The organism is Arthrobacter sp. 05T420, from assembly GCF_056396305.1.
Genome location: NZ_JBFTLG010000001.1, coordinates 452,138 through 493,430, shown reverse-complemented (window position 1 = coordinate 493,430; position 41,293 = coordinate 452,138). Strand labels below are relative to the sequence as shown.

At 66.9% G+C, this 41,293-nt stretch carries 40 protein-coding genes, 1 other RNA gene and 1 riboswitch (1 of these 42 only partly in view); of the genes, 23 read left to right on the top strand and 18 right to left on the bottom strand.

Going from position 1 to position 41,293, the window contains the following annotated elements; all coding sequences use genetic code 11:
• Positions 1–166: 166 nt before the first annotated feature.
• Positions 167–1,702: an HNH endonuclease gene (locus tag AC1DEM_RS02275; protein ID WP_476882901.1), complete on the top strand. Its 1,536-nt coding sequence runs from the start codon at positions 167–169 to the stop codon at positions 1,700–1,702.
• A gap of 64 nt (positions 1,703–1,766) precedes the next feature.
• Here AC1DEM_RS02275 and AC1DEM_RS02270 read toward each other — a convergent pair whose 3' ends face one another.
• On the bottom strand, positions 1,767–2,639 hold the full coding sequence (locus tag AC1DEM_RS02270; protein ID WP_476882900.1) for a sulfurtransferase: 873 nt from the start codon (positions 2,637–2,639) through the stop codon (positions 1,767–1,769).
• A gap of 47 nt (positions 2,640–2,686) precedes the next feature.
• Here AC1DEM_RS02270 and cds1 point away from each other — a divergent pair, with 47 nt between their 5' ends.
• Entirely contained in the window at positions 2,687–3,790 is a 1,104-nt protein-coding gene (cds1, locus tag AC1DEM_RS02265; protein ID WP_476882899.1) for an L-cysteine desulfhydrase Cds1, read from the top strand.
• A gap of 45 nt (positions 3,791–3,835) precedes the next feature.
• On the opposite strand, the gene AC1DEM_RS02260 is transcribed toward cds1, so the two are convergent.
• Positions 3,836–4,492, bottom strand: coding sequence for an MBL fold metallo-hydrolase (locus AC1DEM_RS02260; RefSeq protein WP_476882898.1), 657 nt, complete (start codon positions 4,490–4,492; stop codon positions 3,836–3,838).
• 134 nt (positions 4,493–4,626) lie between these two features.
• Here AC1DEM_RS02260 and AC1DEM_RS02255 point away from each other — a divergent pair, with 134 nt between their 5' ends.
• Positions 4,627–5,088: a Fur family transcriptional regulator gene (locus AC1DEM_RS02255; protein WP_476882897.1), complete on the top strand. Its 462-nt coding sequence runs from the start codon at positions 4,627–4,629 to the stop codon at positions 5,086–5,088.
• A 5-nt stretch (positions 5,089–5,093) separates the two neighbouring features.
• Here the strand turns inward: AC1DEM_RS02255 and AC1DEM_RS02250 are convergent, their stop codons facing one another.
• From AC1DEM_RS02250 to AC1DEM_RS02225, 6 genes are all read right to left on the bottom strand, one after another.
• Positions 5,094–5,981, bottom strand: a complete 888-nt coding sequence (locus tag AC1DEM_RS02250) for a metal ABC transporter permease (RefSeq protein WP_476882896.1) — start codon at positions 5,979–5,981, stop codon at positions 5,094–5,096.
• Positions 5,982–6,797: a metal ABC transporter ATP-binding protein gene (locus tag AC1DEM_RS02245; protein ID WP_476882895.1), complete on the bottom strand. Its 816-nt coding sequence runs from the start codon at positions 6,795–6,797 to the stop codon at positions 5,982–5,984. It lies immediately after the preceding gene.
• A 49-nt stretch (positions 6,798–6,846) separates the two neighbouring features.
• Positions 6,847–7,806 (bottom strand): metal ABC transporter solute-binding protein, Zn/Mn family, encoded by a 960-nt coding sequence (locus AC1DEM_RS02240; protein WP_476882894.1) that lies wholly within the window; start codon positions 7,804–7,806, stop codon positions 6,847–6,849.
• 146 nt (positions 7,807–7,952) lie between these two features.
• Positions 7,953–9,017, bottom strand: a complete 1,065-nt coding sequence (locus tag AC1DEM_RS02235) for a hemolysin family protein (RefSeq protein ID WP_476882893.1) — start codon at positions 9,015–9,017, stop codon at positions 7,953–7,955.
• On the bottom strand, positions 9,014–10,351 hold the full coding sequence (locus AC1DEM_RS02230; protein ID WP_476882892.1) for a hemolysin family protein: 1,338 nt from the start codon (positions 10,349–10,351) through the stop codon (positions 9,014–9,016). The genes AC1DEM_RS02235 and AC1DEM_RS02230 overlap by 4 nt, the downstream gene beginning before the upstream one ends.
• Before the next feature lie 333 nt (positions 10,352–10,684).
• Complete coding sequence (locus tag AC1DEM_RS02225; RefSeq protein ID WP_476882891.1) at positions 10,685–12,157, bottom strand: GuaB1 family IMP dehydrogenase-related protein; 1,473 nt, start codon at positions 12,155–12,157, stop codon at positions 10,685–10,687.
• A gap of 364 nt (positions 12,158–12,521) precedes the next feature.
• On the opposite strand from AC1DEM_RS02225, the gene AC1DEM_RS02220 reads away from it, so the two are divergent.
• The 5 genes from AC1DEM_RS02220 (at position 12,522) to AC1DEM_RS02200 (ending at position 18,824) form a co-directional block, all read left to right on the top strand.
• Positions 12,522–16,322 carry a multifunctional oxoglutarate decarboxylase/oxoglutarate dehydrogenase thiamine pyrophosphate-binding subunit/dihydrolipoyllysine-residue succinyltransferase subunit gene (locus tag AC1DEM_RS02220; protein ID WP_476882890.1) on the top strand — a complete coding sequence of 1,267 codons (3,801 nt, stop codon included), beginning with the start codon at positions 12,522–12,524 and terminating at the stop codon, positions 16,320–16,322.
• Between the two features lie 111 nt (positions 16,323–16,433).
• Positions 16,434–17,033 (top strand): GDSL-type esterase/lipase family protein, encoded by a 600-nt coding sequence (locus AC1DEM_RS02215; protein WP_476882889.1) that lies wholly within the window; start codon positions 16,434–16,436, stop codon positions 17,031–17,033.
• A 149-nt stretch (positions 17,034–17,182) separates the two neighbouring features.
• Positions 17,183–18,010 carry a DUF4097 family beta strand repeat-containing protein gene (locus AC1DEM_RS02210; RefSeq protein ID WP_476882888.1) on the top strand — a complete coding sequence of 276 codons (828 nt, stop codon included), beginning with the start codon at positions 17,183–17,185 and terminating at the stop codon, positions 18,008–18,010.
• Positions 18,010–18,630, top strand: coding sequence for a PadR family transcriptional regulator (locus AC1DEM_RS02205; RefSeq protein ID WP_476882887.1), 621 nt, complete (start codon positions 18,010–18,012; stop codon positions 18,628–18,630). The genes AC1DEM_RS02210 and AC1DEM_RS02205 overlap by 1 nt, the downstream gene beginning before the upstream one ends.
• A 119-nt stretch (positions 18,631–18,749) precedes the next feature.
• Positions 18,750–18,824 (top strand): 50S ribosomal protein bL37, encoded by a 75-nt coding sequence (locus tag AC1DEM_RS02200; RefSeq protein WP_104061284.1) that lies wholly within the window; start codon positions 18,750–18,752, stop codon positions 18,822–18,824.
• A gap of 89 nt (positions 18,825–18,913) precedes the next feature.
• On the opposite strand, the gene rsrA is transcribed toward AC1DEM_RS02200, so the two are convergent.
• On the bottom strand, positions 18,914–19,174 hold the full coding sequence (gene rsrA / locus AC1DEM_RS02195) for a mycothiol system anti-sigma-R factor (RefSeq protein WP_476882886.1): 261 nt from the start codon (positions 19,172–19,174) through the stop codon (positions 18,914–18,916).
• Complete coding sequence (locus AC1DEM_RS02190; protein WP_476882885.1) at positions 19,171–20,010, bottom strand: sigma-70 family RNA polymerase sigma factor; 840 nt, start codon at positions 20,008–20,010, stop codon at positions 19,171–19,173. The genes rsrA and AC1DEM_RS02190 overlap by 4 nt, the downstream gene beginning before the upstream one ends.
• A gap of 420 nt (positions 20,011–20,430) precedes the next feature.
• Here AC1DEM_RS02190 and AC1DEM_RS02185 point away from each other — a divergent pair, with 420 nt between their 5' ends.
• The 15 genes from AC1DEM_RS02185 to AC1DEM_RS02115 all read left to right on the top strand — a co-directional run bounded on the left by AC1DEM_RS02185 (position 20,431) and on the right by AC1DEM_RS02115 (position 33,160).
• Positions 20,431–20,979 (top strand): DoxX family protein, encoded by a 549-nt coding sequence (locus AC1DEM_RS02185; protein ID WP_476882884.1) that lies wholly within the window; start codon positions 20,431–20,433, stop codon positions 20,977–20,979.
• Positions 20,980–20,986: 7 nt separating this feature from the next.
• Positions 20,987–22,390: a 3-phosphoshikimate 1-carboxyvinyltransferase gene (aroA, locus tag AC1DEM_RS02180; RefSeq protein WP_476882883.1), complete on the top strand. Its 1,404-nt coding sequence runs from the start codon at positions 20,987–20,989 to the stop codon at positions 22,388–22,390.
• On the top strand, positions 22,374–23,489 hold the full coding sequence (rsgA, locus tag AC1DEM_RS02175) for a ribosome small subunit-dependent GTPase A (RefSeq protein WP_476882882.1): 1,116 nt from the start codon (positions 22,374–22,376) through the stop codon (positions 23,487–23,489). The genes aroA and rsgA overlap by 17 nt, the downstream gene beginning before the upstream one ends.
• Before the next feature lie 77 nt (positions 23,490–23,566).
• Positions 23,567–24,379, top strand: coding sequence for a histidinol-phosphatase (hisN, locus tag AC1DEM_RS02170; RefSeq protein ID WP_277522992.1), 813 nt, complete (start codon positions 23,567–23,569; stop codon positions 24,377–24,379).
• Between the two features lie 97 nt (positions 24,380–24,476).
• On the top strand, positions 24,477–25,970 hold the full coding sequence (locus tag AC1DEM_RS02165) for a glutamyl-tRNA reductase (protein ID WP_476882881.1): 1,494 nt from the start codon (positions 24,477–24,479) through the stop codon (positions 25,968–25,970).
• 77 nt (positions 25,971–26,047) lie between these two features.
• A riboswitch (SAM riboswitch) is annotated at positions 26,048–26,161 on the top strand.
• A gap of 35 nt (positions 26,162–26,196) precedes the next feature.
• Complete coding sequence (locus AC1DEM_RS02160; RefSeq protein WP_476882880.1) at positions 26,197–27,615, top strand: aminotransferase class V-fold PLP-dependent enzyme; 1,419 nt, start codon at positions 26,197–26,199, stop codon at positions 27,613–27,615.
• A gap of 69 nt (positions 27,616–27,684) precedes the next feature.
• On the top strand, positions 27,685–28,446 hold the full coding sequence (locus AC1DEM_RS02155) for a class I SAM-dependent methyltransferase (protein ID WP_476882879.1): 762 nt from the start codon (positions 27,685–27,687) through the stop codon (positions 28,444–28,446).
• A gap of 133 nt (positions 28,447–28,579) precedes the next feature.
• On the top strand, positions 28,580–29,866 hold the full coding sequence (locus tag AC1DEM_RS02150; protein WP_476882878.1) for an Nramp family divalent metal transporter: 1,287 nt from the start codon (positions 28,580–28,582) through the stop codon (positions 29,864–29,866).
• Positions 29,867–29,882: 16 nt separating this feature from the next.
• Positions 29,883–30,599 (top strand): metal-dependent transcriptional regulator, encoded by a 717-nt coding sequence (locus tag AC1DEM_RS02145; protein WP_476882877.1) that lies wholly within the window; start codon positions 29,883–29,885, stop codon positions 30,597–30,599.
• A 12-nt stretch (positions 30,600–30,611) separates the two neighbouring features.
• Positions 30,612–31,061 (top strand): fluoride efflux transporter FluC, encoded by a 450-nt coding sequence (locus AC1DEM_RS02140; RefSeq protein WP_476882876.1) that lies wholly within the window; start codon positions 30,612–30,614, stop codon positions 31,059–31,061.
• On the top strand, positions 31,058–31,429 hold the full coding sequence (gene crcB, locus AC1DEM_RS02135) for a fluoride efflux transporter CrcB (protein ID WP_476882875.1): 372 nt from the start codon (positions 31,058–31,060) through the stop codon (positions 31,427–31,429). The genes AC1DEM_RS02140 and crcB overlap by 4 nt, the downstream gene beginning before the upstream one ends.
• A gap of 38 nt (positions 31,430–31,467) precedes the next feature.
• Complete coding sequence (locus tag AC1DEM_RS02130) at positions 31,468–31,839, top strand: hypothetical protein (RefSeq protein WP_476882874.1); 372 nt, start codon at positions 31,468–31,470, stop codon at positions 31,837–31,839.
• A 47-nt stretch (positions 31,840–31,886) separates the two neighbouring features.
• Positions 31,887–32,021 (top strand): hypothetical protein, encoded by a 135-nt coding sequence (locus AC1DEM_RS02125; protein WP_256336428.1) that lies wholly within the window; start codon positions 31,887–31,889, stop codon positions 32,019–32,021.
• 280 nt (positions 32,022–32,301) lie between these two features.
• Entirely contained in the window at positions 32,302–32,772 is a 471-nt protein-coding gene (locus AC1DEM_RS02120; RefSeq protein WP_476882873.1) for a DUF6325 family protein, read from the top strand.
• Positions 32,773–32,809: 37 nt separating this feature from the next.
• Positions 32,810–33,160 (top strand): SHOCT domain-containing protein, encoded by a 351-nt coding sequence (locus tag AC1DEM_RS02115; protein ID WP_476882872.1) that lies wholly within the window; start codon positions 32,810–32,812, stop codon positions 33,158–33,160.
• A gap of 142 nt (positions 33,161–33,302) precedes the next feature.
• On the opposite strand, the gene AC1DEM_RS02110 is transcribed toward AC1DEM_RS02115, so the two are convergent.
• The 8 genes from AC1DEM_RS02110 to AC1DEM_RS02075 form a co-directional block, all read right to left on the bottom strand.
• Entirely contained in the window at positions 33,303–35,165 is a 1,863-nt protein-coding gene (locus tag AC1DEM_RS02110) for an alpha-amylase family glycosyl hydrolase (protein ID WP_476882871.1), read from the bottom strand.
• A 200-nt stretch (positions 35,166–35,365) separates the two neighbouring features.
• Positions 35,366–35,734: a transfer-messenger RNA gene (gene ssrA / locus AC1DEM_RS02105) on the bottom strand.
• A 101-nt stretch (positions 35,735–35,835) separates the two neighbouring features.
• Positions 35,836–36,306 carry an SsrA-binding protein SmpB gene (gene smpB, locus AC1DEM_RS02100; RefSeq protein WP_476882870.1) on the bottom strand — a complete coding sequence of 157 codons (471 nt, stop codon included), beginning with the start codon at positions 36,304–36,306 and terminating at the stop codon, positions 35,836–35,838.
• 102 nt (positions 36,307–36,408) lie between these two features.
• Positions 36,409–37,824, bottom strand: coding sequence for a peptidoglycan DD-metalloendopeptidase family protein (locus AC1DEM_RS02095; RefSeq protein ID WP_476882869.1), 1,416 nt, complete (start codon positions 37,822–37,824; stop codon positions 36,409–36,411).
• A 26-nt stretch (positions 37,825–37,850) separates the two neighbouring features.
• A complete protein-coding gene (ftsX, locus tag AC1DEM_RS02090) occupies positions 37,851–38,765 on the bottom strand; it encodes a permease-like cell division protein FtsX (protein ID WP_476882868.1) in 915 nt (304 codons plus the stop codon).
• A complete protein-coding gene (gene ftsE / locus AC1DEM_RS02085) occupies positions 38,762–39,580 on the bottom strand; it encodes a cell division ATP-binding protein FtsE (RefSeq protein ID WP_476882867.1) in 819 nt (272 codons plus the stop codon). Before ftsE ends, ftsX begins: the two co-directional genes overlap by 4 nt.
• A 192-nt stretch (positions 39,581–39,772) precedes the next feature.
• Positions 39,773–40,888 (bottom strand): peptide chain release factor 2, encoded by a 1,116-nt coding sequence (prfB, locus tag AC1DEM_RS02080; protein ID WP_476882866.1) that lies wholly within the window; start codon positions 40,886–40,888, stop codon positions 39,773–39,775.
• A gap of 139 nt (positions 40,889–41,027) precedes the next feature.
• A protein-coding gene (locus AC1DEM_RS02075; protein WP_476882865.1) for a pilus assembly protein TadG-related protein crosses the window boundary here: on the bottom strand, positions 41,028–41,293 show its 3' portion. The gene runs 148 nt beyond the window's last position; the window shows 266 of its 414 coding nt (coding positions 149–414); its start codon lies off the right edge, out of view; its stop codon occupies positions 41,028–41,030.

The following is a 41,293-nucleotide window of genomic DNA, read 5'->3' as shown; positions in this document are numbered from 1 at the left end:
GTTGAAGTCTGCGATCGACACCTTGCTGATGCTCCTTCGGCTCGACGTTATCTTGGGCAGCGTTCCGGGAGTTACGGCCGAACCCGGAATTTCCCCGCTGGTCTCCGAAGCGGTCGAGCGGCTGCGGACGGCCATAAATGTCATAGCCCACAGGGACACTTGATTCATGGAAGGCACTCAGGGGCCCGATGTGGTTCCGGCAGATTCGGCACCGGCACCGGCAACGACTGCGACGGTCGCGGACTTGGCCACGCTCCTGAGCGGCCTCCCGGCCCCTGACAGCGCCGCTGCCCTGATCGATGAGATCCGGGAACTCGAAGACCTGAAATCCGCCATGGCAGCCCGGCAGGCACGGCACGCCGTGGCACTGGATCTGTCCCAGCGCCGCGCCCAGGCCGCCGCCGGGGTCCCCGCCGAGCAGCTCGGCGCCGGGGTCGGCGCGCAGATCGCCCTCGCCCGGCACGAATCCCCCGTCAAGGGCGGCCGGCTCCTGGGCCTCGCGAAAGCCCTCGTGGCCGAGATGCCGCACACCCTCGCCGCGCTCGAGTCCGGGCAGCTGAACGAGTGGCGCGCCACCTTGCTCGTACGCGAAACCGCGTGCCTGACCGCCGCGGACCGGTCCGCCGTCGACGAACACCTCGCACCCGACACCGGGACCCTCGCCGGGGCCGGGGACCGGCGGCTGGTCGCCACCGCCCGGGCCGCCGCGTACCGGCTGGACCCGCGCACCGTCACCGACCGCGCCGCGCGCGCCGTGTCCGAGCGGCACGTCAGCCTCCGCCCGGCCCCGGACACCATGTGCTACCTCACCGCCCTGCTCCCGGTCACCGCCGGCGTCGGGATCTACACCGCCCTGGCCCGGCACGCCGACACCCTCCGCAACAGCGGCGACCCCCGTTCCCGCGGCCAGGCCATGGCCGACACCCTCGTCGAACGCAGCACGGGAACCCCTGGCGGGATCACCGGGGTGGAGATCCAGCTCGTCATGACCGACCGCACCCTCCTCCAGGCCGACTCCGAGCCGGCCCGCATCCCCGGCTACGGCACCGTCCCCGCCGGCCGGGCCCGCACCCTCATCAACGCCACCAGGGCCAAGGACGGCGCCGGCCCCCCGGGACCAGCCAGCCCCAACAGACCCGATGCCGATGCCGACGCCGACGCTTTCACCGTCTGGCTCCGACTGCTCTACACCCGCCCGCGCACCGGCGAACTCGTCGCCATGGACTCCCGCGCCCGGATCTTCCCGCACCGGCTCCGCCGCTTCATCCAGACCCGGGACGACACCTGCCGCACGCCCTACTGCGACGCCCCGATCCGGCACCTGGACCACATCATCGCCTGGCACCACGGCGGCCCCACCACCCAGACCAACGGCGCCGGCCTCTGCGAAGCCTGCAACCACACCAAAGAAACCCCCGGCTGGCGAGCCCGCCCCGTAAACCCCGCACACCCAAAGCACGCGGACTCTGGACCCGGACCAGCACCCGGTCCAGCAGCCGTGCCCGGGCACAGCGGACACAGGCACACCATCGAACTCACCACCCCCACCGGACACACCTACCACTCCACCGCACCACCCCTCCCGGGGACGCCGCTCGGCTCAACAGCCATAGAGCAGCCCGTATCCCGCCACCGCCGCCGGCTTCTGTGCCACGCCAAGTCACTCAAACTCAGCAAGGTCAAGGAGTCGGCCGCAGCCTAGGGGCCACGTATCCAGATTCCGTCGGGGCGGGGCCAAGGTTACGGACGTGAGCTGGGTTTGGACGCTAGTTTGAAGCCTCGACCTCGCCGTAAGGCTCAGGCCCGGTGACAACATCGTTGGAGGCACTGTGGCACCACTCCGAAAACGATCCCGGGTACAGGGCAGCGGAAAAGCCGGCGATTTCAAGGGCGGCGATCTCGTGGGCCGCTGTGACGCCGGAACCGCAATACACGGCGGTGGGGACGTCGGCCCTGTAGCCGAGCCGCTCGAAGCGCGCCCGCAGCTCCGCCGGACCAAGGAAGCGTCCGTCGGTCTCCAGGTTCCCGGTGGTGGGGGCACTCACGGCGCCCGGAATATGGCCCGCGCGGGGATCCACGGGCTCGATTTCCCCGCGGTACCGTTCGGCCGCCCGGGCATCCAACAGCAGACCCTGCCGGCCCCAGGTGGCTGCTTGTCCGGCGTCGATCGCGGGCATGTGGCCCTCGGACAGGGTGACGTTTCCGGGTGCGGGCTGTTCGGGCCCCGCCGCCACTTCGAACCCTGCGGCACGCCAGGCGGCCAGGCCGCCGTCGAGCAAGTGAACCTGGCTGAAGCCGGCGTTGCGCAGCATCCACCACAACCGGGCGGCGGCCATGTTGCCGCTGTCGTCGTAGGCTACAACGGCGTCGCCGTCGTTGACGCCCCAGCGGCGCGCCGATTCCTGGAACTGCTCCAGCGGCGGCAGCGGATGCCTTCCGCGTCGCGGTTCCGCGGGTCCGGCGAGTTCGGTGGCGAGATCCACGAAAATCGCTCCAGGGATGTGTTCGCTCAGGAAGTGGTCGTGACCGTGAGGGTCCCCGAGCGCCCAGCGAACGTCGAGGAGCACTGTGCGCTGGCCGGTGCCGACGGCGCCGCCCAGCCGGTCTTTGAGGGCAGCAGCATTGAGAAGGGTGTCCATTTCCCCACTCTATCTTCGGTGTCCCGCCGCCCCGGTAGGCTGTAGCGGTGAATACCGCGCACCAGCAGCACCGGGCCTGGGCCGACGACGCCGTCCGCCGGATCAGTGCCGAAAACAACCGCTCCGCCGACACCCACCTGTATTCGGTGCCGCTGCCCGACCACTGGGGCGTGCAGCTGTACCTGAAGGACGAATCCACCCACCGCACGGGCAGCCTCAAGCACCGGCTGGCGCGTTCGCTGTTCCTTTTTGGCCTCGTCAACGGCTGGATCCGGGAAGGGACCACGATCGTTGAGGCTTCCAGCGGCAGCACCGCCGTCTCCGAGGCCTACTTTGCGCAGTTGCTCGGCCTGCCTTTCATCGCCGTGATGACCCGGACCACCAGCCGCGAGAAGATCGCCCTGATAGAACAGTTCGGCGGCTCGTGCCACCTGGTGGACCACGCCTCCGAGGTCTACCAGGCCGCCGCAGATCTCGCCACCAGCACCGGCGGGCACTACATGGACCAGTTCACGTACGCCGAACGGGCCACGGACTGGCGCGGAAACAACAACATCGCCGAGTCGATCTTCGGCCAGCTGGCGATGGAGGAGCACCCGGTCCCCCGTTGGGTCGTGGTCGGGGCCGGCACCGGCGGGACCAGCGCCACAATCGGCAGGTACCTGCGGTACCACCGCTACGAGACCAGGCTCGCCGTCGTCGACCCGGAAAATTCCGCGTTCTATCCGGGCTGGCGGGACAGCCGGCCCGACGGCGGGATGCCCGCCGTCGAAGCGGCGGCGGCATCGCCGTCACGCATCGAGGGCATCGGCCGGCCGCGGATGGAGCCAAGTTTTGTACCTGCCGTGATCGACCACATGATCCAGGTTCCCGACGCCGCGTCGGTGGCCGCCATGCGGCACCTCAGGGAACATGCCGGACTGCACGCGGGCCCGTCCACCGGGACCAACCTCTGGGGCGTGTGGCAGCTCATAGCCGAGATGATCAAAGAAGACCGCAAGGGCAGCGTGGTGACCCTCATGTGCGACGCCGGGGACCGCTACGCCGGGAATTACTACAACCCGGAGTGGCTGGACACCCAGGGCCTGGATCCCGAGCCCCACGAGGCCGTGCTGCGCGAGTTCTTCCAGACCGGCGTCTGGCCGGCCTGACCGGCCTGGTCAGCCGACCGGCGGCAGCCGGTGCGCCCGCTTAGGCTAAACCTCCACGGAATCGCCGCTGGAGAGGTGCCGGTACTCGGTGCCGTACTTGGCGCCGATCCGGGTCACATGCCCCTCCACCAGGCCGCGGCCCAGCTCGTTCAGGAGCGCGTCGTGGATCGGGAAGGCCTGCGGGGCGCGGACGCCGATCACAAAGTCCACCACTTCACCCACCTTGTTCCACGGGGCGTGGACGGGTACCAGCAGCGTCTTGACGTCGACCCCGTCGGGGATCGCGAAGGAGTCCCCCGGGTGGTAGACGTTGCCATCCACGAGGTAGCCGACGTTGGCAACGACCGGGATCTGCGGGTGGATGAGGGCGTGCTGGCCGCCATATGTCCTGACCGCGAAGCCTGCGGTTTCAAATTCCTGGCCCGCGGCGGCGGCATGGATGCGGCTCCCGGCCTCGGGCGCCTTGCCGCGAAGCGTCGCGGCCACCGCTTCCGGGGCGTAAAGCTCAAGGGCAGTGTTCGACTGCAACGCCGCGGCGACGGCGTCGACGTCCACATGGTCCGCATGCTCGTGGGTGATGAGCACGGCATGTGCTCCGGCCAGGGCCTCATCCGTCTCCGAAAAAGTGCCCGGGTCAAACACCAGCACCCGGCCGTCCTGCTCGAGGCGGACACAGGCGTGCGTGAATTTGGTGAGTTTCATCCGGCCAGCCTAGGCACCAGCGGCCACAGTGTCCACGGAGCCCTGCTGGCGATCCTGCACGCTGGTAATCTTGGACATTGCCACCACACCGCAGCGCGTCCCACCCGCGAATCCTTGACGAAGCGAGTTCCACGATGTCCCAAGGCACCACCGCCGGCAGCAGCCGGACTCCGGCCTCGGCACCCGTGCAAGGTAAGGAACAGCGAGTTACCAAGCAGCGCCTCGCCGTCAGCGCCGCCCTGGACGACCTGGCGGACTTCGTCAGCACCCAGGAACTGCACCGCATCCTCCAGGAGCGCGGCACCGCGGTGTCCCTCGCCACGTCCTACCGAATCCTGCAGTCGCTCGCCGACGACGGGCTGGTGGATGTCCTGCGCAACGCCGACGGCGAAGCGGTCTACCGGCGCTGCGCCGTCACCGGCCACCACCATCACCTGCTGTGCCGCAACTGCGGCAAGGCCGTGGAAGTGGAAGCCCCGGCAGTAGAGGCCTGGGCTGCGCGGATCGCGCAAGAGCACGGCTTCACCGCGGTGGAGCACACGGTGGAAATCTTCGGCCTGTGCCCCGAATGCACAGCCAGTCAGGCCGGCCAGTAGCTGGCTCAGGCCGCCGCGGCCGCGTTCGGCACGATCCGCCCGTTGAGCCCCCGCTTGGCCTTGGCATTGCCGATCATCCGGCAGGCCACGTAGATCAGGAAGGACAGCGTGGTCACATAGGGGCTGATCGGCAGCCGGCCGCCGAGGGCCAGCAGGATGCCGCCGACCGTCGCCGTCATCGCGAAGACGATGCTCAGCATGACCACCAGCCGGGGTGAGGACGTGACGCGCATGGCGGCCGCCGCCGGCGTGATCAGCAGGGCCAGCACCAGCAGGGCGCCCACAATCTGGATGGACAGCGCCACGCTGATTCCCAGCAGCACCATGAAACCAAGGGCCAGGGCCCGCACCGGTACGCCGCGGGCAATGGCGACGTCGGGGTCAACACTGGCGAAGGTCAGCGGCCGCCAGATAGCGACCAGCGCCAGCATCACCACGACGGCGGCGAACGCCAGGACCTGCAGTTGGACCGTTCCCACCGACACGATCTGCCCGGTGAGCAGGCCGAACTTGTTGGCCGCCCGGCCCTCGTATAGGGACAGGAAGAGGATGCCCAGGCCCAGCCCGAAGGGCATGATGACGCCGATGATCGAGTTCTTGTCCCGGGCGCGGACGCCCATCACGCCGAGCACCACGGCCGCCAGGACCGATCCCGCCAGCGAGCCGAGGATGATGTTCGCGCCGATCAGCAGCGCGAAGGCCGCTCCGGCAAAGGAGAGCTCCGAGATCCCGTGGACCGCGAACGCCAGGTCGCGTTTCATCACGAAGGTGCCCATGAGTCCGCCCAGCAGGCCCAGGACCGCGCCGGCCCAGATGGAGTTCTGCACCAGGACCAGCAGCTCGCCATAGTTTTCGAAATTGAAGATTGAATGCAGCAGGTTACCCAGGTCCACTCAGCCCACCTCCCCCGCGACAGAGTGCGCGTCCTCGTGATGGTGCGTCACGGCATCCGGCAGTCCCACCACGATCAGACGGCCGTTGGCCTGGATGACTTCAACACGGCTGTCGTACAAATCGGAGAGCACCTCGGTGGTCATGACCTCGGCGGGTGTGCCCACCCGGAACCGGCCTCCGGCCAGGTACAGGACCCGGTCCACGTAGTCCATGATCGGGTTGATCTCGTGGGTGACGAACACCACGGCGCTGTCCGCCTCGCGGCATTGCTTGTTGATCAGGGCGCTGACGCCCTGCTGGTGCTGAAGGTCGAGGGAGAGCAGCGGCTCGTCGCACAGCAGCACTTTGGGATCCGTGGCCAGGGCCTGGGCCACGCGCAGGCGCTGCTGCTCACCGCCGGAGAGCTGCCCCACCGGCACCTTGGCGTAGTCGGTGGCGCCCACGAGGTCCAGGAGCTCATCGACCTTGCGGTTCACTTTTGCGTTGCCCAGGCGGATGCCCCAGCGGTGGCCGTCGACGCCGAGGGCCACGAGGTCGCGGGCGCGCAAGGGCGTATCCGGGTCGAATGATTTCTGCTGGGGCACGTAGCCGATCCGGCGGCTGCCGCGCTCTACGGGGTGGCCGTCGAGCACGGCGGTGCCCGTGCTCAGTTCCTGCAGGCCGAGCAGGACCTTCAGGAAGGTGGTCTTGCCGCTGCCGTTGGGACCGAGCACGGCAAAGAATTCACCTGGGTTGATGTCCAGGTCCAGGCCTTCCCACAGAGTCCGTTGGCCGAAGGCCAGGGAGGCGCCGCGGAGGCTCACTACCGGTGTCAAAAGGGGATTCCTCGATTTTCCGCGGAGACTGCTGCTCCGGCTGTTGCGATCATCCTAGGGCCTTGCGGATGCTCTCCACGTTAGCGGTCATCCACTGCAGGTAGGACTGGCCGTCCGGGAGGGTTTCACTGAAGTTCACTACCGGGACGCCGGCGGTCTCGGCGGCCTTTTTCAGCGCCACCGTTTGCGGTCCCTCGGTCTGGGTATTGTAGGCCAGCAGCTTGACGCCGCGGGAGGCCACGAGATCGACGGCGGCCTTGAGCACTGCGGGCGGGACGTCGGCGTCTTCCTCGATCGCGGCCGTGTATGCCGCCGGGGTTTCGTTCTCCAGGCCGGCGGCCTCAAGCAGGTACAGCGGTACCGGCTCGGTGACGGCCACGGGCGCATGGCCTGCCGAGGACTTGATGGCGGCGAGCTTGGTTTCCAGGCCGCCGAGCGATGCCTTAAAGGCCGCAGCGTTGGTCCGGAACGTCTGCGCCGAGCCCGGCTCCAGGGTGCCCAGCTTGTCGGCGACGGCGTCCGCGAGGCGGGACATGGCCGCCATGCTGTACCAGACGTGTTCGTTCAGCCCGGTGTGCTCGTGGGTGTGGCCGGCAGAGTCCGGGCTCGCCGCTGCGGGGCTTTCGGTGGCCAGGCCGGATACGTCCACGGCGTTGATGATGTTGCCGCTCTCCAGCCCGGTGTCGGTTGCCAGCGTGTCGATGAAGGCGTCGTATCCCCCGCCGTTCTCCACCACAAACTCGGCCTTGGAGACGGCCAGCTTGTCCTGCGTGGTGGCCTCGTAGGAGTGCGGGTCCTGGCTGGTGCGGTTGATGATCGAGCTGACCCGAACCTTGTCGCCGCCGATGCTGGAGACGATGTCGCCGTAGACGCTGGTGGAGGCGACGACGTCGATCACGCCGTCACCGGCGGTCCCCCGCGAGCTGCCCGGCGTCGGACTGCACGCGGTGAGCAGGAGGCCTAAGCCGGCGAGACCAGCCAGCATGGCTCGGGCAGCGGGACGGCGCACGGGAAACCTCGGATCTGTTATTGAGAATCAGGAGCAATAGCAACAGCCCGAGTGTATCCCTAAATAGGAATCATTCCTATTTAGGGATACCAGGCATGCCGCGCTGCGGTCCGTCCGCTACTGGCTGGCCCCCACTGGGCTGCGCCTTACTGGTCTTGGCCCAGCCTGCGGTAGCCGGTGGCCTGCGTCGCGTCCCGGATTTCGCCGACGAGCTGCTCGATCACGTCCTCCAGGAACAGCACCCCCTGGGTCAGCCCGTCGGGGCCGATCACGCGGGCCAGGTGCGAGCCTGTGCGCTGCATGACGGACATGGCCTTCTCGATTTCGTCGTCCATGGCCAGGTTCGCCAGCGACCGGATGCGGCTTTCCGCGATCGGCTGGTGGTACCCGGCGTCCGGGATGGACAGTACGTCCTTGATGTGCAGATAGCCGGACAGCATGCCGTCGTCATCGAGCATCGGGAACCGCGAGAAGCCGGTCCGGCTCACCGCCTTTTCGAATTCCGCCGGCGTGGTGGCCGCCTTGAGCATGACGAGCTTTCCCAACGGAACCATCACGTGGGAGGCCGTGTGTTCGGAGAACTCCAGCGCTCCGGTGATGAGTCCGGCGTCGTCGTCCACGAGTCCGTGGCGGGTGGATTCCTGCACGATCGACTGCACTTCTTCGAGGGTGAAGGAGGACGTGACCTCATTCTGTGGCTCAATCCGCATCAGCTTAAGGATGTGGTTCGCGGACCAGTTAAGCGCCGTAATGACGGGCTTGACCAGCCGCGCGATGAACATCAGCGGCGGCGCCAGCAGCAGCGCCGCCTTGTCCGCGACCGACACGGAAATGTTCTTGGGCACCATTTCGCCGAAGGTGACGTGCAGGAACGTGACCACCAGCAGTGCGACGGCGAAGGCCACAATATCCGCGGCCCCCACCGGGATGCCTGCCGCTTCCAGCGGCACGGCCAGGAGGTGGTGGATCGCGGGCTCAGCCACCTGCAGGATCAGCAGCGAGCAGACGGTGATGCCGAGCTGGGCGCACGCAAGCATGAGGGACACGTTTTCCATGGCCCGCAGCGTTGTCTGTGCGCGCTTGGAGCCGGCCTCGGCCAGCGGCTCGATCTGGCTCCGGCGGGCGGACATGATGGCGAATTCCGCTGCCACGAAGAAGGCGTTGCCCACAAGGAGGAAGGCAAGCCACAGGATTCCTGCCCAGTCGCTCATGCGGCACCTGCCTGGCTGGCGGGCTGGCCGTCGCCGGGTACCCGGGTGGGCCGGAAACAGATCCTGTCGATCCGGCGGCCGTCCATGCGGGTCACGCTCAGTGTCCCGCCGACGACGTCGACAGTGTCGCCGACTGCCGCGATCCGGCCGAGCTGGCTCATGACGTAGCCTCCCACCGTTTCGTAGGCAGCTTCGTCGGGCACGGTCAGGCCCGGGATCTGTTCGGAAAGTTCATCGGGCCGGAGCAGGCCGGGGAAGTACCAGTCCCCCGAGGCGCTCTGGAGCAAGCCGGGACGGACCTTGTCGTGTTCATCGGCTACTTCCCCGACGATTTCCTCCACGAGGTCTTCCAGGGTGGTGATGCCGGCCGTTCCGCCGTACTCGTCCAGGACGACGGCCAGTTGCAGGTTGCCCTCGCGCAGTTCGGCGAGGAGGGCGTCCAGGTGGATGGTTTCGGGGACCTGGAGCACATCGGTCATGATGGCTCCGGCCTGCAGCCTGGCGCGGCGGTTCGAGGGCACGGCGATGGCCTTCTTGATATGGACTACGCCACGGATGTCATCGGAGGACTCGCCGATCACAGGGAAACGGGAGTATCCGGTCCGCTTGGCGGCCTCGACGATGTCCGAGACCGGCTGGTCGGCGTCGATGGTCTCCACGCGGATGCGGGGGGTCATGACGTCAGCGGCGGTCCGCCCGGAGAACTTAAGCGTCCGGGCGATGAAGTTGGCCGTCCCGGCGTCCAGGGTGCCCATGGCCGCGGAGCGGCGCACGAGCGAGGCCAGTTCGGCCGGAGTGCGGGCGCCGGAGATTTCCTCCTTGGCCTCCAGTCCGAAGACGTTGAGGACCTTGTTGGAGAAGCCATTGAGCACCACGATTGCGGGCTTGAAGATGGCGGTGAACACCAGCTGGGGCCGGGCGACGGCCTTGCCGATCGGGAAGGACAGCGCGATGGCCATGTTCTTGGGCACCAGCTCACCGATCAGCATGGAGAGCAGGGTGGCCACCGCCATCGCGAGGACCAGGGACAGCGAGGCAGCCGCCGCGGGCGCGACTCCGAGCGCGGTAAGGGGACCCTCGAGCAGCTTGCCGACGGACGGTTCCATGACGTAACCGGTCAGCAGCGTGGTCATGGTGATGCCGAGCTGGCAGCTGGAGAGCTGGGTGGAGAGCGACTTGAGACATTTGAGCAGGGGCTCGGCGGCGGTGTCGCCGGCGTCAACGGCGCGCTGCACCGTGGATTGGTCCAAGGCCACCAGGGAAAATTCCACGGCGACAAAGAACCCGGTGCCGAGGATGAGCAGCAGGCCTGCTGCGAGGAGTAGCCATTCCATCTCAGCGGCCTGCTTCCGCGGGAGCGGCAGCGCCAGAGGCGCAAAAAAACGGCCGTTGCTGGGACCGTAGATGCTGGGAGGGTCTGCCCGGCGGAGGATGGTCGGCGGCGGCCGACCCTGTTTCCTGGAAGGCTCCGGTGTGGCGCGTGGCCGGAGAATGATGGGCGCGTGAACGGGGTTTGCCGGCTCTTCGGGTGGACTGCGCGGGAACGGATTCCGTTCTCCGCTGACAGCCCCCAGGCCGGCACCTAGATTTACTGTCCATAAGAATTTCAGTCTACAGGAGCGGCCGCCGCCAGCCCCGGCCGCCCGCTTCACCGGCTGCGCCGAAACTCACCAGCTCTGCGGGACGGGCCGGCCTTCCTCGTACCCGGCCGCGGACTGGATGCCGGCCACGGCACGTTCGCGAAAGGCGGCGAGATCGGCAGCGCCGGCGTAGCTCATGGAACTGCGCAGGCCGGCGGTGATCATGTCCAGCAGGTCCTCGACGCCGGGCCGCGCCGCGTCCACGTACATGCGGGACGTGGAGATGCCTTCCTCGAACAGGGCCTTGCGGTCCTTTTCAAACGCGCCCTCGCGCTGGTTGCGGTTTTGCACCGCGCGGGCGGACGCCATGCCGAAGCTCTCCTTGTACTGCCGTCCCGCAGAGTCGAGCTGCAGATCCCCGGGGCTTTCGTGCGTGCCGGCAAACCAGGAGCCGATCATGACCTGGCTGGCACCGGCGGCCAGGGCCAGGGCGACGTCGCGCGGGTAGCGGACCCCGCCGTCGGCCCACACCCGGCCGCCGGCTTCCCGCGCCGCGGCGGAACATTCCAGGACGGCGCTGAACTGCGGGCGGCCCACGGCCGTCATCATGCGCGTGGTGCACATGGCGCCCGGACCCACGCCGACCTTGACGATGTCCGCCCCGGCCTCGATAAGCTCCCGCGCTGCCTCGCCGGTGACGACGTTGCCGGCGACCACCGGCACGCCGGGGTTGAGTCCTTTCACGGCTGCCAGCGCGTCGAACATTTTCTGCTGGTGCCCATGCGCGGTGTCGAGGACCAGCACATTCACGCCGGCAGCCAGCAACTCGGCGGCCCGCCCGGCCACGTCACCGTTGATTCCGACGGCGGCAGCCACCTTGAGCTTGCCGTCGTCGTCCAGGGACGGGCGGTAGAGCGTGGAGCGCAGGGCGCCCTTGCGGGTCAGCACCCCGGCCAGGACGCCGTCCTGCTGCACCGGTGCGTAGTCAGTTCCGGCAGCGTCCATCGCCTCAAAGGCGCGGCGAAGGGCCGTCGCAGCACCCGCAGGGTCCCCCGCCAGCCCGCCGTCCAACAGTCCGGCATCCAGCACCAGCGGCTGGTGGCGGAGGACGGAGGCCAGCGACGCGAAACGGTCCTGGCCCTCGCAGTCCGCGGCCCGGACAACACCGGCGACGGCGCCGGCCTCATCCACCACCACAACGGCGCCGTGCGGCCGCTTGCCCATCAGGTGGAGGGCATCGATCACGGTGTCCGTTGGCGCGAGCGTGACGGGCGTCTCGAGGACCGGGTGGCGGGCCTTGATCCAGGCCGTGACGTCCCGGATGACGTCGAGCGGGACGTCCTGCGGCAGGACTCCAAGGCCGCCGCGGCGGGCCATGGTCTCGGCCATCCGCTTCCCCGTCACCGCCGTCATGTTCGCCGCCACCAGCGGAATCGCCGAGCCGGTCCCGTCATCGGCCGCCAGATCGACGTCCAGGCGCGAGATGACATCCGACCGCGACGGCACCAGGAAGAGGTCGGAGTAAGTCAGATCGGTGGTGGGCTCATTCAGGAAACGCACGGCTGCTCCTTTGCTGGCACCCGCAGCTGGCGCCCTCGGCGCCAAACGGGTTCTTCTTTGATTCTAGGGCGGTTCCCGGCGGGGCCGGCACTGCGTCCGGCAGTGTGTAAGTCACCGCGTGAAGCACCGCGTGAGGCACCGCCTCCGGGCCGATTCCGGGCCGATTTTGCAGCACTTCTTCTCTGTAATTCAGCGGCTGCGGGGGTGGATCATGATTTGGGTCACGCTTATTGGCGGTTTGGCAAGAATCCTCACTAGACTGGCAGAGGTCTGGGTTCACTGGACGCAGAGACTGGCTCAATCGTTGTGCCGAGGCACCGTGGAAGCCAGAGGGAATCAAACTCATGGAAGAGGCGTATTTCAAGTGCCAGAGCAGCCTAGCCACCGTCTACCAGAGGAATTTGGCGGAAACGAGTGGCTCGTTGACGAACTGTACGAGCGTTACCAGCAGGACAAGAACACGGTCGACGCCAAGTGGTGGCCGCTGTTCGAATCTTTTGCAGCTAGTGACGCCTCTTCCGTCAACGGAACGTCCGGCACCGCGACAGCTGTGCATCCTGCCACCCGTGAACTTCCCGTCGTAGCGCCTGCCGCTTCGCAGGCAGCACCCGCGCCGGCCGCGCCCGCTGCCCCCGCAACTCCCGCCGCCACGCCCGCGCCGGCACCTGCAGCCAAGAGGACCCCGGCCACCGTCGCCCGGGATGGCTCCAAGACCACGGACGCCCCCGGAACCGCGCCGATCCCGGCGCAGCTGCCCAAGAACCTCAAGGCTCCGACGGCGCCCGAGGAGGACGTCGTCTCGGTCCTGCGCGGACCGGCCAAGGCCATCGCGTCGAACATGGTCACCAGCCTGGAAGTGCCGACCGCCACGAGCGTCCGTGCCATCCCGGCGAAGCTGCTGATCGACAACCGCGTGGTCATCAACTCCAACCTGGCCCGCGCCCGCGGCGGCAAGGTCTCCTTCACGCACCTGATCGGCTACGCCGTCATCCGCGCCCTGTCCCAGTTCCCGTCGATGAACGTCTACTACGACGAGATCGACGGCAAGCCGGTGGCTGTCCAGCCGGCGCACGTGAACTTCGGCATCGCGATCGACATGCCCAAGCCTGACGGCACCCGCCTGCTCATGGTCCCGAACATCAAGAAGGCGGAGACCCTCAACTTCTCGGAGTTCTGGCACACCTACGAAGACCTGATCAAGCGGGCCCGCGCCGGCAAGCTGACCGCGGATGACCACTCCGGCACCACGGTGTCCCTGACCAACCCCGGCGGCATCGGCACCGTCCACTCGGTGCCCCGCCTGTCCAAGGGCCAGGCCGCCATCATCGGCGTCGGCGCCCTGGACTACCCGGCCGAGTTCCAGGGTGCCAGCGAGAAGATCATCGCCCAGAACGCGATCAGCAAGGTCCTCACGCTGACCTCCACGTATGACCACCGCGTCATCCAGGGTGCCGGCAGCGGCGAGTTCCTCAAGCTCGTACACCAGCTCCTGCTCGGTGCGCAGAACTTCTACGACGAGATCTTCGAGTCCCTGCGCATCCCCTACGAGCCCGTGCGTTGGAGCCCGGACCTGCAGGTGGACCCGGCCGACGAGATCAACAAAGTCGCCCGGATCCAGCAGCTGATCCACGCCTACCGCGTGCGCGGACACCTGATGGCGGACACCGATCCGCTCGAGTACGTCCAGCGCAAGCACCCGGACCTCGACGTCCTGACCTACGGCCTGACCCTGTGGGACCTGGACCGCGGGTGGCCCACGGGCGGCTTCGGCGGCAAGCCGATGCTCAAGTTCCGCGACATCCTCGGCGTCCTCCGCGACGCCTACTGCCGCACCGCCGGCATCGAATACATGCACATCCAGGACCCCGCCGAGCGCAAGTGGTTCCAGGACCAGCTGGAGCACGCCTATTCGAAGCCGAGCCGCGACGAGCAGCTGCGCATCGTCTCCAAGCTCAACGCCGCCGAGGCCTTTGAGACGTTCCTGCAGACCAAGTTCGTCGGCCAGAAGCGCTTCTCGCTCGAAGGCGGCGAGTCCCTGATTCCGCTGCTTGACGCGATCATCTCCGACGCCGCCGACGACGAACTCGACGAAGTCGCGATCGGCATGGCCCACCGCGGCCGCCTCAACGTGCTGACCAACATCGCGGGCAAGACCTACGCACAGGTCTTCCGCGAATTCGAAGGCACCCAGGACCCGCGCTCCGTGCAGGGCTCCGGCGACGTCAAGTACCACCTCGGCACCGAGGGCACCTTCACCTCGGACAACGGCAAGGAGACCAAGGTCTACCTCGCCGCGAACCCGTCCCACCTTGAGGCCGTGGACCCTGTCCTCGAGGGCATCGTCCGCGCCAAGCAGGACCGCCTGGACCAGGGCGAGGCGTTCCCCGTGCTGCCGATCATGGTGCACGGCGACGCCGCTTTCGCAGGCCAGGGTGTTGTCGCGGAAACGCTCAACCTCTCCCAGCTGCGCGGCTACCGCACCGGCGGCACCATCCACATCGTTGTCAACAACCAGGTCGGCTTCACCACCGCCCCGTCGTCCTCGCGTTCCTCCACCTACTCCACGGACGTCGCCAAGATGATCCAGGCGCCGGTGTTCCACGTGAACGGCGACGATCCGGAGGCTGTGGTCCGGATCGGGCAGCTTGCCTACGAATTCCGTCAGCGTTTCCACAAGGACGTTGTCATCGACATGGTGTGCTACCGCCGCCGCGGCCACAATGAGGGCGACGACCCCTCGATGACCCAGCCGCTGATGTACAACCTGATCGAAGCCAAGCGCTCGGTCCGCAAGCTGTACACCGAATCCCTGATCGGTCGCGGTGACATCACCGAGGAAGAAGCCGAGCAGCTGCTGCGCGACTACCAGGAACGCCTCGAACGCGTCTTCGCCGAAACCCACGCGGCCCAGACGTCCCCGATCCCGATCATCACGGCTGATTCCGCTGCGGTCTCCGATCTCGAACGCCCCATGGCCCAGCAGTCCGATTCCGGTGTCAGCGCCCCAGTCTCCACCGCGATCTCTGCGGAGACCCTGGCCCGGATCGGGAAGGCCCACACCGATATCCCGGAGGGCTTCACCGTCCACGCCAAGCTCAAGCAGCTGCTCGAGAAGCGTGAAGCGATGTCCCGTGAAGGCGGCATCGACTGGGGGTTCGGTGAACTTGCGGCGTTCGGCTCGCTCATCATGGAAGGCGTCCCTGTCCGGCTCGCCGGCCAGGACTCGCGCCGCGGCACGTTCGTGCAGCGGCACGCCGTCTTCCACGACCGAGCCAACGGCGACGAGTGGCTGCCGCTGGCCCACCTGTCGGACAACCAGGCGAAGCTGTGGATCTACGACTCCCTGCTCTCCGAATACGCTGCCATGGGCTTCGAGTATGGGTACTCCGTGGAGCGCCCGGATGCCCTGGTGCTCTGGGAGGCGCAGTTCGGTGACTTCGTCAACGGCGCGCAGACCATCATCGATGAGTTCATCTCCTCTGCCGAGCAGAAATGGGGCCAGCGGTCCTCGCTCGTTCTCATGCTGCCGCACGGCTACGAGGGCCAGGGGCCGGACCACTCGTCAGCCCGCATCGAGCGCTTCCTGCTGATGTGCGCTGAGGAGAACATGATCGTGGCCAACCCCACGACGTCGGCCTCGCACTTCCACCTGCTGCGCCGCCAGGCCTACAGCAGGCCGCGCAAGCCGCTCATCATCTTCACGCCGAAGCAGCTGCTCCGCCTGAAGGCCGCGGCGTCCTCCGTGGAGGACTTCACCACCGGCTCGTTCCGCCCGGTCATTCCCGAGCACGCCCCGCTGCAGGCCGACGCCGTCGAACGCGTGCTGCTGGTCTCCGGACGCCTGTACTACGATCTACTGTCCACCCGGCAGAAGACCGAGAACCAGACCACGGCGATAGTTCGCGTCGAGCAGCTCTACCCGCTGCCGGCCGCCGAAATCGCTGCGGAACTGGCCAAGTACCCGAATGCCGAAGTGGTCTGGGCGCAGGACGAACCGGCCAACCAGGGCCCGTGGCCGTTCATCGGCCTGAACCTGCCCGATGCCCTGGACCGCCAGGTCCGCCTCATCTCCCGCCCCGCCTCGGCCTCCACCGCGGCAGGGTCGATGAAGCGCCACTCGGCGGAACAGGACAGCTTGCTCAAGCAGGCATTTGCCCGTAAGTAGCGTCATTGCTGCCCGGCCGGAGAAAGAAAGACAACACTCCGGCCGGGCAGTTCTGTTTAATGGACTGTTAGTGGTCAGCTTGATGGACAGCGTTGAAGTGAAGAGGTAGTCGTGGAAGATCGGAAGCTGCGGATTGCAGCCGTTGGGGACGAGCTGTTGGCCGGGCTCGGTGATCCGCGTGCCTTGGGCTGGTGGGGGCGGGTCCTGGCCCGCACGCCGCAGGACAGCGTCGCACTGGAGTGCTACTCCCTGCCTTGCCCGGAAGAAGGCACGGAGGGTATCGCCGCGCGCTGGCTCGAGGAGGCAGGCCGCCGCTTCGGCAACCATCACGACAACCGCCTGGTGATCGGCTTGTCCGGCCGCGACATTGAGTTCGGCCTGTCCACGGCCCGCAGCCGCCTGAACCTCGCCAACATCCTGGACTCCGCCTCGCAGAACAAGATCGAGGTCTTTGTCGTGGGCCCCCCGCCCACGCTCGACCCCACCCAGAACCGCAGGCTCGGCGAACTCAACACCGCCTTCGCCGACGTCACGACGCGCCGGAAACACCTCTACGTCGACACGTTCTCGCCGCTGCTGAACCACGAGCAATGGCGCCAGGACCTCGCGGCCAACGGCGGCACGCCCGGCCAGGCCGGGTATGGCCTCATGGCGTGGCTCGTGCTGCACCGCGGCTGGTTCCAGTGGCTCGGCCTGGAGGCGCCGGAATAGGCCGGCCACCCGGCAACCGGCCGCACCGGACCGCACTCCTGCGGATTTTCGCGATATATCTTGACCTGGCAGTGGGCGCGATATATCGTGACTTCATAGTCGCGATATATCTTTAGTTGCCCAGCACCTTTCGCTTTTCCGGAGGAACCATGTCAGAGAACACGTGGACCGTGACCGGTCCGCAGACCATCGACGTCGACGGCGTCCGCTCCCTTAAACTCGGCATTGTCCGCGGCCGCTTCGACATCGTCACCCATGACGAGGACGTCGCCAGGATCGAGGTCTCCGAAATCGACGGCGATCCGTTGTCGGTTTCCGTCGTCAACGGCCGTCTGGAAGTCCGCCACCAGCTGCACGGTCCGCAGGGCTGGTTCAAGAACCTGATGAGCACCGTCAACAACGGCAGCAGCAACTCCGTGGTCATCAGCATCGCCCTGCCCGCCGGCGTCGAGGTCGAAGCCGGGACGGTGAGCGGCGACGGCATGGTCTCCGGGATCAGCGGCCACGCCCGGCTCAACACCGTCTCGGGCTCCGTGCTGGCGGACGGCACCTCCGGTGAACTCTCCGTCAACACGGTCAGCGGCGAAGTCATTGCCCGCAACCACCGCGGCGTCCTGACCGCCAAAAGCGTCTCCGGCGAAGTGACGGCCTCGGGGGAATTCAGCCACATCCGCGCGAACACCGTCAGCGGCGACCTGAACTTCGATCTGCACGGCTTCACCCAGGATTTTGGCGCCAATTCAGTCTCGGGCGACGTCACCATCCGGGTTCCGCACGACATCGGCGTCGACATTGTCGCCAAATCCGCCAGCGGGGCGGTGGTCATCGATGACAAGAGGTACGCCCAGCCCAGCGGCACGGTGCAGACCATCGCGGGACCGGACGCCAAGCTGATGCTGGTCCGGACCAACTCGGTTTCGGGAAAAACGTCGGTCTTCCACAGCCAGCCCACCGCGGACACCGAAACGGCCCTCTGATGCCTCCCGTCTTCGCCCATGGCGCGCTGCGGCTGTACCTGCTCGCCCTGCTCGAATCAGGTCCAAAGCACGGTTACGAACTCATCAAGGCGCTCAGCGAGCGTTTCGGCGGCACCTACTCCCCCAGCGCCGGAACCATCTACCCGCGCCTGGGCAAGCTCGAAGAAGAAGGGCTCGTTGCCACCCACACGGAGGGCCGCCGCACCAACTACAGCATCACCCCGGCGGGACTAACGGAGCTCAATAGCCGGCGGGACGAACTCGCCGGCGTCGAGAACGACATTTCGGCCTCGGTCCGCCGGCTGGCCGACAATCTGCGCCAGGACATCCGCGTCAACATGCGCGGCCTCCGGGCCGATCTCGCGGCAACGGCGGAGGCGGCGCGGACCTCCGCGCGCGCAGCGGGTTCTGCCGGCGGCGCGGGGAGCCCGCGGTTCTCCCCTGAGGGCGAGCGGCGCCTGAAGGAAGCGGAAATGCTGGTGCAGGCCTTCCGCGACGACATGCGGGTGGAACTGCGGCGGCACGCCGGCAGCCATCCCGTCACCGCCGTGACGCTCGAAACGGTCAAGACCGTGCTGGACCAGGCCCGGATCTCAATCCGCAATTCGCTGGAAAGCTGACCACCCCACGCGCAAGTGGTCACGGCCCCGTAGCGGCACGTCCCCGGTTCGCGGCGGGTGCCTCGATGTGGGAGACTTGAGGGCAGCTCTTTTGAGTACCACGATTAAGGAGGCCAGCTATGAGCAAACGTGCACGTAAACGTCGTGACCGTAAGCGTGGCGGCGCGAACCACGGTAAGCGCCCCAACGCCTAAGCAAAGCTTGGAATGACAGCTTTAGACGAATGACCCCGGAATCCTTACGGCTTCCGGGGTCATTCGTTTATCTGGGTAGAAAGCCGGGCTCAGGCTTCCACAGTCCGGATCGAGTGAATCCGGTCCAGGATGGCGTTCTTGAGGTTATCCGGAGCTGCTTCAGTGCACGAACGCTTGACCATCACGCGGATGACACATTCGAGGTCGTACTGCTCCAGGCACTCCGGGCAGCTGTCCAGGTGGTCCTTGATCTCTGTGATGTCCTCACGCGTGAGCGCACCATCCAGATATTCATAGATACGTTGCATCCGGGCGTCGTCGCAATCGCCCAGTCCCTGGCAGTCGCTCATTTCCTGTTCTCCTGTTTGTTGCTGTCGGCCGCGGCGCTTGACTCGCTTGCGCCCTTGAATCCCCGTTCGGCGGCATAGTCCGCAAGCATGTCCCGCAGCATCTTCCGGCCGCGGTGCAGCCGGGACATGACGGTCCCGATGGGGGTGTTCATGATGTCTGAAATTTCCTTGTACGCGAAACCCTCGACGTCGGCGAAGTACACGGCCAGCCGGAACTCCTCCGGAATCGACTGGAGTGCGCGCTTCACATCGGAGTCGGGCAGATGGTCGAGGGCCTCGGCCTCCGCCGAACGCAGCCCCGAGGACGTATGCGACTCGGCGCGGGCGAGTTGCCAGTCCTCGATGGTGTCCGAGTTCGACTGCAGCGGCTCGCGCTGACGCTTCCGGTACAAGTTGATGTATGTATTGGTGAGGATGCGGTACAGCCAAGCCTTCAGATTGGTTCCCGGCTTGTACTGGTGGAACGCGGAAAACGCCTTCGTGTACGCCTCTTGGACCAAGTCCTCGGCGTCGGAGGGATTCCGGGCCATCCTCATGGCCGCCGAATACAGCTGGTCCACGTACTGCATGGCGTCGCGTTCAAAGCGCACCCGGCGTTCGTCCGCGGACTCGGTGGCAACGTCCAGGGGCTTTCCGTCGACCTCGGTTTCCAGGGCGGCGGGTCCATCAGCGGGCGCCTGCGCAGCACGACCATCTGCGGAATTCTGCACAGGCGAATTCTGTACAGCGGGCCGTTCTGGTGCGCCGGACATGCCGGCATCAGGTGTCTTGGTGGGCGTGGCGTCGTTTCCGGCAACCTCGTGCATGGCCGCTACGGCCGGGTCCATGGTGCTCATTGCGTTCAAGTCTACTGTCACCTTCCGCCGGGCACCCGGAACTGCCGGAAGCTCGAGGGTCCATGATTTACCGGCTTCCGGTTCCGCCCTGTCCAACACCCTCGTCAAATCTCCGCCTTCCTAAGCTGCGTCCGTTCGCCTGCGTTTATCCAACCGTTTATCCAGCCACGTTTATGCAGCTCTGTTTATCCAGCCGTGTCTGTCTGGCCGTACCTACCCCACCCCGCTGCACCGGCGCTCCAACAAGGAGAACGGTTCAGGCACGGCGGCACTGTGACACGGCTGGGAAGACACGGCTGGGAAACCGCTGGGATCTGTCTTTCACAACCACGTCCTGCGGGCAAATATTCCGCAAAAGTGCAAGACTAGAACCGGTTCTCCCGCAGTGAAGCCGCGGTTTGTCCATCCAGGAGGAAATTCATGTCGTTTGTCCGCTTTCTCGCCCGGCCCATGCTCGCCTCCAGTTTCGTCCTCGCCGGCATGGACAAGCTCAAGAACGCGGATGACACTGCGGCACAGCTGACCCCCTTGCTGCGCCGCACGGCCGACGCACTGCCCTTCCAGCCCAACGAAAAAGTCGTGGCACGCGTGATCGGCGGCACCCAGATCGGCGCCGGCGTTTGCTTCGCCCTGGGCAAGTCCGCCCGGCTGGCCGCCACCTTGCTCGCCGTCATTTCGGTCCTGAACGGTTACGTGGAATGGCGCAGCGCGGACATCTCCTCGAAGGAAGCCCGCGACGCCCGCCGCAAGCAGCTTCTGAAAAACGTCACCCTCACCGGCGGCGTTCTCCTGGCCGCTGTCGATACCGCCGGCAAGCCCAGCCTGGCTTGGCGCGCCGGCCACCTGGCCGCGGATGCCAAGAAGAGCGCCAGCCACCTCGCCGCCGATGCCCGGAAGACCACCAACAAGCAGCTGAAAAAGGCCGACAAAGTTGTCCGCAAGGCCGTAGACCACACAGCCGGAGCCTAAGACGGTAATGACTGGCACCACCCCCTCAGCAGCTGCCCCTTCCCACTCTGCCGGCCTCCATACTGCCGGCGTCGGTCCGCACTGGCCCGCACCCCTGGCCGAGCGGCCGGTCGATGCCACTGTCACCGTTCCGGGGTCCAAGTCCCTGACCAACCGGTACCTCGTGCTGGCCGCTCTCGCGGATGGCCCGTCCCGGCTGCGGGCCCCCCTTCACTCCCGGGACTCAGCACTGATGATTGAGGCCCTGCGCCAGTTGGGGGCCACCGTCACGGAGGTTCCCGGCGACGGCGCCTTCGGCCCCGACCTGGAAATCAGCCCGATCAGCTTGGACGCCGCTGCGGCGGACACCGCGATCGACTGCGGCCTGGCCGGCACGGTCATGCGCTTTGTGCCTCCGGTGGCGGCGCTGCGCCGCGGCGAGTCCCGCTTCGACGGCGACCCGCACGCCCGCAAACGCCCGATGGGCACCATCATCGAGGCACTGGCCGGGCTGGGTGTGGCAGTGAACGCGCCCGACGGCGGTCCGGCGTCGTCGTTGCCCTTCACCGTCCACGGCACGGGCGAAGTACGCGGCGGCCACCTCATCATCGACGCCAGCGCGTCGTCCCAGTTCGTCTCCGCCCTGCTGCTGGCCGGCGCCCGCTTCACCGAAGGGCTCCATCTGGAACACGTCGGCAAGCCCGTACCGAGCCTGGACCACATCAACATGACCGTGGCCGTGCTGCGCGGCGTGGGCGTAGCGGTCGATGACTCAGTGCCGAACCACTGGATTGTCTCCCCAGGGCCGATCCGCGCCTTCGACCAGCGGATCGAGCAGGACCTCTCCAACGCCGGGCCCTTCCTCGCGGCGGCCCTGGCCACCCGCGGAACCGTGCGGATCCCGGACTGGCCCGCGGCGACCACCCAGGTCGGTGACCTCTGGCGCGGCATCCTGACCGCCATGGGCGCGACCGTGACAATGGATGCCGGCACCCTGACCGTCAGCGGCGGCCCGGAGATCAAGGGCGGCGACTTCGACGAGACCAGCGAGCTCGCCCCCACTGTGGCCGCGCTCTGCGCCCTCGCCACCGGCCCCTCGCGGCTGACCGGCATCGCCCACCTCCGGGGCCACGAAACGGACCGGCTCGCGGCCCTCGTCACCGAAATCAACGGCCTCGGCGGCGACGCCGAAGAGACCGCCGACGGACTCATCATCCGACCGGCCACGCTGCACGGCGGTGTGGTGCACAGCTACGCGGACCACCGCATGGCCACTGCCGGCGCCATTCTCGGCCTGGCCGTGCCCGGCGTGGAGGTCGAGGACATCGCGACCACGGCCAAGACGATGCCCGATTTCCCGCAACTCTGGGAAGCAATGCTGGCACAGGGACCCGCCGCAGATGAGGACACCGCCGGTGGCACGCAGCACTGATTCCTGGGACGAGTCCGACGTCCGGATCCGTCCTAACAAGAAGGGCACCCGCCCCCGCACCAAGGACCGGCCCAGTTACGACGACGCCGTCACCGGACGCATCATCACCGTGGACCGCGGCCGCTACACCGCCGTCGTCGCCGAAGGGACCGCCGACGAACGCAAGATCATTGCGGCCCGGGCCCGGGAGCTGCGCCGCAATCCCGTGGTTGCCGGCGACTTCGTCTCCCTGGTGGGGGACGTCACCGGCGAGCCCGACACCCTGGCGCGGCTGGTCAAGATCCAGGACCGCAAGACCCTGCTGCGCCGCAGCGCCGACGACACGGACCCGATCGAACGCGCCGTGGTGGCCAACGCCGACCAGTTGGTTGTGGTGGTTGCCGCCGCCAATCCCGAGCCGCGGACCGGCTTCATCGACCGCGCGCTGGTAGCCGCGTACGACGCCGGCATCGAGCCGCTGCTGCTCGTCACCAAAGCCGACGTCAAGGATCCCGCCGAGCTGTTGTCCAACTACCAGCATCTCGATTTCCCCGTCATCATCTCCAAGACCGCAGACTCCGCCGCTTCCGGCATCGACGCCCGCTCCGACGACGGGCTCTCCGCCCGGCTCGACAAGGACGCGGTGTCCCAGCTGCGCAACTACCTCGACGGCAAGGTCACCGTGATGCTGGGCCATTCCGGCGTCGGCAAGTCCACCATGGTCAACGCCCTGACCGGGGCCGAGCGGGCCACGGGAGGCGTCAACGCGGTCACGGGCCGCGGCCGGCACACGTCATCCTCCGCGCTGGCGCTCAAAGTCAACGATGCCCCGGCCGGCAGCTGGATCATCGACACCCCCGGCATCCGGTCCTTCGGGCTGGCCCATGTGGACCCGGACCGGATCCTCCGCTCCTTCCCGGACCTGGAACCGGGCACCGACGACTGCGAACGCGGCTGCAAGCACGACGCCACCGCCGTCAACTGCGGCGTCGACAAGTGGGTTGCCGCCGGGCATGCCGGGCCCTCCGGACCCGCCAGGCTCGCGTCCCTGCGCCGGCTGCTGGGCACAGACCCGCGGATGGAAGCGCAGGAAACCAAGGAACTGGGCACCGTCTCCTAGCCCGCCCCGCAGTAGGACCTGCGGCGCCGGGCCGCGGCCTCCCGCCCGGCAGCCCGGTTTGCCGGTAGTTTGGAACCATGAGCCAACCCGCTTCAAGCTACAACGATGACCTGCGCCTTGCCCATGTCCTGGCAGATTCGGTCGACTCCCAGACCATGAGCCGCTTCAAGGCGCTCGACCTTCGGATCGAGACGAAGCCGGACCTGACGCCCGTCACCGATGCCGACAAGTCCGCCGAGGAGGCCATCCGTGGCCAGCTCTCCCGGTCCCGGCCGCGCGACGCGGTCCTGGGCGAAGAATTCGGCAGTTCTGGCCATGGCTCCCGCCGCTGGATCATTGACCCGATCGATGGCACCAAGAACTTTGTCCGCGGCGTCCCGGTCTGGGCCACCCTGATCGCCCTCGTCGATGAGGGCGAGCCGGTGGTCGGCGTCGTCAGCGCGCCGGCGCTGGGCAAACGCTGGTGGGCCGCCAAGGGTGCGGGCGCCTACACAGGCCGCTCGCTCGCCGCCGCCACACGGCTGAAGGTCTCCAACGTCTCCAACCTCGAGGACGCCTCGCTGTCCTACTCCAGCCTGGGCGGCTGGAAGCAGCGCGGGAACCTGGACGAGTTCCTGGGCCTCACCGAGGAAGTCTGGCGCACCCGTGCCTACGGCGACTTCTGGTCCTACTGCCTCGTTGCCGAGGGTGCCGTGGACATCGCCTGCGAGCCTGAGCTGAACCTCTACGACATGGCGGCCCTGGTGCCGATCGTTACCGAGGCCGGCGGCCGCTTCACCTCGCTCGAGGGCGAGGACGGCCCCTTCGGCGGCAACGCCCTCGCCACCAACTCCATCCTCCACTCAGAAGTCCTCAAGCGGCTCAACCCCGACCTCGACGACCTCCTCTAGGCCCCCTCAAGGATTCCCAAGGGCCGCTGTACGACGCTGTCCCCAGCTTCGCTGCCGTCAAGGCGCGGAGCGGGCATCGAGTGGCAGGAGGGCAGCCATGTCTGGATCGGTTCACCCCAAGGATCCCGAAACCCCCGACGCCGGCGTCGGTCCGGTTCTACTGGTCCTGGTTGCGAAGTACCGGGACCTGGACATTGAGTCCGCCGCCCGGCTCCAGGCCGTCTCCTCGGAGCTGGGCCAACATCTGCTCGCCAGCAGTTCCGCCGTGTCCGGAGCCGTGGTCGTGTCCACTTGCAGCCGCTTCGAGATCTACTGCGAGGTGGCGTCCAGGGACCATGTAGATGCCGCCTGCACCGTTGCCCTGGGTACGGTCCGCCTCTGCACGGGCCTGCCCGCCGTCCGGCTTGCGTCCCTGTTCGAACACTCGTCTGGCGCGTCCGCGGCGGAGCATCTCTTCGCCGTTGCAGCCGGCCTGAACTCCGTTGTGGTGGGTGAGCGTCAAGTCGCCGGCCAGGTCCGCCGCGCCCTCGCTGAAGCACAAGCCGCAGGTACTGCGAGCGGGCTTTTGGTCCGGCTGTTTCAGGAGGCCTCCCGCACGGGCAGGGACGTGGGGGCGCGGACCACGCTCAGCAGCGCCAGCAGGTCCATAGCCTCGGTGGCCCTTGAACTGGCCACTGCCGGAGTCGCGTACCCGTCCCTGACTGATGCTTCCGTAGTCCTCTTCGGCACCGGTTCCTACGCCGCGTGCGTCGCGGAGATCCTCAGGAGCAAACGATGCCCCACCATTTCCGTCTTCTCCCAATCCGGCCGCGCGGAGGCCTTTGTGGCAAGCAGGGGTGGCACGGCGCTGACGGCACAGGTGCTGCCCGCCGCTGTTGCCCGGGCAGACATACTGATTGGCTGCAGCGGCACGGAGACGCGCATCGCTGCCGGCCAACTGGCGCAGTGGAGAGGTGGCAGTGGCCGTGCCCTCACCGTCGTCGATCTCGCTCTGAGCCATGACTTCGACCCCCACGTGGCGGATCTGCCGGGCATTGAACTGATCACCCTGGATTCAGTGCGATCCGCGGCTCCCCCTGCGGACTCCGAGGCGCTCCGCCTCGCCCGCACAATGGTCCGGCAGGCGGCGCACCGTTTCGAAGATCGAGAGGAACTGCGCGCAGTCGACGCCGCCATCGTGGCCCTGCGCCGGCACGTCCAGCAGGTCCTCGAGGCCGAAGTGGAGCGCACCATGAAGCAACATGGGCGCGGCGCCCAGGCAGAGGATGTGAACCTCGCGATGCGCCGGCTGGTCCGCCGGCTGCTTCACCTCCCCACGGTCCGCGCCAGGGAACTGGCCACGGACGGCCGCCAGCACGACTACGCGGCTGCGCTGGAAGCCCTGTTCGGCCTCAGCGTCCAGCCCGCTGGCGGCCGGAGCCCCGGGACCGCCACTGTGGTCGGCTTGAGGCGGCCGACTTGGGAATTGAGGGAGGCGGAGTCTGCGATGAGAGCGTGCGGCGGGGCCGATCCGCGCGGCGGATGCCCGGGAGCCTGCCCGGCGCGCCGCGTCACAGTGCCGTCCTTGGATGGTGTCACGGCGGCTCCGTAGCCCTGGTCCGTAACAATCCGCTTCACAATCGGTGACCGCCTTTTCCCCGGCTGCGCGTATGTCCTACGCTCGATGCAGGTCACGAGTGCCAGCGCTAAACCCCGGTTTGCTGGCCGGCAACCCTCCAGACGCGGTGGGGTGCCCCGGGTGACGACCTGGCCGGTCCGGAACGGACCCGGCAAGCGCGGATTCCCACGATGTGGGGGTCCTGGTCGAGTGAGGTCCCATGACAACTGCCATTTTTCCCGCTGCCCCCGAATTTCACGCCCTCGCGGGCCGCCCGCTGGCGGCCGTCACCGGGGCCGAAATCCAGGCCCCGCTGATCACAGGCGGCCATGCCCGCTACGCCAACCTCGACTACGGCGCCTCCGCCCCGGCCCTGTCCGTGGTCTCGGCCTACTTGAACGAAATCCTGCCTTACTACGCGAGCGTGCACCGCGGCGCCGGCTACGCATCGCAGATCAGCACGTCCGTCTACGAGAATGCCCGGGACATCGTGCGGGACTTCGTGGGCGGCCGGGCGGACGATTCCGTGATCTTCACCCGCAACACCACCGATTCCCTGAACCTGCTGGCCGGCTGCCTGCCGCTCCGTGACGGCCGGCCCACGGGCGAGGTCCTGTATCTCGACATCGAGCACCACGCCAACCTCCTGCCCTGGCAGAGTGTCCCGCACCGCAGCGTCGTCGCTGCCCCCACCCTTGCGGCCACCGTGGACCGCCTGCGGGACGAGCTCGCGCGCGGCGGCGTCAGCCTGCTGGCCGTCACCGGCGCTTCCAATGTCACGGGGGAAATCCTGCCGATCCGGACCCTCGCCGCCCTGGCGCACGAGTACGGCGCCAGGATCGTTGTCGACGCCGCACAGCTGGCCCCGCACCGGCGGATCGACATCACCGCGGACGACGTCGACTACCTCGCCTTCTCGGGGCACAAGCTGTACGCCCCGTTCGGCACCGGCGTGCTGGTGGGCCGGACGGACTGGCTCGACGCCGGCACCCCGCACCTGGCCGGCGGCGGCGCGGTCCGCGACGCCCGGCTCGACTCCGTCAGCTGGACCACCGGACCCGCCCGGCACGAGGGCGGCTCGCCGAACGTCCTCGGTGCGGCCGCGCTGGCCCGCGCCACCCAGGTGATCGCAGCCCTGGACCCGGAACAGTGGCAGGCCCACGAGGACGCCATCCGGTCCTTCCTCGTCGAGGGCCTGCAGGGCATCGACGGCGTGACCGTGCACCGGATTTTTGCCGATTCGTCCACCCCTTCTTCCCCCGGAGGCGACTTGCCGGGCACCGGCACCATCGGTGTCGTAAACTTTTCCGTGGAAGGCTACGACGCCGGGCTGGTGGCCGCCTACCTGTCGGCCGAACACGGCATTGGCCTGCGCGACGGGCGCTTCTGCGCCCACCCGCTGCTCAAGCGGCTCGGCCTGCCCGCCGGCTCCTTGCGGGCCAGCTTCGGCCTCGGCTCACGGCTGGAGGATGCCGAGCGCCTGCTGGCCGGCCTGCAGCAGTTGCGGCAGAACGGACTCGGCTGGGACTACGTGGTGGACGCCGGCCGCTGGGTGCCGGCCAACGATACCCGCAGCTACCCCCACTGGGCCCCGAACACCCCGGGCACCGCCGGTGCCGCGCCCTGCACGGAGGACTAGGCACGGCGCCCGTGCGGTAAATTCGAAAGGTATCTGAAACCAGCAGTACCTTCCCGAAGGAGAGCGCACGTGGCAAGCGGCGGGCCCAAGCTCCACAGTGAGCGGCGCCAGGAACTCGGCCAAAGTTTCCAGGACGGCGGCGAGCACTACGAACGCGTCCGCCCGGGGTATCCGCAGGAGTCGGCCGACTGGCTGATCCCGGCGGGGGCCAAGGATGCCGCGGACATCGGCGCCGGCACCGGCAAGTTCACTGCGCTTCTGGCGGCCCGCGGCCTGCATACGGTGGCCATTGATCCCTCGGCCGACATGCTGGAGCAGTTGCGCCGCACCCTGCCGGAGGTCACCGCCATCGAGGGCAGCGCCGAGGACACGGGCCTGCCGCCGGAGACGTTCGATCTCGTCACGGTCGCCCAGGCATGGCACTGGTGCGATCCCCGCCTGGCGAGCACCGAGATTGCCCGGATCCTGCGGCCGCACGGTGTGCTGGGCCTGATCTGGAACCAACTGGACACCGCTGCGCCCTGGGTGCACCGGCTCTCGCGCATCATGCACGCCGGGGACGTCCACAAACCGCACTTCCGCCCGCCCGTGGGTTCCGAGTTCACCGGGCTGGAGAGCCACCTGACCCGGTGGGAGGATTCGGTCACCACGGCGGACATCCAGGAGCTGACAAAGTCCCGCAGCTACTACCTCGCGGCATCGGATTCCACCCGGGCCAAAGTAATGTCCAACCTCGACTGGTACCTGCACGAGCATCTGGGCCATGCCCCAGGCGCAGTGCTGCGGCTGCCCTACCTGACCCAGACGTGGCGGGCCTTCCGGATTGCGTAAGGCCCCGGCCGGGGCATATTGTTTCGGTATGCCTAATAGTCGCTTGTAGGCATGCGAAACTTTGAACCGGGCGCTTTTCCGGCCGGTGCCGATCATCGCGTCAACGCAGACGCGCCATTCACGGGAGCTGGCAGTGCTGGATGTAAGGGGCCACGAGCAGTCGCCGCAGGACGCGCGCACCTATAAACATCCGGGTGCCCGCAGGGCCCTGATCGGCCTGCTGGGGCCGGCGTTCGTGGCGTCGATCGCCTACGTGGACCCCGGAAACGTGGCCGCCAACCTGACCGCAGGCGCACAGTACGGCTACCTGCTGGTGTGGGTACTCGTGGTCGCCAACATCATGGCAGTCCTAGTCCAGTACCAGTCCGCCAAGCTCGGGATCGTCACGGGAAAGAGCCTCCCGGAGATCCTCGGCGAGCGGCTCAAACCGTTCTGGCGTCGCGCCTTCTGGCTGCAGGCCGAAGTCGTGGCCGCCGCTACCGACCTCGCCGAGGTGGTGGGCGGGGCAATCGCCCTGTACCTGCTTTTCGGACTCCCCCTCCCCCTTGGCGCCGTGATTGTCGGTGCGGTGTCGATGCTCCTGCTCGCGGTGCAGGCCCGACAGAAACAGCGGCCCTTCGAATTCATCATCATGTTCCTGCTCGGCATCATCACCATCGGTTTCCTGGCCGGGCTGTTCATCAGCCCGCCGGATCCGCGCGCCGCCCTGGCCGGGCTGGTGCCCGGCTTCCAGGGTCCGGAGACTGTGCTGCTGGCCGCCAGCATGCTCGGCGCTACCGTCATGCCGCACGCCATCTACGTCCATTCGGCCCTGTCCCGGGACCGGCACCGCCCAGACGAACACCTGCATGTTCCACCGGCGGCCGTCGCGCGCCTGGTCAGGGCTACCCGGTTCGACGTCGTGGCCGCGCTGGCGATCGCCGGGCTGGTCAACATCGGCATGCTGCTCCTTGCCGCTTCCACCCTTGGCGGGGAAGAGGGCACGGAGACGATCGAGGGCGCGCACGCCGCCATCACCGCCAATCTCGGCCCCATCATCGGTGTGATCTTCGCAGTCGGGCTGCTCGCGTCCGGCCTGGCCTCGACCTCGGTGGGCTGCTATGCAGGCGGAACCATCATGCAGGGCCTGCTCAAGATCAAGATTCCTGTCATGGCCCGGCGCGTGGTGACCCTGATTCCGGCCGTTGTGCTGCTGGCGGTCGGCTTCGACCCCACCTGGGCGCTCGTCTTGAGCCAGGTGGTCCTCAGCTTCGGGATTCCCTTTGTCCTCGTCCCGCTGGTGGTACTGACCAGCAGCAAGGCCCTGATGGGCCGGTTTGCCGACGGCCTGGCCCTCCGCATCGCAGCCATCATCAGCGTGGTGCTCGTCGTGGCACTTAATGTGGTGCTGCTGTGGCTCACTTTCTCCCGAGGAAGCTGACGGTAGGCTTAGGTCTGTGAAGACCAGTGCGCCCTCCTCCTCGATCGAGGACTACGTCAAGGTCATCTATTCGTTCACCGAATGGCAGCCGAAACCCATCACCTCCACGCAGCTGGCGCAGCGCCTGGGCGTCGCCAACTCCTCGGTTTCGGAAATGGTCCGCAAGCTCAAGGACCAAGGCCTCGTAGACCACAAGCCCTATAGTGCCGTCACTCTCACCAGCGACGGCGTCCGGCTCGCCCTGTCCATGGTCCGGCGGCACCGGTTGCTCGAGACTTTCCTCGTCCGGGAGCTCGGCTACCGCTGGGACGAGGTCCACGACGAAGCAGAGCTCCTTGAGCACGCCGTCTCCGACACCTTCATTGAGCGGATGGCGGCCAAGCTCGGAAACCCCGCCCGGGACCCGCACGGCGATCCCATCCCGGCCGCGGACGGCTCCGTGCTGGTGCCCGCCGCCCACCGCCTGAGCGAACTCGACGACGGCCATACCGGCCGGATCACCCGGATCAGCGACGAGAACCCGGAGCTGCTGCGCTACCTCGCCGCCCAGGACATCGACCTCGACGCCGAGGTGGAGGTGGTGGGCCGGAGGCCGTTCGGCGGTCCGATCGTGGTGCGGATCGGTGCCGCCGCGGCACCGCGGGAATTCGACTTTGCCGAAGAAGTCGCCTCGGCCCTCTGGGTCCACAGCGATGCCGCGCACGCAGGCTGCAGCGCCCCCGCCCATGATTGAAACGTGAGCTGAGTGAAAAGCGCGCTGGACGATCGCCGGACCGTGCCGCGCCCCGGCGTACCGGGCTGGAAGGCCTGGTCCGCCGTCGCCGTCGGCGGGTTGATCGGAACTGAGCTGCGGTTCGGCGCCGGCCTGATGTTCCCCGACAACGCCGGTGAGGTGCCGTGGACCACGCTGGCGATCAACGTGGCCGGGAGCTTCATCCTGGCCACGTTGACCACCATCTGGATCGCGCGGCCACAGACGGCGTTCTGGCTGCGCGCCGGCATCGGCCCCGGCCTTCTGGGGTCCTTCACCACTTTTTCAGCGCTGGTCATAGTCATTGACCAGCAGTTCCGCGGCGGCTATCACGCCACCTGGCTGGCCTACCTCGGGCTCTCGCTCGTCCTGGGCCTCGGGGCCGCCGCCGCCGGCTGGAAAACCGGCAAAGCGATTGCCGACCTCGGCGGAGGTGCCCAATGATCACCGCGTTCGTGGTCGGGGCATGCGGCGTGGCGGGAGCACTGCTGCGGTTCGCCGTCGACTCCTGGTTTGCGCACCACCAAGGCTCCCGGCCGCACTGGCCGTGGGCAACGTTTGCTGTCAACGTCACCGGATCGTTCATCATCGGTTTAGCCGTGGGCCTGACCGGCCACATGGAGTTGGGAGCCGACTGGCACGCGGCCATCGCGACCGGACTGGCCGGCGGCCTGACCACCTTCAGCTCATGGACCACCGCAACGGTCCGCCTGGTCAGCGAAACGCGTTACCGGGCGGCGGCGCTCAACGTAGCCTCGAATCTGCTCGCGGGGCTCGCGGCCGCGGCCTGCGGGCTCTATCTCGCCGGCTGAGGGCCTTTAGGGTGCCGTCGTTCCCGTATCGTTGAAGGATGATTACGCGACGTGAAGCAGCCCAGGTCCTCGACATCCCCCTGGAAATGGCGCACCGTCACGGCATCCCCGCACGGCTGTCCGAGGCCGAGCTCGGCGAACTGCTGGACAACCCCCCGGCCTGGCTGGTCCAGTCCAGGGCAAACCGGACAGGCAAGCGGCCCGTCTGGGTCCAGCTGACCTGCGCCGTCTGTGGATTCTCCGAAGCCGCACGGCCCAAGAAATGGTGGCCGGACTTCACCTATGTCTGCTGCGCGCACCACGAGGCCCGCGACATCCCCGTCCTCGGACCCGGGCTCGTGCGCAGTGTGTATGACGGCGTCGGCAGCCGCTTCGCAGGCATCGTGGACGCCGCGGTTCCCGAGGCGTAGCTTAAAAGACGGGGCCACCCCGGGCCCCAGCCGTGAGGGAGAGCACCATGCCTGACAAGACGCCGCACCAGAGCGTTTCGAAAAAGTCGGTCAAGACCATCAAGGAAAAACGGGCCGAGAAAAAGGCGAAGCACGTCGTTGATGCCCACACCGATCCTGTGGCACACATCAAGAAGCGCTGAATACTCATAGGGCCGGAAGCCGTTGCTTCCGGCCCTATGATGTGCCCCCTCGGGCTCACCCGAAACGGATGATGCGGGGGGACTTCCGTAGGCGCTTTAGTGTTCTTGAGATCCCTCGTCGGGAGAGCCAGTGTCCTGACCCACGGCTCGGCCCCGACGGCCTAGCCGGGGGTTCGGCAACAGAATCATTCGGCGCGGGTGGTGACGTCCCCGGGAGGGGACGTCCACACTAAGGACAGCGCGCTGGACGGTGCGCCCGAAACAGACCGGAGGAATGCCAGTGACTACCACACCGGAGACCGAGGCCCACGGGCCGGTCGACTTCGTACTCCTCGAGTTCCCCCTGGCGGGACTGACGGGACGGGCCAGTGAAGAACTCGTCAAACTCGTCGAGCAGGGCGTGATCCGCCTCTTCGATCTCCTCGTCATCATGAAGAACGAGGACGGCACGGTGGAGGTGCTCGAACTCACCGACCCAGGTGGCCCAGCGGCTAGCTTCGCCTACTTCGAAGGCGCACGGACAGGGCTTCTCGGCGATGACGATATTGCCGAGGCAACGGCCGCCGTCCTGCCAGGTACGGTCGCCGCGCTGATTGTCTACGAGAACACATGGGCAGCACCGTTCGTATCGGCCGTCCGCGAAAGCGGGGGCGAGCTCATCGCAAGCACGCGGATCCCTGCGCCGGACGTGATGGAAGCGCTCGACGCCCTCGAGGCCGCCGAGTCCGCACCGCCGGTAGCCGACGCATAATCCGACGCAGAAGAAGAGACGTGAGAGGAAAAGAATTATGGGACTTCTTAGGGGTATGGCCCGGACGGCGGTAGTGGCGGGAACGGCGTCGGCGGTGAACGGCCGCGTCCAGCGCCGGCAGGCTTCAAAGTTCGCCGAGAAGGACGCAGCGACCGCGGCCAAGCAGCAGGAGGCCTACGATGCGCAGATGGCGCAGCAGCAACCGCCACCACAGGCATACCAGCAACCTGTCTACCAGCAGCCGCCGCCCCCTCCCCCGCCCGCCGGCGGCGGTGGCATCAGCGACGACGCCATCCAGCAGCTCAAGGAGCTCGGAGCGCTGAAGGAGCAGGGAATTCTCACCGAAGAGGAGTTCGTGGCCCAGAAGGCGAAGATCCTCGGCACGTGACGTTCGGGGATCGGGTCAGGAAGGGAGGTGTCTGACGACACTTCCCTTCCCTGTGTCACGGGCGATTTAGGGCGCTGGTCTGCTCGCGCTGCCATTCCACGGTGCTGGGACTTAGGGCGCTGGGATTCTAGGGCGCTGGGATTTAGGGTGCCATGATGACGAAACCCGCCGGGGGGACATCGATCCTGATCGCCAGACCGTTCCGTGGCTCAGCGGCTGCCAGGGAGCCCACCTTGGTCTGGTCCGTTGAATAGAGGCATTCGAACTTGTCCCCGGCCGAGTGCAGGCCGGCATCAATGGTTACCCATGCTGTTCTCTGGGCGGCCCAATCAGTGTTGATGGCGCAGATAACCTCTCTGTTCGACACGATCCGGCTCCAGGCCACGATTGAGGTCATCCGTCCGGCGCCGATGCGTTCCGGGTACCAGAAGGTGTCGCCGTCCTCGGAGATGGGGCGCAGGTACTGCCGGCCGCGCCGCAGCGCGAGTTCCGTCTTCCGAACGGCCAGGATTTTTCCAAGTTCCTGATAGCTGTCCCTTGACTCATCGAAGAAGTGCCTGTCGCGGCTGCGGAACGATCCGAACGGGCCGCCGAACATCGCTTCCCGGATGTACCGGTCTGCCTTGAAGTCATCGGTGGGCGCCGGATTGACCTGCGGCGGAAATTTCCCGTCGAATCGCTGCTCGCTGCCGTAGTAGATGCACGGGATGCCGAGCGTGGTGGCGTTCAGGGCAAGGATGGCGAGCTCCAGGGCCCGGCCGTCCTGGTCGGCGGCGAACCGTGCCTTGTAGCTTTTCCCTTGGCGGACCAGGTCGTGGTCGTCAAAGGTTGTGACGACGTGGTTTCGGAACCAGGTGTGGGTCGCTTTATCGACCTGGATCGAGTTGCGGAAGAGATCGAAGTAGCCGGCGGGGTCGCCCCAGCCCTTGACGGCATCGACCATCCGTCCTTGCACGTCCGCCAAGCCCAGCGCAGCATCGAGCCCGGTCTGGTCCCGGAGCCTGATGGCCTCTTCGCGGCTCCCGGTGATTTCTCCGACGAGGAAAAATGAATCCTTGCCGAGGGTCTGGGCGAACTCATGAATGGTGGAGGCGAAGTACCGCGTGGCACCCGGGTCCATGTGCTTGACCGTGTCCACGCGGAAGCCATCGATGTCTGCATCCGCGATCCAGTACTTATACGCCTCGACGAGGGTTTGGAAGGCGGCCGAGGGCTGATATTCGTCCACCGGCCCGGCCCCCTGATGGATGTCCTTCAGCCCAAAGAAGTCCCCCTCGGTTGTCTCCTGGGGATCGTCCCAGTGGACGATCTGGCCCTTGCGGGTAAAAGCGACGTCGGACTGGAGTTCACCCGGCCAGACCGCGCTGTCCGTATCCGGCGGATTAACCGGCGCGGGGAACGGCAGGCTGGGAGCGCCGCCAGGATCCCGCCAACCGGCCACAGGATAGGTGGCCCCGGTCCACACGGGAACATAGGGCTGCCCGGTGGTGGCATCGACAGTGGCGTACTGGAACACGTCCGCGGAATGGTTGAGGATGACGTCGAGGATGACGTAAAGCCCGGCGTCGTGGGCAGCGGTCACCAGCTCTTTGAAGTCCTGGGCTGTGCCGAAGTGCGGGTCAACTTCGAGGAAGTTCTGTGTGCCATAGCCGTGGTAATCATCCGCGCCGGGCCGTTGCCGCAGTATGGGGCTGATCCAGAGCGCGGTGACTCCGAGCCTTGTCAGGTAGCCGAGTTTGGACTGTATCCCCTTCAAGGTCCCGCCGAGCCACTGGGTTCCCGCATTCTCCCAGTTCTGCATATCGGTGGCGGCCTGTACGGCATTGTTCGTGTCCCCAGGCGAAAACAGCGGCGTGCTGCCCTGCACGATCTGCCCTGCGGCGTCCTTGTAGCCGTCCTCCAATTCGTTGGAGAAACGGTCTATCAGCAGGAAGTAGATGACCTGGTCTGACCAGTCGCGCGGTGACGGGTGATATTGATTCGGGTTAATTGGATCCATCGGCATGATTGCCAAGTATGGTGAATTCCTCCGCGAGGCGGAAGGGCTTTCGGGTTCTTCCGGCCTTCCGCGGCGTGCTGGCCGCGCTGAGGGTGCACCGCCCGCTTCAGGAGCCGCCCTTAACGCACAAAACTCCCCGCCAACCGAAGTCAGCGGGGAGTTCTGTGTACCCAATACGGGGGTGGAGCACCGTTGCCGGGGCCCCTATGTGGAGATGGGGGGAATTGAACCCCCGTCCGATGTCGTGTTGTCAGGGCTTCTCCGGGCGCAGTTTGCGTTGGATTTTCTCGGCCCCAGCCATGCTACAAACAGCTGGCTGATCCGGGCCCAGTCATCTAAGAGTCCCGTTTACCCCGATGACGGAGGTAAACAGCAGTGGCTATCTAAATGACGCCAGGATCCGGGGCAATAGCAACCTCGGGCTGACGGACTGTCTTACTGCTTAGGCAGCGAGAGCGAAGTCAGTGCGTTTTGATTCGGCACTTATTGGTTTGCAGACAGCGTTTACGAGATAATTCTGCATCCTCGGCCCGCTTCACCTGTCGCGACTAACATCGTCGAAACCGATCATCCCCGTATTTTTTTATCAAACCCGGACAAGATACTTTCGTATCCTTCCCGGACTACCCATCATAACGCACCGCCTCCGGGAAACATTCCCCGGGGGCCCGCCGCGTTAGCGGCGGTTGCGTTCGCGCATGACCCGCAGCGCCTCGCGCTTGTCCTGCTGTTCGCGCAGCGTGTGGCGCTTGTCGTATTCCTTCTTGCCGCGGGCGACGCCGATTTCAACTTTTGCGCGTCCGTCTACGAAGTACAGCTGCAGGGGCACGATCGTGAACCCTGATTCGCGGATCTTATGCGAGATCTTCGTGAGCTCCTCGCGGTGCAGCAGCAGCTTGCGGCGGCGGCGTGCGGCGTGGTTGGTCCAGCTCCCCTGGTGGTACTCGGGGATGTGGATGCCCTCCATCCACAGCTCATCGTTGTAGAACGTGCAGAAGCCGTCAACCATCGAGGCATGGCCCTCGCGCAGCGACTTAACTTCCGTGCCCATCAGCGCAATGCCGGCCTCGTAGGTGTCAAGGATGAGGTAGTCGTGCCGGGCCTTGCGGTTGGTGGCCACTACCTTACGGCCACTTTCTTTGGGCACGGTAGGACTCCTAGGTTTTATTGGTGTTCACTCCGGCCAGGTGGTGCGGAGTCTTTCCAGTTTACGGCAGGGCGGCTGCCGCAGCGGATGGCCCGGGCGGGGCTACAGCAGGTTCATCGGGTCCACGGCCCGGCCATTGAGCCAGGTCTCGAAGTGCGCGTGGCAGCCGGTGGAGTTTCCTGTGGTCCCGGAGTAGGCGATCAGCTGTCCCTGTTCAACGTGCTGGCCGACCGAGACCGTCACGGACGTGTTGTGATAGTAGATCGTGGTCAGCGAGTTGCCCTGCACCACGCCGTGGGAAATCTTCACCCGGTTACCGCCGCCGTCGTTCCCCCAGCCCGCTGAGAAGACGGTGCCAGCCGCTGCGGCATACACAGGTGTGCCACACGTGGCGCCGAAGTCGATGCCCGTGTGCATGTAGCCGCCGGTGCCGTAGAAGTCGATGGTGCCGGGCGGCGTCGCCCGCCAGCCGAATCCGGAAGTGATGGGGATGTTGGCGTTGAACGGGTGTCGGAGGCCGAAGGCCGACGGTGAGCCCTGGGCGGGCGGAACGTACGGCTGGACGGCCTGTCCTTGGGCACGGGCAGCCGCAGCCGCGGCCTCGGCGATGCGCCGCTGCTCGGCGAGCCACGCCTCACGCAGCTTCCGGTCCCGTTCGGCGATTTCGGCGGCGACGGCGTCCTGCTGGGCCTTGACCTGGGCGATCTTGTTCTGGATGCCGGGCTTGGCGGCCTGGAGCTGCGCGTCGAGCCTGGTGGTGTCCGCGATGAGCTTGTCCACCGCGGCCTTCTTGGCCTCGGCCTCGTCCCGGGCTGCCTTTTCCCGTGCCAGTGCGGCGTCGGCCTTGGCCTTGAGATCCGTGATTTCAGTCTCGACGGCGGCCAGCCGGGCCTGCGCGTTGGTATTGGTTGCGCTTTGCTGAGTGAGCTTGTCCATCGCGGAGTTCTGGCTCCGAAGGGCCTGGTCCGCGAGGTCGATGGTGTCCGTCAGGCTGCTGCCCTGGTTCGAGCCGAAGAACAACGACAAGTTGGACGGGACGCCGCCGGACATGTAGGCCTGCGTGGCGATCTGCCCGATCAGCTTCCGGGTGCCTGCAATCTTCTGCTTGTCTGATTCGAGTTGCTGCGTGATTTTTGCCTTGTTCTGCTGGGCCAGGTCCACGCGGGCCGCCAGGGCCTCGACTTCCTGGACCGCGCCGGCCACCCGGCCCTGGGCATCCAGAAGGGCCTGCTGGGCGCCCGGGAGTTGCCCCTGGTACAGCACCAGGTCCGCCGCGGCCTGGGAGATCTTGGCGTCAACGAACTCGAGGGAGTCCTGGACCCGGGCCGCCTCGTCGCGGAGCGCGGCCTGCTGGTCTTCAAGGCTGTCGGCGACTGCCATGGGACCCGAGGCTCCCATGCTCCCGGCCAGGACCAGAGCCAGGGTGGCGCTGATCATCCGGCTGCGGCGTCCCACCAGCCGATGCCGGAGGGATTGCCGGAGCGATTGCGGGAGGGGGCGGCGGGCCAACGGTGTCATAAGCATTCCCTTTTCGTTGCGCAAAGCTAGACCCGCAAGTACCGGCGGAGGGTCAGCAGGGAGGAAGTCCCGGCCAGGACGACGCCCAGGCCAATCAGGGCAGGAGCCAGGATCAGGGTCTGCCCCGGGGAGATGAACGCGGTGTCCGGATACTGCTTGGACAGGACCTCACCGAGGAAGAAGTGGGCCACGGCCCACAGGGTGACGAAGGCCAGGGCCGCGCCGATCACCGCGGCGATGACGCCTTCGAGGATGAACGGCAGTTGGATGACCATCTTGGACGCGCCCACCAGGCGCATGATCCCTGTTTCCCGGCGGCGGCTGAACGCGGACAGCCGGATGGTGGTTGCGATCAGCAGGATGGCGCAAACGATCATGACGCCGGCGACGCTCACGGCCACCAGGGACGCCGCGTTCATCGCCGAGAACAGCCGCTCCAGCAGCTGCCGCTGGTCGATCACGGTCTCCACGCCGGCCTGGGAGGAGAAGGTCTCGCTGATGATCTCGTACTTCTCCGGGTCCTTCATGTTGATCCGGAAGGAGGCCGGCAGCTGGTCCGGGGTCACAGAGTCAACGATCGGGGAATTGGAGAACTGTTCTTTGAAGTGCTTGTACGCGTCGTCTTTGGACTCGTACTGGAAGTCGTTGACGTACTGGGCCACCGCGGGCGACTGCAGCAGCTTGCGCAGGTTGGCCTCCTGCTCCGGCGTCGCCGGGCCGGTGGCGCAGCCGGGCGCCGTCGAACCGTCACTGCAGAGGAAGATGGCCACTTGGACTTTGTCGTACCAGTAGCCCTTCATCTGGTTGATCTGCAGCTGCAGCATGCCGGCGGCACCGACGAAGGTCAGCGACACGAAGGTCACCAGGATCACGGAGATCACCATGGACAGGTTGCGGCGCAGGCCGCTGCCGATCTCGCTCAGGACAAATGCAAGCCTCACGCCTGGGCCTCCCCTGCGGTGCGGATCTCTGCGCGGGCTTCGGCGCGTGACCCGGGCCGGGGCGGGATGATTTGCGGTTCGTCGCGGCCGCTGGCGTCGCGCAGGCGGCGCGACTGGCCCACGATGGGAATCATGGAGGTGTAGAGGGCCTTGGCCTCGTCGCGGATCACGACGCCGTTCTTGAGTTCCACCACCCGTTTGCGCATCTCGTTGACGATGTCGTCGTCGTGCGTGGCCATCACCACGGTGGTGCCGTTCTGGTTGATCTTGTCCAGCACGCCCATGATGCCCATGGAGGTGGTGGGGTCCAGGTTTCCGGTGGGCTCATCGGCCAGCAGGATGCCGGGGCGGTTCACGACGGCGCGGGCGATCGCCACGCGCTGCTGCTCGCCGCCGGAGAGCTCGTGCGGGAGGCGGTTTTCCTTGCCTTCAAGGCCCACGGTTTTCAGGACCTCGGGGACGGTGTCGCGGATGACGCTGCGGCTCTTGCCGATGACCTGCATGGCGAAGGCGACGTTGGCGAAGACGGTTTTCTGCGGCAGCAGGCGGAAGTCCTGGAAGACGACGCCGATTCCGCGGCGCAGCCGCGGCACGCGCCAGCTGGAGATGTTGGCGACGTTCTGGCCGGCGACGTAGACGGCGCCGGAAGAGGCGCGGTCCTCTTTGAGGACCAGGCGCAGGAACGTGGATTTTCCCGAGCCGGAGGCACCGACGAGGAAGGCGAATTCACCACGGTCGATCTCAAGGTTGATCGAATCCAGCGCCGGCCGCGCCTTCTGGTCATAGACCTTGGTGACATTTTCGAAACGGATCATGGCCCTAAGTACCCTGCAGGGTGGGCCGCGAGGGCCCGGTTCTGCCGCCGGGGCAAGGGCTTTCGTTTGGGGGAAGTAGAGCTCCGGCCCCTCGACTATACGCACGGGTAACGGCGGAACTGCCGGAACGGCGGGGCGTGTCGCGCGATTGTCAGGGACCTCCCGGCCGGGTGGCCAGTGGCAGTTCGGCGCCTACTTCTCGGCGTTCCGGTTGTCCGTCCGCCAGCGGATGCCGGCGTCGATGAAATCGTCGATTTCGCCGTCGAACACGGCCGAGGTGTTGCCGACCTCGTACTCGGTGCGGAGGTCCTTGACCATCTGGTACGGGTTCAGGACGTAGGAGCGCATCTGGTCTCCCCACGAGGCCTTGACGTCGCCGGCGAACGCCTTCTTCTCTGCGTTCTCCTGCTCTTTCTTCAGCAGCAGGAGGCGGGACTGCAGCACGCGCAGGGCGGCGGCGCGGTTCTGCAGCTGCGATTTCTCGTTCTGCATGGACACCACGGTGCCGGTGGGAATGTGGGTCAGGCGCACCGCGGAGTCCGTGGTGTTGACGGACTGGCCGCCGGGGCCGGAGGAGCGGAAGACGTCAACGCGGATCTCGTTGTCCGGGATGTCGATGGAGTCCGTCTGCTCGATCAGCGGGATCACTTCCACGGCGGCGAAGGAGGTCTGGCGCCGGCCCTGGTTGTCGAACGGGCTGATCCGGACCAGGCGGTGGGTGCCGGCCTCGACGCTGAGCGTGCCGAAGGCGTACGGCGCCTTGACCTCGAAGGTTGCGGACTTCAGCCCGGCTTCCTCGGCGTAGGAGGTATCCATGATGGTGGTCGGGTAGCCGTGGCGCTCGGCCCAGCGCAGGTACATGCGCAGCAGCATTTCGGCGAAGTCCGCCGCGTCCACCCCGCCCGCGCCGGCACGGATGGTCACCACGGCTTCTCGCTCGTCGAACTCGCCGGAGAGCAGGGTGACCACCTCGAGCTCGGACAGTGACTTGCGGACCGATTCGAGTTCCGCGGCTGCCTCGCCCATGGAATCGGCGTCGTCCTCGTCCTGGCCGAGTTCCACGAGGACCTCGAGGTCGTCGATCCGGGACGCCAGGTTGTTGAGGCGCTCGAGCTCGGTCTGCTTGTGCGAGAGCTTCGAGGTGATGATCTGTGCCGCGGCGGGGTCGTCCCACAGATTGGGTTCACCGGCCCGCTCGCTGAGCTCGGCGATGTCTTCCTTGAGCGCCTCGACGTTCGAGACGTTCTCGATGGACGCATAGGTGGCCCGCAGTGCGCGGATTTCAGCGGGAAAATCAATGTTTGCCATGGTTTTTTAAGCCTACGCTATGTGTCCTAGCCCCCTGACCCGCCCGCTTGCCCCGCAGCCGGTTGCTCTATCACTCTGGGTTGCCAAAAGGCCGGTTTGGCAGCCCAGAGTGATGGGGCCGCAGGGGCGGACGGGCAGTTCAGCGGCTGAGCCGGGACCGCGCCGTCGACGTCGCCTCGATCCGGATGCCGTCCGGCACCAGGAAGTTCACCACTGGCGGGTGGACGGCGGCGCTCAGGACCACGACGGCGGTGGCACCGTCCGGGCTGCCCGTGGACGGCGCCACGGCCAGGCCGCTGAAGCGGGCGAACCCGCCGTTGCGGCCCAGATAGTCGACGGTGGCGCTGCGCACCCGTGCCCCGCTGAGGACGGCCGTCGGTGTGCCGCCGGCGTTGCCAAGCTGGC

Excerpts from the sequence above, each read along its gene's own strand:
- AC1DEM_RS02115 (WP_476882872.1), top strand. The coding sequence starts at position 32,810 with ATGGGACTTCTTAGGGGTATGGCCCGGACGGCGGTAGTGGCGGGAACG.
- AC1DEM_RS02095 (WP_476882869.1), bottom strand. The coding sequence starts at position 37,824 with ATGACACCGTTGGCCCGCCGCCCCCTCCCGCAATCGCTCCGGCAATCC.
- AC1DEM_RS02235 (WP_476882893.1), bottom strand. The coding sequence starts at position 9,017 with ATGAGCGACTGGGCAGGAATCCTGTGGCTTGCCTTCCTCCTTGTGGGC.
- AC1DEM_RS02165 (WP_476882881.1), top strand. The coding sequence starts at position 24,477 with ATGTCTGGATCGGTTCACCCCAAGGATCCCGAAACCCCCGACGCCGGC.
- AC1DEM_RS02205 (WP_476882887.1), top strand. The coding sequence starts at position 18,010 with ATGCCTCCCGTCTTCGCCCATGGCGCGCTGCGGCTGTACCTGCTCGCC.
- crcB (WP_476882875.1), top strand. The coding sequence starts at position 31,058 with ATGATCACCGCGTTCGTGGTCGGGGCATGCGGCGTGGCGGGAGCACTG.
- aroA (WP_476882883.1), top strand. The coding sequence starts at position 20,987 with ATGACTGGCACCACCCCCTCAGCAGCTGCCCCTTCCCACTCTGCCGGC.
- AC1DEM_RS02270 (WP_476882900.1), bottom strand. The coding sequence starts at position 2,639 with ATGGACACCCTTCTCAATGCTGCTGCCCTCAAAGACCGGCTGGGCGGC.
- ftsE (WP_476882867.1), bottom strand. The coding sequence starts at position 39,580 with ATGATCCGTTTCGAAAATGTCACCAAGGTCTATGACCAGAAGGCGCGG.
- hisN (WP_277522992.1), top strand. The coding sequence starts at position 23,567 with ATGAGCCAACCCGCTTCAAGCTACAACGATGACCTGCGCCTTGCCCAT.
- rsrA (WP_476882886.1), bottom strand. The coding sequence starts at position 19,174 with ATGAGCGACTGCCAGGGACTGGGCGATTGCGACGACGCCCGGATGCAA.
- AC1DEM_RS02125 (WP_256336428.1), top strand. The coding sequence starts at position 31,887 with ATGCCTGACAAGACGCCGCACCAGAGCGTTTCGAAAAAGTCGGTCAAG.
- AC1DEM_RS02110 (WP_476882871.1), bottom strand. The coding sequence starts at position 35,165 with ATGCCGATGGATCCAATTAACCCGAATCAATATCACCCGTCACCGCGC.
- AC1DEM_RS02230 (WP_476882892.1), bottom strand. The coding sequence starts at position 10,351 with ATGGAATGGCTACTCCTCGCAGCAGGCCTGCTGCTCATCCTCGGCACC.
- AC1DEM_RS02190 (WP_476882885.1), bottom strand. The coding sequence starts at position 20,010 with ATGAGCACCATGGACCCGGCCGTAGCGGCCATGCACGAGGTTGCCGGA.
- AC1DEM_RS02275 (WP_476882901.1), top strand. The coding sequence starts at position 167 with ATGGAAGGCACTCAGGGGCCCGATGTGGTTCCGGCAGATTCGGCACCG.
- prfB (WP_476882866.1), bottom strand. The coding sequence starts at position 40,888 with ATGGCAAACATTGATTTTCCCGCTGAAATCCGCGCACTGCGGGCCACC.
- AC1DEM_RS02210 (WP_476882888.1), top strand. The coding sequence starts at position 17,183 with ATGTCAGAGAACACGTGGACCGTGACCGGTCCGCAGACCATCGACGTC.
- AC1DEM_RS02185 (WP_476882884.1), top strand. The coding sequence starts at position 20,431 with ATGTCGTTTGTCCGCTTTCTCGCCCGGCCCATGCTCGCCTCCAGTTTC.
- AC1DEM_RS02130 (WP_476882874.1), top strand. The coding sequence starts at position 31,468 with ATGATTACGCGACGTGAAGCAGCCCAGGTCCTCGACATCCCCCTGGAA.
- AC1DEM_RS02260 (WP_476882898.1), bottom strand. The coding sequence starts at position 4,492 with ATGAAACTCACCAAATTCACGCACGCCTGTGTCCGCCTCGAGCAGGAC.
- AC1DEM_RS02255 (WP_476882897.1), top strand. The coding sequence starts at position 4,627 with ATGTCCCAAGGCACCACCGCCGGCAGCAGCCGGACTCCGGCCTCGGCA.
- AC1DEM_RS02160 (WP_476882880.1), top strand. The coding sequence starts at position 26,197 with ATGACAACTGCCATTTTTCCCGCTGCCCCCGAATTTCACGCCCTCGCG.